General features: G+C 60.3%; 32 protein-coding genes, 2 pseudogenes and 1 riboswitch (1 of these 35 running past the window's edge). Of the genes and pseudogenes, 29 read left to right on the top strand and 5 right to left on the bottom strand.

The genetic code is table 11. From position 1 onward, the window contains the following. The 4 genes in view from H582_RS0108190 to H582_RS0108175 are tightly spaced (at most 27 nt apart) and all read left to right on the top strand, a layout consistent with a single transcriptional unit that may run on beyond the window. Positions 1-471 carry the 3' portion of an SDR family NAD(P)-dependent oxidoreductase gene (locus H582_RS0108190; protein WP_373864130.1) on the top strand. The gene continues 303 nt to the left of window position 1, outside the view, so the window shows 471 of its 774 coding nt (coding positions 304-774); its start codon lies beyond the left edge, outside the window; it ends in the stop codon at positions 469-471. A gap of 27 nt (positions 472-498) precedes the next feature. Then, entirely contained in the window at positions 499-2109 is a 1611-nt protein-coding gene (locus H582_RS0108185; RefSeq protein WP_028598146.1) for a DEAD/DEAH box helicase, read from the top strand. A 20-nt stretch (positions 2110-2129) separates the two neighbouring features. Next, on the top strand, positions 2130-2906 hold the full coding sequence (locus H582_RS0108180) for an ABC transporter ATP-binding protein (RefSeq protein WP_028598145.1): 777 nt from the start codon (positions 2130-2132) through the stop codon (positions 2904-2906). Next, entirely contained in the window at positions 2848-4149 is a 1302-nt protein-coding gene (locus tag H582_RS0108175) for an ABC transporter permease (RefSeq protein ID WP_127464555.1), read from the top strand. Before H582_RS0108180 ends, H582_RS0108175 begins: the two co-directional genes overlap by 59 nt. 106 nt (positions 4150-4255) lie before the next feature. Here the strand turns inward: H582_RS0108175 and H582_RS0108170 are convergent, their stop codons facing one another. Next, the gene (locus H582_RS0108170; RefSeq protein ID WP_028598143.1) at positions 4256-5563 is read right to left on the bottom strand and encodes an aminotransferase class I/II-fold pyridoxal phosphate-dependent enzyme; all 1308 of its coding nucleotides are present in this window, start codon (positions 5561-5563) and stop codon (positions 4256-4258) included. Positions 5564-5763: 200 nt separating this feature from the next. Between H582_RS0108170 and H582_RS0108165 the strand changes: the two genes are divergently transcribed. The 3 genes from H582_RS0108165 (at position 5764) to H582_RS26630 (ending at position 19719) form a co-directional block, all read left to right on the top strand. After that, on the top strand, positions 5764-6549 hold the full coding sequence (locus tag H582_RS0108165) for a helix-turn-helix domain-containing protein (RefSeq protein WP_028598142.1): 786 nt from the start codon (positions 5764-5766) through the stop codon (positions 6547-6549). Positions 6550-6630: 81 nt separating this feature from the next. Then, positions 6631-15069, top strand: a complete 8439-nt coding sequence (locus H582_RS26635) for a glycoside hydrolase family 94 protein (RefSeq protein ID WP_084136879.1) — start codon at positions 6631-6633, stop codon at positions 15067-15069. 345 nt (positions 15070-15414) lie between these two features. Beyond that, complete coding sequence (locus H582_RS26630; protein ID WP_052333075.1) at positions 15415-19719, top strand: bifunctional 2',3'-cyclic-nucleotide 2'-phosphodiesterase/3'-nucleotidase; 4305 nt, start codon at positions 15415-15417, stop codon at positions 19717-19719. Positions 19720-20006: 287 nt separating this feature from the next. On the opposite strand, the gene H582_RS0108145 is transcribed toward H582_RS26630, so the two are convergent. Further along, positions 20007-20645 carry a pyridoxamine 5'-phosphate oxidase family protein gene (locus tag H582_RS0108145; protein ID WP_028598141.1) on the bottom strand — a complete coding sequence of 213 codons (639 nt, stop codon included), beginning with the start codon at positions 20643-20645 and terminating at the stop codon, positions 20007-20009. Between the two features lie 135 nt (positions 20646-20780). Here H582_RS0108145 and pdxR point away from each other — a divergent pair, with 135 nt between their 5' ends. Beyond that, positions 20781-22289 (top strand): MocR-like pyridoxine biosynthesis transcription factor PdxR, encoded by a 1509-nt coding sequence (pdxR, locus tag H582_RS0108140; RefSeq protein ID WP_028598140.1) that lies wholly within the window; start codon positions 20781-20783, stop codon positions 22287-22289. Between the two features lie 12 nt (positions 22290-22301). Here the strand turns inward: pdxR and asd are convergent, their stop codons facing one another. Together asd and H582_RS26625 are read right to left on the bottom strand one after the other, a co-directional pair. Next, a complete protein-coding gene (asd, locus tag H582_RS0108135; protein ID WP_028598139.1) occupies positions 22302-23087 on the bottom strand; it encodes an archaetidylserine decarboxylase in 786 nt (261 codons plus the stop codon). Between the two features lie 153 nt (positions 23088-23240). Then, positions 23241-24026 carry a tryptophan-rich sensory protein gene (locus H582_RS26625; protein ID WP_052333074.1) on the bottom strand — a complete coding sequence of 262 codons (786 nt, stop codon included), beginning with the start codon at positions 24024-24026 and terminating at the stop codon, positions 23241-23243. Between the two features lie 252 nt (positions 24027-24278). Between H582_RS26625 and H582_RS0108120 the strand changes: the two genes are divergently transcribed. After that, a complete protein-coding gene (locus H582_RS0108120) occupies positions 24279-25442 on the top strand; it encodes a glycosyltransferase family 4 protein (RefSeq protein ID WP_028598137.1) in 1164 nt (387 codons plus the stop codon). Positions 25443-25605: 163 nt separating this feature from the next. On the opposite strand, the gene H582_RS0108115 is transcribed toward H582_RS0108120, so the two are convergent. Continuing rightward, the gene (locus tag H582_RS0108115; RefSeq protein WP_043111102.1) at positions 25606-26211 is read right to left on the bottom strand and encodes a DUF1349 domain-containing protein; all 606 of its coding nucleotides are present in this window, start codon (positions 26209-26211) and stop codon (positions 25606-25608) included. A gap of 212 nt (positions 26212-26423) precedes the next feature. Between H582_RS0108115 and H582_RS30835 the strand changes: the two genes are divergently transcribed. From H582_RS30835 to H582_RS32780, 20 genes and pseudogenes are all read left to right on the top strand, one after another. Beyond that, a complete protein-coding gene (locus H582_RS30835) occupies positions 26424-27638 on the top strand; it encodes a GBS Bsp-like repeat-containing protein (RefSeq protein WP_084136874.1) in 1215 nt (404 codons plus the stop codon). A gap of 39 nt (positions 27639-27677) precedes the next feature. Beyond that, complete coding sequence (locus tag H582_RS31700) at positions 27678-33029, top strand: polymorphic toxin-type HINT domain-containing protein (RefSeq protein WP_127464533.1); 5352 nt, start codon at positions 27678-27680, stop codon at positions 33027-33029. 15 nt (positions 33030-33044) lie between these two features. Beyond that, positions 33045-33614, top strand: coding sequence for an Imm64 family immunity protein (locus H582_RS30815; RefSeq protein ID WP_084136871.1), 570 nt, complete (start codon positions 33045-33047; stop codon positions 33612-33614). A 492-nt stretch (positions 33615-34106) separates the two neighbouring features. Beyond that, positions 34107-34352: a hypothetical protein gene (locus H582_RS31695; protein WP_127464534.1), complete on the top strand. Its 246-nt coding sequence runs from the start codon at positions 34107-34109 to the stop codon at positions 34350-34352. A 2-nt stretch (positions 34353-34354) separates the two neighbouring features. Beyond that, positions 34355-34909 (top strand): hypothetical protein, encoded by a 555-nt coding sequence (locus H582_RS31690; protein ID WP_127464535.1) that lies wholly within the window; start codon positions 34355-34357, stop codon positions 34907-34909. A gap of 306 nt (positions 34910-35215) precedes the next feature. Continuing rightward, complete coding sequence (locus H582_RS33120) at positions 35216-35347, top strand: hypothetical protein (RefSeq protein WP_255309753.1); 132 nt, start codon at positions 35216-35218, stop codon at positions 35345-35347. A 75-nt stretch (positions 35348-35422) separates the two neighbouring features. Next, on the top strand, positions 35423-36490 hold the full coding sequence (locus H582_RS29920; protein ID WP_052333072.1) for an ArsR/SmtB family transcription factor: 1068 nt from the start codon (positions 35423-35425) through the stop codon (positions 36488-36490). Positions 36491-36708: 218 nt separating this feature from the next. After that, entirely contained in the window at positions 36709-43878 is a 7170-nt protein-coding gene (locus H582_RS0108085) for a leucine-rich repeat protein (RefSeq protein ID WP_084136868.1), read from the top strand. A 136-nt stretch (positions 43879-44014) separates the two neighbouring features. Continuing rightward, positions 44015-44118, top strand: a riboswitch (TPP riboswitch). A gap of 369 nt (positions 44119-44487) precedes the next feature. Next, positions 44488-46248, top strand: a complete 1761-nt coding sequence (gene thiC, locus H582_RS0108080; RefSeq protein ID WP_028598132.1) for a phosphomethylpyrimidine synthase ThiC — start codon at positions 44488-44490, stop codon at positions 46246-46248. A 154-nt stretch (positions 46249-46402) separates the two neighbouring features. Further along, a complete protein-coding gene (locus tag H582_RS32785) occupies positions 46403-47626 on the top strand; it encodes a ThiF family adenylyltransferase (protein ID WP_240478971.1) in 1224 nt (407 codons plus the stop codon). A gap of 111 nt (positions 47627-47737) precedes the next feature. Beyond that, positions 47738-48652, top strand: a complete 915-nt coding sequence (gene thiE / locus H582_RS0108070; protein ID WP_028598130.1) for a thiamine phosphate synthase — start codon at positions 47738-47740, stop codon at positions 48650-48652. Positions 48653-48752: 100 nt separating this feature from the next. Further along, positions 48753-49484 (top strand): annotated as a pseudogene (locus H582_RS26615) (thiazole synthase); the annotation flags it as partial. A gap of 224 nt (positions 49485-49708) precedes the next feature. Further along, positions 49709-50980 carry a glycine oxidase ThiO gene (gene thiO, locus H582_RS26610; protein WP_084136862.1) on the top strand — a complete coding sequence of 424 codons (1272 nt, stop codon included), beginning with the start codon at positions 49709-49711 and terminating at the stop codon, positions 50978-50980. Beyond that, a complete protein-coding gene (thiD, locus tag H582_RS0108055; protein WP_028598129.1) occupies positions 50977-51849 on the top strand; it encodes a bifunctional hydroxymethylpyrimidine kinase/phosphomethylpyrimidine kinase in 873 nt (290 codons plus the stop codon). Before thiO ends, thiD begins: the two co-directional genes overlap by 4 nt. 189 nt (positions 51850-52038) lie before the next feature. After that, a complete protein-coding gene (locus tag H582_RS0108050) occupies positions 52039-52788 on the top strand; it encodes a hypothetical protein (RefSeq protein WP_028598128.1) in 750 nt (249 codons plus the stop codon). A gap of 49 nt (positions 52789-52837) precedes the next feature. Beyond that, complete coding sequence (locus H582_RS0108045; RefSeq protein ID WP_028598127.1) at positions 52838-53758, top strand: WIAG-tail domain; 921 nt, start codon at positions 52838-52840, stop codon at positions 53756-53758. A 458-nt stretch (positions 53759-54216) separates the two neighbouring features. Beyond that, positions 54217-55149, top strand: coding sequence for a glycosyltransferase family 2 protein (locus H582_RS26605; RefSeq protein WP_240478969.1), 933 nt, complete (start codon positions 54217-54219; stop codon positions 55147-55149). Next, positions 55146-56174 carry a hypothetical protein gene (locus tag H582_RS0108035; protein WP_028598126.1) on the top strand — a complete coding sequence of 343 codons (1029 nt, stop codon included), beginning with the start codon at positions 55146-55148 and terminating at the stop codon, positions 56172-56174. Before H582_RS26605 ends, H582_RS0108035 begins: the two co-directional genes overlap by 4 nt. 22 nt (positions 56175-56196) lie before the next feature. After that, the gene (locus H582_RS26600) at positions 56197-57171 is read left to right on the top strand and encodes a sugar phosphate nucleotidyltransferase (RefSeq protein WP_176587467.1); all 975 of its coding nucleotides are present in this window, start codon (positions 56197-56199) and stop codon (positions 57169-57171) included. 336 nt (positions 57172-57507) lie between these two features. Beyond that, a pseudogene (locus H582_RS32780) lies at positions 57508-57671 on the top strand (IS256 family transposase); the annotation flags it as partial.

Genomic DNA, 57671 nt, shown 5'->3' with positions numbered 1-57671 from the left:
TTCCGGTCCATGATGGAGACAAACTATATGGGCATCGTGCGCTGCACGCAGGCTGCGCTGCCCGCGATGAAGGCGCAAGGCTCCGGACATGTGATCAATGTCGCCTCGATCGCCGGCAAGCTGGCTACGGCCAAGTCGAGCGGCTATTCCGCCAGCAAGCATGCCGTGCTTGGCCTGACGAACGCGCTGCGCCAGGAGCTGGCGGGCAGCGGCATCGCCGTGTCGGCGGTCAATCCGGGGCCGATCGACACGCCGTTTTTCGAGCAGGCGGATCCGGATGGCGCCTATGTGCGCAACATCGGCTGGATCATGATGAAGCCGGACCGGGTCGCCCGCCGCATCGCGGGCCTGGTCGAGCGTCCGCGCGACGAGCTGGACCTGCCGTGGCTGCTTGCCGCAGGCACCCGCCTGTACCAGCTGTTCCCGGGAATCGCAAGCCGCATCGCCGGACCGATGCTGAACAAAAAATAGCGTCCTACCTGAAGGAGTACGAACGAAATGACCTATGAAAGCTGGAGTCGCCTCGGCCTGTCCGAGGCGGCTTTCGAACGGTTTGAAGCAAACGGGATCGGGGAGCCGACCCCGATCCAGCAGCAGGCGATCCCGCCGCTGCTCGCGGGCAAGGACCTGTCGGCAGGCTCGCAGACGGGCACCGGCAAGACGCTCGCGTACCTGCTCCCGCTGCTGCAGCGCATCGACGCGAGCAGCAAGGCGATCCAGGCGATCATCCTGTCGCCGACGCAGGAGCTGGCGATGCAGATCGTGCGCGTCGCCCAGGAGTACGGCGAGCCGCTCGGCATCCGCACCCAGCAGCTGATCGGCGGGGCGGCGGTGAAGCGTCAGCTCGAGAAGCTGAAGCTGAATCCGCAGCTGGTCGTCGGCACGCCGGGCCGCATCAACGAGCTGGTCAAGGGGAAAAAGCTCAAGCTGACGCAGGCGTCCATGGTCGTCGTCGACGAGGCGGACCAGGTGTTCGCGCTCGGCTCGACGGGCGAGGTGGAGACGATCCTGTGGGCGACGCCGAAAAGCCGTCAGCTGTCCTTCTTCAGCGCGACGCATCCCGACGTCATGAAGACGCTGGAGAAGCGGTGGATGAAGGAGCCGCTGCGCATCGACATCGAGCCGGAGCAGCGCGTGTCGGAGACGATCTCCCACTATTATGTCGTCTGCGACTGGCGCGACAAGACCGATACCGCTCGCCGCCTGCTGCGGCTGCTGGAGCCGGAGTCCGCGCTGGTGTTCATCAACAATACCGATCTGATCGCGAACTATGAGGCCAAGCTGGCGTTCGAGGGCTTCGACGTGGAATCGATCTACGGCGATGCCGACAAGCAGAAGCGCGCCGCTACGCTCGCCCGCTTCCGCGAGGGCCGGACGAAGCTGCTGCTCGCTACCGATGTCGCCGCGCGCGGCCTCGATATCCCCGGCCTCCCGCTCGTCGTCAATCTGGAGCCGCCTGCGGACGCCGACCAGTACGTGCATCGCTCGGGCCGCACGGGCCGGATGGGCCGCGAGGGCGTCGTGCTGACGCTGGCCGCGCCGAACGAGACGTACCTGATCGAGAAGTACGAGCGCAAGCTGGGCATCAAGCTTCAGGAAAAGACGCTGTACAAAGGCAAGCTGTGGGACCCGCACGAAGTTCCGCGCAGCCGGAGCGGCGGGGCGCCTGCGCGCGCCAAAGGCGCCGGCTCGGCGTCGGCAGCGGCGCCGGAGCGCCGTGCCGGCGCATCGGTTGCCGGCGGCGCCAGCGAGACGGACACGCGGAAAGCGGCTCCGGCGAGGAAGGCCGCCGAGACGCCGCCTGCCGCGCCTGCCCGGCAAGATGCGGGGCGCGGCCCGGCGGCCGGCGCGGCTCGGCCGGCGGGGGACGGAGCTGCCAGGCTGTCCCGCGCCGTCCCGCCATCCAGCTTCGCCAAGCCGGCTAGCAAGGTGCAGCCGTCCAGCTTCGTCAAGCCGACCTTGCCCGCCAAGCCGGCCGGCGCGGCCAAAGCGGCCAGCGCCTCCAAGCCGGCGAAGTCCAAGGCTCGGACCGCGAAGGCGGACAAGAACAAAGGCGCTCCGAAATGGCTGAAAGCCAAGCGCGGACAAGACGAAGCGCCGAAGAGCTGAAAAAAGGGAGGCGGCGCTCGATGAGCGAGTTCCAGGCTGGGGCGGAGGTGCTCCAGGTGAAAGGGCTGACCGGCGGCTACAGCCCGCGCCGTCCGGTGCTGCATGAGCTGGACTTTACGGTCCGCGCAGGGGAGATGATGGGCCTGATCGGACTGAACGGCGCGGGCAAGAGCACGACGGTCAAGCATCTGCTCGGCCTGATGGCCCCGCATCGCGGAGAAGTCAAGATCGGCGGGACGACGCTGGAGGCGGATCCGGAGCGCTACCGCGGCTCCTACGCCTATGTGCCGGAGGCGCCGGTGCTGTTCGAGGAGCTGACCGTGGAGGAGCATCTGCGGCTGACCGCGATGGCGTACGGCCTCGACGAGAAGCGGTACGCCGAGCGGCGCGACCGGCTGCTGGAGGAGTTCCGCATGGGGCCGAAGCGCGGAGCGCGCGCGGCCCATCTGTCCAAGGGCATGAAGCAGAAGGTGATGCTCATGAACGCGCTGCTGGCCCAGCCGGCACTGTACATCATCGACGAGCCGTTCCTCGGCCTGGATCCGCTCGGCATCCGCTCGCTGCTCGACCGTCTGACGGAGGAGCGCGCCAAAGGCGCCGCGATCCTCATGAGCACGCATATCCTGTCGACGGTAGAGACGTACTGCGACCGCTTCATGCTGCTGCATGGAGGCCGCATCCGGGAGATGGGCACGATGGACGAGGTGCGGATGTCGCGAGGGGCGGAAGGAGATACCCTTGAAGAGATCTTCTACCGCGTCGTGGAGGAGAGTGACGCCGATGGACGCGGGGCTTGACCGCGAATGGCGCCGGCGGGCGCTGGCGTTTTACAAGGACTGCCTGCCGTATCTCGGCGACATGGCCCGCAGCGGCTTGCCGCTGGCGCTGTTCGCGCTGATTATCGTCGGCTCGGCTTCCTATGCCGGCCTGCTTGAGCGCATTCCCGCGGATTTCCCCGCCGCCGCGCTCGGCACGCTGCTGCTGACGCCGGCGCTGTACTGGAATCCGATGCGCACTTGGCTGCAGCCGGCCGATGTCGTTTTTCTCCTGCCTCGCGAGGCAGCGATGAAAGGCTATTTGAGGCGCTCCTGGCTGCATACGCTGCCCGGCGGACTCGTGCTCGCTGCCGCCGTCCTGCTCCTTTATTGGCCGATCCGCGCCCGTGTGCCGGCAGACGAGCTGACGAATTGGACGCCGGAGCTGCTGCCGGCGCTGGCGGCAGTGCTGGCGCTCAAGGCGCTGGCGGCGGCGGCCGCCTGGCGAGAGCGGCAGATCGCCTGGAGCGCGAGCCGGACTGCGCTCAAGCTGCTGCGGCTGGCGATCACCGTCTGGCTGCTCTACGTCTGGCTGGAGGAGCACGCATTGACGGCGGCGTTCGTATCCGCGCCGGCGGCGCTGCTGTGGTGGGCCGCTTCGCGCTTGCCGAAGCGGATCGCGCTGCCGTGGGAGCGGCTGATCGAGGAGGAGCGGCGGACGGAGAGCCGCTATATCCGCTTTTTCGGCTGGTTCACCGAGGTGCCGTCGCTGCAGCCGAGCGTGCGCTCGCGTCCGTGGCTGTCGTGGATCGCGTCCAGGGTCCCGCTGCGCAAGCGCAGCACCTACACCTACCTGTACAGCCTGAGCATCGCCCGCACCGAGCTGGGCGGCATGCTGCTGCGGATGACGCTGCTCGGCATGCTTTGCTGCTATTGGCTCGGCGAAAGCGGCTGGCTGGACGGCTGGGCGGCCGCGGCTTGCGCGCTGCTGTTCCTGCTGATCGCAGGCTTGCAGTCGGCGGCGCTGACAGGGTGGCATCGCCATGTCGTCTGGCGGCATGTGTATCCGCTGCCGGAGAGCGGCCGGCTGCGCTCGGCGGCGGCAGTCGACCGCGGCGCGCTGACGGTCGTGGCGGCGCTGCTCTGGCTGGCCGCCGGCGTGCCGCTGCTCGCGGCCGGCCTCGTTGCCGCGCCGGCCGCCGCGGCCTTGCTGGCAGCCGTGTACGTGCTGCTTCGTCCCCGGCGGCTGCTCAAGCGGCAGCAGCGCGAGGACGAGGAGGATTGAACGAAAAAAAGGCTGTTCCCGAGCGACTCGGGGACAGCCTTTTTTTGCCTTGCCTGCCTGCTCGCTCGAGCGGCGTCGCATCGAGGCCGACGCCGCCCGGCTCCGATCAGGTCGTGATGCCTTGACGGATGTCCTGGACAGCCTGATGGATCGCGTCGAACAGATCCTCCAGGTTCGCTTCTTCAGTGCAGGAGAACGCGACGCGCAGATCCGTATCGCCGAGCGCGATCGTGCCGATCTCGTAGGCGTTCAGCAGGCGCTGGCGCACCGCTTCGGCGCTGACGTCCTCGAGCCGCAGGCACATGAAGTACCCCGAGTTGAACGGATAGTAGCTCCACGCGCCGTCGTAGCGGCCGCTGTCGAGCAGCTGCTTGACGCGGCTCGCGCGGCTTTTCATGATGGCGTACTTCTCGGCCTTCTGGGCTTCGAAGTCGGGATGCCGCAGCGCATGCAGGATGAACGTCTGCGACGGATGCGGCCCGCTGGAGATGGTGGAGCGGATGATGCCGAGCGTCTTTTGCTCCAGGGCGGCCAGCACGTCGGCGGAGTCGGAGGCGTACGTGATGAAGCCGACGCGGAAGCCCCAGACGTACTCTTCCTTGGTCGCGCCGTCGATCTTGACCGGCAGGATGCGCTCATGGAGCCCCGCCAGGCGGCCGAACAGCGACTCGTGCACGGATTCTTCGAAGAAGAGCCCGAAGTAGGCGTCGTCGGTGACGGCGACGATGCGGATGCCGGCTTCCGCCGCGGCCAGAAGCGCCGCCACGATCGCTTCGCACTCGTCGCGGTCCGGCGTGTAGCCGGTCGGATTGTTCGGGAAGTTGAGGATGACGATCGCCTTGCCCTTGTCCCGCCGGGCGAGCAGCGCTTCGCGCAGGCCGTCGGCGTTGAAGCGGCCGTCCGCGGCGTACAGCGGATATTCGACGATCTCGGCGCCGCGGCGCACGCCGAAGGTCAGCTCGTAGTTCTCCCAGTTCTTGTCCGGGATGACGACGGCGTCGCCGGCGTCCGCGAACAGGTCCGCGACGATGCTCAGGCCGTGCGTCAGCGCGTTCGTCGCGATCGGGCTGCCGAACGAGCGGCCCTGGAGCGAGGGATTCTCCACGATCATCTTCTCGCGCCAGGCGGAGCGCAGCTCGGGCTTGCCCGCAGGCGGAGCGTATTCGTAAAGATCCTTCGGATCATAGGCGGACAGCGTGTCTTGAATCAGCTTCAGATGCATCGGGACGCCGTTCTCCGTGGCGATGCCGATCGTGGCGTTGAACTTCCGGGCCTTGGTCTTGGCCTCGGCGGACTGGCTCAGGATGCCCTCCTTCGGGAAATACAGCTGCCGTCCAAGTCCGGACAGCATGGCGTACACATGGGCGTTGCCTTTTTCCAGCGCGGCGTTCAACTGCTGGGCAAGTGGATTCATGATTCCTCTTCCGTCCTTCCAGGGTCGATGTGTCCGGGCCGCGTCGGCGCAGTCCCGGCAGGCATTGGCGTTCGGGTGTCATTATACCATTTTATGACCTTGCCGGGGAGGGACAAAAAGCATTCTTTCTGCTTCTTGCCGGAGGTCGCTCCAGTAAGGTATGATGACGAAAAACGTACCGTGAAACCGGGGAGGTCTACATGCTGCACGTACCGCCCTCATCGTTCGTCCTGCTTCCATCCTTCGCCAAGATCGTCTGCGAGCCGAATTGGAAATGGCCCCGCCGGGACAAGCCGATGGCAAACTACGACCTGTTCTATGTCTGGAGCGGGGAAGGAGAGCTGCTGCTGAACAACGAGCCTTATCCGCTCGAGGCCGGCAGCTGCTTCCTGTTCCGCCCCGGCGACTATACGAGCGCGGTCCACAACCCGCAAAAGCCGCTCGTCCTGACCTACATCCACTTCGATGTCGAGGGCGACCCCGGCGAGGTGCCCGCCCGTCACCGCGTCCTCGAAGATACGGTGGAATTCGAATACCTCCTCTCGCGCTACGTGCGCCTGTTCCTCGTCCAGCTGTTCGCCGCCGAGGAGGAGGCGAGGCTCCTCCTCAAGCAGCTGATGATCCATCTGCTGCGGGACGACCGCCAGGCTCCGGTGGAGCGCAAGGCGAGCAACCAGCTGACGGAGGCGATCCAGGAGATCGCCAACTACATCCGTCAAAATCCCGGCATCTCCCATCGCGTCGAGGATCTGGCGGGCCGCGCGGGCCTTTCGCCGAGGTATTTCAGCATCAAGTTCAAGGAGATCATCGGGATCCCCGTCCAGACGTACATGATCCGCACCCGCATCGAGCGGGCGCAGCATCTGCTCATGCACGGCGGCATGAACGTGACCGAGGTGGCCGACGCGCTCGGCTACCGCGACATCTTTTTTTTCAGCCGCCAATTCAAGCAGTACACGGGCAAAAGTCCGTCCGAGATCCGGTAGCCGCCGGATCTTTTTTTTATAAAATCGTCCCCCCTTGGGAATATTTAGTTGAAGTACACTTCAGGCTACCCAGGGGGAATCATGACGACTATGGATTTGATCATCAAGGCGGCCCGGGAGCTTGCCTTGACCCACGATACGGCGAGGGGGCGCTCGCCCGTCCGCCAGCGCAAAGCGCTCGGCCGGCAGCTGGCCTCGATGACCGGCTTCGCGGACCGGCTCCGCCAGAGCGGCGAGGACGGCTGCGTCCAGCCTGCCGCGGAATGGCTGCTGGACCATGCCGAATTCATCCAGGAGCAAGGCTATCATGCCGAGCAGGAGCTGCGGCAGGGCGGATTGAGCCGGCTGCCCTGGATCCGGCGCTCGGGCCATACGCGCGCCGAGGCGGTCTGCGACGGTTATCTGGACGCCGTCTCGGGCCAGTACGATTCCGCGACCTTCCGGACTTATCTCGATGCCTACCAGGAAGTATCCGTGCTGTCGCTCGCCGAGACGTGGGCGCTGCCCCTGGCGCTGCGCTGCTGCCTGTTCCGCCGCCTCTCGGAAGTATTCCGCGAGGTCGGGCAGAGGCATGACGCCTGCATGGCGTCCGAGCGCATCCTGCGCGCCGCCATCTCCGCCAAGGGCCGTCCGGACGCGCTGAGCCTGACCGAGGCGCTCGACCGCGCCGGACGCGACATTGCGCTTTCGGGAGCGGTCGTCGCTCATCTCGTCGCCCGACTGCGGGAGTGGGCGGATGACTCCGAGGAGGTGCGGCGTTGGCTGCTGCTGCGGCTCGACAACGGCAGCGAGAGCCTCGCCCGGCTGAACGCTTACGAGACGCGCCTGCAGGCATCCTATCAGATGCAGGCGGGCCGTCTCATCGGCAGCCTGCGGGCTGCCGAGCGAACGCCTTGGGAGCGGCTGCTCGAGGAGCTGAGCGTGACCGAGCGCGTGCTGCGCGGCGAAGCGAGCGGCATGTATCCGCGCCTCGACGCCGAGAGCCGCGCGACGCTGCGCGGCGCGGCGTCGCGCCTGGCGGCGCGGCTCGGCCTGCCGGAGAAGCTCGTCGCCGAGCATGCCGTGCGGCTGGCGGCCGAGGCGCTGGCGGCAGCGGCCGGCCCGCTGCCGGAGGCTGTGCCGGCGCAGCAGGCGCGCGGACGGACGGGCGGCCGCGACGCCGATGCGGCGAAGGCGACCGGCGAGAGCTTCTTGGCGGATGCGGCGGCGCGAGAGTCGTCCGCTGCAGGACGGCCTATCGCCGCGACCGCAGCGCTTGCTCCGCAAGACGATCCGGCGGCAGGATTGCCGCCGCGCGCGGCGTACGCGGCCTACTACTTGCTCGAGCCCGAGGGCCGGCATCGGCTGCGCGTCGAGATCTGCAGCTCCGTCCGCTCACGGCGTTTGCCGGAGACGGGCCTGCTGCGCCGCCGCAGCGCGGTCTATTTGACGCTGCTGGCCGGCTCGTTCGCCCTCTGCGCCGCGGCGCTGCTGCTGCTCGTCCGCGGGGCATCCGTCCAGGCATGGACGGCATGGATGTGGCTGGGGGCGGCGCTGCTGCTCCTGCTGCCGGCCTCGGAATGGGCGGTCGCGCTGCTGCACGGCGCGATCGGCCGGACGATGCCGACGCGTCCGCTGCTGCGCTACGATTATGCGGACGGGGTAGCGGAGGACGCTTCCACGCTGATCGTCATTCCGGTCATTTGGTCGACGGAGGAGGAAGTGCGCCAGCTCGCCCGCAGGCTGGAGCTCCATTATCTCGCCAATCGCGACGGCCGCTTCCACTTCGCGCTGCTCGGCGACTTCGCCGATGCGCCGAAGGAGCATGCGAGCGGCGACGCCGAGCTGGTCGAGCTCGCTGCCGGGGAGATCCGCCGGCTGAACCGCAAGTACGGCGAGGACGGCACGACGTTCCACCTGCTGCAGCGGCGGCGCGTCTGGAACGAGGCGGAGGGCGTCTGGATGGGGTGGGAGCGCAAGCGCGGCAAAGTCGTCGAGCTCGCCCGGCTGCTCGCCGGAGACGAAGGCACGACATTCACGCATCGCGAATCCGACGCCTCCGTCTACGCCCGCATCGCTTACGTCATCACGCTCGACGCGGACACGCAGCTGCCGTTCGGCAGCGCCCAGCGCATGGTCGGCACGATGCATCTGCCGTACAACGCGCCGCGCCTGAACGCGGCCGGCACCCGCGTCAAGGAAGGCTATGCGGTGCTGCAGCCGCGAATCGCGATCAGCAGCGACAGCGCCTCGTCCTCGCGCCTCGCCGCGCTCTGGGCCGGCACGCCGGGCATCGACCCGTACGCCTTCGCGGTGTCGGATCCGTATCAGGACGGCGTCGGCGAAGGCATCTTCACGGGCAAAGGCATCTTCCATGCCGGACTGTTCCGCCGCCTGCTGAGCGAGCGCATCCCCGACAATACGGTGCTCAGCCACGATCTGCTCGAAGGGGGCTTCCTGCGGGGCGGGCTGCTGTCCGACATCGAGCTCGTAGACAGCCATCCGGCGAGCCTGCGCGCGTGGCAGCTGCGCCTGCACCGCTGGGTGCGCGGCGACTGGCAGCTGCTCTGCTGGCTGAAGCGCCAGGTGCGCGACTGCGCGGGCACGCCGCGGCCGGTCGATCTCGGGCCGATCACGCGCTGGCAGATCGTCGACAACCTGCGCCGCAGCCTCATGCCGCCGGCCCTGTATATGATCGCGCTGCTCGCGCCTTTGCTGCCGGCGGGCTCCCGCGCCGCGCTGCTGGCGGCCGCCCTGCTGACGGCGCTGCTGCCGTTGCTGCAGGCGCTCGCCGCGCCGGCGTACGTGCTGCGCCATCCGGGCCGGCTCGGCGCCTCGCTGCTGCAGTCGCTGCTGCTGCTGATCCTGCTGCCGTATCAGACGGCGCTCATGGCCGATGCGATCGCGCGCACGCTGTATCGGACCGGCATCAGCCGCCGGAGGCTGCTCGAGTGGAAAAGCGCCGCCGACATCGAGCGCGCGTCCGACCGCCGGCTGCTGGCGTTCCGCGCTTCCGGCACGGCGCTGGCGCTGCTCGTGCCTGCCGCGGCATGGCTATCCGGAGCGCCGTCCGGCCTGCTCGCGCTGAGCGCGATCCTGGCTGTCGCCTGGCTGGCCGCGCCGCTTGCCGCTACGTGGCTGAACGGCCGTCCGTCCGTTTCGGAGCCGCGCCTGCAAGCGGAGGAGCGGCAGGAGCTGCGCGCGCTCGCCGCCTCGATCTGGAGCTATTATGCCGACTTCGCCGGCGAACAGGATCATTGGCTGCCGCCGGACAACGTGCAGCTCGAGCCTGACCGCGGGGTCGCGCATCGCACGTCGCCGACGAACATCGGGCTCATGCTCGCCTGCACGGTGACGGCGCGCGACTTCGGCTTCATCGCCAGCTCCGAGATGATCGAGCGGATGAGCCGCACGATGGATACGCTCGAGCGGATGGAGCGATGGCACGGGCATCTGTTCAACTGGTACGATACGACGACGCTGCAGCCTCTCCATCCGCGGTACGTGTCCACGGTCGACTCCGGCAACCTCGTCGCCTATCTGATCGCGGCCAAGGCCGGCGTGGAGGAATACGCCGCCCGCGAGAGCGGTCCCTGGACGGACGAAGCGGCCCGACTGGCGATGCGGCTCGACGCCTACGCGCGCGAGACGGACTTCCGGCCGCTCTACAACAGCGAGGCGCAGCTGCTCGCGCTCGGCTACCATGCCGATCAGGATCGGCGAGACGACATCCTGTACGACCTGCTCGCCTCGGAAGCGCGGCAGGCGAGCTTCCTCGCGATCGCGCAAGGCCAGCTGCCCGCGTCGCATTGGTTCCGCCTCGGCCGCTCGCTGACGGTGATCGGCCGGCGGCCGGCGCTGCTCAGCTGGTCGGGCACGATGTTCGAGTACCTGATGCCGGCGCTGCTCATGCGCACGTATCGCGGCTCCCTCTGGGACAGCACGTACCGGGCCGTCGTCCAGCGGCAAAAGGACTATGCCCGGTCGAAGGACGTGCCGTACGGCATTTCCGAATCGGGCTACTACGGATTCGACTACGACATGAACTATCAGTACCGCGCGTTCGGCGTGCCGGGCCTCGGCTTCCAGCGCGGGCTGGACAAGGAGCTCGTGCTCGCCCCGTATGCGGCAGTCATGGCGCTGCCATGGGACCCGGCCGAGGGCATGGACAACCTGGAGCGCTTCGAGCGGATGGGCGCGAGGGGCAAATACGGCTTTTACGAGGCCGTCGACCTGCAGCCGTCGCGGCTGCCGGACGGGACCGGCCATCGAGTCGTAAAAAGCTTCATGGCGCATCATCAGGGCATGAGCCTGATGACGCTCGGCAATCTGCTGCTCGACGTCTCGATGGTCGACCGCTTCCATGCCGATCCGCGCGTCCAGGCGGCGGAGCTGCTGCTGCAGGAGCGGCTGCCGGACCGGGCGACGGTCATCGCTCCGCAGGCGCTGCGCTCGGGCGCGTCCCGCACGGCTCCGGCCGAGGACGGCCGAGGCACGCGCATGTTCGAGCATCCGGTGACCGCGGTGCCGGAAGCCTGCGTGCTGTCCAACGGCACGTTCACGTCCTTCGTGACGGCCGACGGCACGGGCCAGCTGCGCAGCGAGGGCCTGTCCTTCACGCGCTGGCGGGAGGACGCGGTGGTGCCGGCGTACGGGCCGGCCGTCTACATCCGCGATCTGAGCGGGGGGCTGTTCTGGTCGCCCAGCTTTTATCCCGTCGGCAGCGAGGGCAGCGGCGCGAGCGCGCGCTTCCGGCTTGACCGCGCCGAGTTCCGGCGCAGCGAGGGCGGCGTCAGCTGCGAGATGGCGATCGTCGTCGCGCCGGAGCATGCGGCGGAGATCCGGACGCTGACGCTGGAGAATGAAAGCCGCGAAACGCGTCTTCTCGAGGTGACCACTTATGTGGAGCTCGCGCTTGCGCCGCCCTCCGTCGACGATGCGCATCCGGCGTTCAGCAAGCTGTTCGTGCAGACGTCCCGGGACGAGGCGAGCGGCGCGCTGCTCGCCTGGCGGAGGCCGCGCTCGCAGGAGGAGAAGCCGCTGTGGGCGGTGCACATGCTTCATGCCGGACCCGAAGCGGTCGGACCGGCGGAATACGAGACGGACCGCGCGAAGTTCATCGGCCGCGGCCACTCGCTTGCCGCTCCGCGCTGCGCGGACGAGAAGCTCGAAGGCTCGACCGGAGCGGTGCTCGATCCAGCGTTCGTCATGCGCCGCAAGCTGCGTCTCGAGCCTGGCGCGCGGACGGTGCTGACCGCGGTGAGCGGCCTGGCCGCCTCGCGCGGCGAAGCGCTGCAGCTCGTGCGCGAGCTGCTCGCGCCCGGCAAGCGGGAAGCCGCGTTCGAGCTCGCTTGGACGCTTAGCGCCATCGCGCTGCGGCAGCATCGGCTGGACGAGGCCGAGGCTGCGGCGATGCAGATGCTGGCCGGACGGGTCCTGTACGCTCCGCCGCAAGCCAAGGAGCGCGCCGAAGCGATCCGCCGCAACCGCCTCGGTCAGCCGGGACTGTGGCCGCTCGGCCTGTCCGGCGATTTGCCGATCGTGCTGCTGCGCATCGAGGACGCCGCGGACATGCCGTTCGCGACGAGGCTGGTGAACGGCCACGGCTACCTGCGCCGGCTCGGCCTCGCGTTCGACCTCGTGCTGCTGAACGAAAGCGGCGAGGGCTACCAGCAGGCGCTGCAGGACGCCTTGCTGCTGGCGGTCCAATCGGCGGTGTCCTATCCGCCGTATGCGGTCGGAGGAGGCTTGTACCCGATCGCCTCGTCGAGGCTGACGGAGGAGCAGGCGCTGCTGCTGGAGACGGCGGCGCGCGTCACGCTGCGGGCGGACGGACCGAGCCTCGGCGCGCAGCTGCGGGTCGTTCTTCCGGAAGCGGATCGAAATAGTTATTCGAATCGCGACCTTTTAATGGAAGGAATAGAACGAGAACGCATTCCCGAATCGGAGCGTGACGTCGTCGGCTTGCCGCCGGACTCGTTCGCGCTGCAGCTAGTCGACTGGGACGAAGCCGCGCTGGAGACGCGCAAGCGGACGGGCATCTCGGCGCTGCCGCTCGAGCCGGAGGAGGAGCTGCTGTTCTTCAACGGCTGGGGCGGATTCCGCCCGGACGGGGGGAACTACGTCATCCGGCTGCAGCCGGGCCAGCCGCTGCCGGTGCCTTGGAGCAACGTCATCGCGAATCCGCGCTTCGGCACGCTCGTCACGGAGCGGGGCACGGGCTACAGCTGGTTCAGCAACAGCCGCGAGTTCAAGCTCAGTCCGTGGTCCAACGACCCTGTCGTCGATCCGGCCGGCGAGCTGATCTACGTCCGCGACGAGGAGAGCGGCAAGTTCTGGACCGCGTCTCCTGCTCCGGGCGAGGCGCGCGAGTTCCGCATCGAGCATGGACGCGGGTTCACGCGGCTGCTGACCCGCATGGAAGGGCTGACGCAGGAGGCGAGCGTCGCCGTGCATCCGCAGGATCCGGTCAAAGTGACCGAGCTGCGGCTGCGCAACGACTCCGGCCGGCCGCGCCGGCTGTCGGCGACCGCCTATTGCGCCTGGGTGCTCGGCGTCAGCACGGGCGGCGTCCAGGCGATCGCCACGGAGTGGGACGCGGAGGCGGAGGCGCTGCTGGCCCGCAACGCTTACCAGGAGACGTTCCGCGATGCCGAGGCGTTCCTGCTGGTGACGGCGGACGGCGCGGGGGATGGCGGCATGCCGGCGGACTATACGGATGACCGCAGGGAATTCATCGGCCGCGGGCACGGGCCGTATTGTCCGGCGGGAATGGGCCGGGCCGCCCTCGGCGGGCGCGCGGGAGCGGCGGCGGACAGCTGCGGCGTCGTGCGGAGGGAGCTTGTGCTCGCTCCGGGCGAGGAACGGCGGATGTACGTCGTGCTCGGCGCGGGCGGAACGCGGGAAGAGGCGCTCGGCCTCGCTCGCAAATATGCATCGCCCGAAGCCTGCGAGGCCGTGCTGCCCGCCTCGGAGGCGCACTGGCGGGAGCTGCTCGGCGGCATCGAGGTGGAGACGCCGGACAAGGAAATGGACTTGCTGCTGAACGGCTGGCTGCTGTACCAGGCGCTGAGCTGCCGCGTCTGGGCCCGCACCGCCTTTTTCCAGGCGGGCGGCGCGTACGGCTTCCGCGACCAGCTGCAGGACTCGCTCTCGCTGCTCCATGCGCGGCCCGACCTGACGCGCCGGCAGCTGCTGCTCAACGCCTCGCATCAGTACCTGGAGGGGGACGTGCAGCACTGGTGGCATGAGGAGACGCACAAGGGCATCCGCACCAAGTACACCGACGATCTGCTCTGGCTGCCGTACGCGTCGGCGCGCTACGCCGTTTTCACCGACGACTGGGACGTCTTCGGGGAACGAGCCCCTTATCTGACGAGCGAGCCGCTCTCCGAGGAGGAGCATGAGCGCTACGAGGCGACCGTGCTTTCCGGCGAGGAGGGCACGCTTTACGAGCACTGCGTGCGCGCGATCGAGAAGGGGCTGACCGCCGGCCGCCACGGCATTCCGCTGATGGGCATCGGCGACTGGAACGACGGCATGAACTCGATCGGCGACGAGGGCAGGGGCGAGAGTGTGTGGCTCGGATGGTTCCTGTGCGTCGTGCTGGAAAAGTTCGCTCCGGTCTGCCTGCGGATGGGCGACGAGGTCCGCGCGGCCCATTACCGCAAGGAGCGCGAGCGGATCATGGCGGCGATCAACGAGCATGCGTGGGACGGGGAATGGTACCGCCGCGCCTGCACCGACGAAGGCGTCTGGATCGGCACGAACGAAGCGCGGGAATGCAGGATCGACGCCATCGCCCAGTCCTGGTCCGTCATCTCCGGAGGCGCGCCTCCGGAGCGGGCGCGCAAGGCGATGGGATCGTTCGACCGGGAGCTCGTCGACCGCGGCCTCATGCTGGCGCGGCTGCTGACGCCGGCGTTCGACAAGACCGAGCCGACGCCCGGATATATCCAAGGCTATCCACCGGGACTGCGCGAGAACGGCGCCCAGTATACGCACGGCGTCATCTGGAGCATCGTCGCGTGGAGCGCGCTCGGCGAGGGCGGCAAGGCGGCGGAGCTGTTCCGCCTGCTCAATCCGGTCAGCCACGCCAAGTCTCCCGGCGACGTGCGCCGCTACGGCGGCGAGCCTTACGTCATGGCGGCGGACGTCTACACGACCGACACCTACGGCGGCAAAGCGGGCTGGACGTGGTACACCGGCGCTTCGGGCTGGATGTACCAGGCTGGGCTGGAGTGGATTCTCGGGCTCAGCCGCGAGGGGCGCGAGCTGATCGTGCGTCCGCGCATTCCGGCGGAGTGGCCTTCCTATGCGATCCGCTACCGCATCGGAACGTCCCGGCTGGACATCCGCGTGCTCAATCCGCATCGCCTGAACGCCTCGGAGGCGGTCGTCGTCATGAACGGCGGGCAGCCGTCCGAAGCGTCCGCGGAGGCGCGGATTCCGCTTCCGGATGATGGCGGCCATCACCGCATCACCCTGGTGCTGGAGCGTCGCGTGACGGAATCTGACATCGACTCGATGCATAAATATTGAACATCGGTTCAAGGGGGAATGAACAACCTTGCAACGCCTTCAGGCGCTGCAGGGTTGTTTTTTCTTGATATGGCGCGTTTCGATTGCCATGCGAAAAGGAAAACGATCTTTTCGGTATACAAAAAAAGCGATGTATAAGGATGGATTTTTATTCATATTCGTCATTTTTCTTTGACTAGTGATATTTTTCTTTACATAACCTCAACGAATATTTTATGATTTCTATGATTTTCGATTTTCCTCTGTTGGTATAATGTCGAGGCAAGAAACAAAAAGGGAGGACTCATCACTTTATGAGATGGAAGCCGAAATGGAACAAACCGACCGCTTCCGTGCTGGCGGCATGTGCTGTCCGCGCAGGTTCTTGGCGGAGCCGTGCTGTTCACGGGAACGGCGGAGGCGGCTGCTGACGCGACGATCGATCTTCGCGTCTTGAGCACGACGGACATTCATACGAACGTCTACGGCTGGGATTATTTCAAAAACGCCGCTTCGATCACGGTCGGCCTGGACCGCGCCGCGACGCTGATCAATGAGAACCGCAATGGAAATACGCTGCTCGTGGACAATGGAGACTTGATCCAAGGCACGCCGCTCGGCACCTATATGGCCAAGCATTCGGACTTGAAGACGAATCCTCAGGCCATCCATCCGATGATGGCGGTCATGAACTATCTCAAGTACGATGCGGCTACGTTCGGCAACCATGAGTTTAACTACGGCCTCGACTTCCTCGACCGCACGGTGGCGGAAGGCGTCTACAAGAATCTCCCGGGCGCAGCCTTCCCTTACGTCAATGCCAACATCTACAAAGTTGACGGCGACAACGACAAATCCAACGATGAAAATGCCTTCGAGCCTTATGTCATCCTGGAAAAGAAAGTGAAAGACTCCAACAACAATGAGCAGACGATCAAGGTCGGCCTGATCGGCCTCGTCACGCCGCAGATCATGGAGTGGGACAAGGTCAACCTCGAAGGCAAGGTCTATACGGAAGACATCAGCACGACGGCGGCGAAATTCGCTCCGATCGTACGCGCGGCAGGCGCGGATGTCGTCATCGCCCTGGCGCATACGGGCTTCGACGCGACAGCTCCGGAAGGCGCAGGCGAAGAGAACGCGGTCAATGCCCTGACGAAAGTTCCCGGCATCGACGCCGTCACGTTCTCTCACTCCCATAAAGTATTCCCGGCGGCGACGGAAGCGGCGCTCGACGCCAGCTTCAAGGATCCGAGCACGAGCAAGCCTTTCAACACGGCTGCGGTTAAGGTTGACAACGTCAACGGCCATATCAACGGCACGCCGGCCGTGCAAGCCGGCTACGGCGGCAACAACATCGGCCTGATCGACCTCAAAGTCGTGCAAAGCGGCGGCAAATGGGTCGTCGACAAAGCGGCTTCCAAGACCTCGACGAAGTCGATCTTCAAAACGGTCGACAAGGTGAACTCCTCGACTGTTGCTCCTGACCTTCAGGTACAACAGCTCGCAGCGGCCGCCCACAACGCGACCATCGCCTACACAGGCGCGAAGCTCGGCACGACAAGCGCCGCGATGAACAGCTTCTTCGCGATGGTGCAGGACGATCCGACGGTCCAGGCCGTGACGGACGCTCAAAAATGGTACGTCCAGAACTACCTGACCGTGAACGACTCCGTCTACAAGGATCTGCCGATCCTGAGCGTCGGCGCGCCGTTCAAGGCGGGACGCAACGGTCCGGATGAATATACGGACATCGCTGCCGGCGATCTGACGATCCGCAGCGCGAGCGACCTGTATCTGTACGACAACACGCTCAAGGCGATCAAGGTCAAAGGCTCGGTCGTCAAGGAATGGCTGGAGATGAGCGCAGGCGCGTTCAACACGATCAGCCCCCGCAAGACGACGGCCCAGTCGCTGCTGAACCCGGCCTTCGCCGTGTACAACTTCGACGTCATCGACGGCGTGAACTACAAGTACGACGTCACCAAGCCGGCCAAGTACGACCCGAACGGCAAGCCGCTCAACCCGGGCTCCAGCCGCGTCACTGAACTGACGTACAACGGCCAGCCGCTTGACCCGAACCAGGACTTCATCGTCGTCACGAACAATTACCGCGCAAGCGGCGGCGGCAACTTCCCTGGCGTCAAAGGCGCTCAGCTGATCGTCGACTCCCAGGACGAGAACCGCCAGGTGCTGATGGACTATATCGTCGAAAAAGGAACGATCAATCCGACGGCAGACGGCAACTGGTCGCTGCAGCCGATCGAGGGCAACGTCAATGTGACGTTCACTTCGACGCCTAAAGCGGCAACTGCCCTGAGCCAGGGCATTACCTACACGGAAACGAACAATGACAAAGGCTTCGGCATCTTCAAGCTGGAGAAGCTGAAGAAGCCGTTCGTGCAGGCGACTTCCGACGTGGAGGTCCACCTGCTCGGCATCAATGACCTGCACGGCCAGCTGGATACCGAATCTCTGGTCAGCAGCAAGCCTGCGGGCACGGCCGCCATCCTGGCGACCTACCTCAAGGAAGCCCGCGCGAAATACGCGGCGGAAGGCAAGCCGACGATCCTGTTCCATAACGGCGACTCCGTCGGCGCATCGGCTCCAGTATCGTCGCTGGAGCGCGACAAGCCGACGCTGGAATGGCTGAACATGATGCAATTCGACATCGGCTCTCTGGGCAACCATGAGTTCGACCAAGGCGTCGACGCTCTGAAGGCGCAGCTGTATGGCGGCCAAGATCCGAAGAATAAAAATGTCGTGCATGGCGGCGTCGACTTCGACTACGTCAACGGCAACGTCATCGTCACGGAAACGGGCAAGACGCTTATCGAGCCTTACGTCGTGAAAGAAGTCGGCGGCGTCAAGATCGGCTTCATCGGCCTCGTTACGAAGTCCACGCCGAACAAGGTCGCTCCGTCCGGAACGGAAGGCGTGCGCTTCATGGAAGCATCCGAGGAAGTAAAAGCGGTCAACGCCTATGCCAAAGCGCTGCAAGACCAAGGCGTACAGACGATCGTCGTGCTGGCGCATGATCCGGCCAAAACGACCTTTGTGGACGGAAAGGCGACCGTGACGGTCGGAGAAGCCGTCGATCTGGCGAAGGCGCTGCCGGCCGACTCCCCGATCGACGTCATCGTCGCCGGCGACGACCATGCTCTCGCCAATCAGGAAGTCAACGGCAAGCTGATCGTCCAAGCTTATTCCTACGGTACGGCGTACGAAGACATCAAGCTCGTCATCGATGCCAAGACGGGCGATGTCAAAGAAAAATCCGCTGTCGTCTCGACAACGTTCCACGCCGGCAAGACGCCGGATGCGGATACGGTCGCGCTCGTCAATAAATACCTGGATCTGCATCCGGAGCTGACCAAGCCGGTCGGCACGACGGACGGCTCCATCGTCCGTACGGACGCGTACAACAATGAAGCGCCGCTGGGCAACCTGATCGCAGACGCCATGCGCCACGCCGACTTCGGCGACGGCAAGAGCGCAGCGGACTTCGCCTTCATGAATCCGGGCGGCATCCGCGCCGACCTGCCGAAAGGCGACGTGAAGTTCGGCGACCTGGCGAAAGTCCAGCCGTTCGGCAATACGCTCGTCAAGCTGACGCTTACGGGCGCTCAAGTGAAGAAGCTGCTGGAGCAGCAATGGGGTACGAACCAGGACGGCTCCGCCAATACGAAGACGCTGCAGATTTCCGGCCTCAAGTATACGGCTCTGATGTACAAGCCTGTCGCCGAGCGAGTCGATAGCCTGACTCTGACGGACGGCACGCCGATCGAGGACGGCAAGGAATATACGGCTGTCGTCAACAACTTCATGGCTGCCGGCGGCGACAACTACAAAGTGCTGACCGAAGCCAAATCGTCTGTACCGGGTCCAATCGACCTGGACGAGTTCTACAACTATATCGTGAAGACATTCAAAGGCGGCCAAATCACCGCCAAGATCGAAGGACGCATCACGAACGTGAAGGAAGCGACTTCGACGCCGACGCCATGGAATCCGTCCGCGACGCCGACGCCTACGGCAAGCCCGTCCGCTTCTCCAAGCGCGACGCCGGCTCCGAGCGCGACGCCGGCACCATCGGCTACGCCTGCACCAAGCGCGGCTCCTGAGTTCGGCGACATCGCCAAGTACACTTGGGCTGTCGCTGCGATCCAGAAGCTGGCTGCTCTGGGCATCATCAACGGCATGGGCGACGGCAAGTTCGCTCCAGCCGAAGAAGTGACGCGCGCTCAGTTCATCGCGATGATCGCACGCGCTCTGCAGCTTGACCTGACCTCCTCCTCGACGTCCTTCAACGACGTCAAGTCGGATGCATGGTACGGCAGCTACATCGCCGCAGCCGTCCAGGCCGGCCTCGTTCAAGGCAGCGGCAACGGCAAGTTCGAGCCGAACCGCGACATTACCCGCGAGGAGATGGCGATCATGGTCGCCAATGCCCTCAAGTATGCGGGCAAGGAGCAGCCGGTCGACAAGGACGCTCTGTCCGCATTCAAAGACAAGGCGAAAATCGGCTCCTACGCTCAGAACGCTGTCGCTCAGCTGGTTAAATCCGGCATCCTGAACGGCATGGGCGATGGAACCTTCGCGCCGAAAGGCATGGCGACCCGCGCTCAAGCGGCCGTCATCCTCGACCGCGTGCTGGGTCAAGTCTCCTAATCGAGCTTCATTCCGCAATACAGAAAGCTCCGTTCCCCTTTCGGGTGGGACGGAGCTTTTTTTGTCTGCTGCCCGGCGTGCCGTTCCAGTCCGGGGAGCGCGACTCGCCCGAGCTCCGGCAAAGCAGCGGAGGCGGGCTGCTGCCGCTCTCCGAGCCGAGCCTGCCGCTCCGAGCCGAGCCTGCTGCTCCGCGAGCCGAGCGTGCTGCTCTCCGAGCTGCGCCTGTCGCTCTCCAAGCCGAGCCTGCTGCTCTCCGAGCCGAGCCTGCTGCTCTCCGACTGAGCCTGCTACTCCGCGGGCTGCGGCTGTCCGTCTCCATCCGGCGCGTAACGCCGCATCAGCTCAGCCGTCTCGTGGTCGAACGGACAGCCGCGCCGCTCGAGCTGGCCTGCTACGGCTTCCCGCTTGGGCTCGGTCAGGTTCTGGCCGAACTTGAACTTGGCGCTGATGTGCTCGACATTCAGGCGGATGACCGCCACGCCCTTCAGATTGCCCCGATAGCGCGCGTCGTCCGCCCGGATCGGCTCATGCCCGCCTTCCGGCTGGAGCTTGGCCATCATCGCCTGCAGCGCATCCGCCTTCTCTTCCAGATCCTCGACGAGCGACGCCGTGCCCCGCAGCAGGACGGACTTGAAATAGGCTGTCGCCGGGCATGCGAGCTCCGGATCCTCGAAGTAAGACGGGATCAGCGCATATTCCCGGGCGACGCAGAAGGAAACCTGCTCGTTTGCCTTCAGGCTCTTGATTTTTTCGCCGGCGCGGCTGCCGTGGAAGTAGAGCGAGCCGTTCCGGTACACAAAGTTCAGCGGCGTAATGCCGGGCGTTCCGTCGGGACGGACCGACGCCAGAAACCCGAAGCTCATCTCCTGCAAGAAGGCTTCCAGCTCCGCCTGGTCGCGGCTTTGATCGAATTCTTTTCTTCTCATCTTGTCTCTTCCTCTCCCGGCAGCGTGCATTTCCTCTGCCCTCTGCTGCTAAAGGTAAGGGAAAAGTGGCAAATGGAAAAGATCCGGTTTATAGTAAATTCATTAGACCACTTTGTCGCGGAAAGGATGAGGCGCATGGAACCGAGGCTCGCCTACGAGCGGCTGCTGGAAGAAGGAAGAAGCAAGCGCGAGGCTCTGTATGAATCGCTGAAGGCGCAGATTCTGGACGGAGGATCGGCCAGCGGCGAACGTCTGCCTAGCACGCGCCGCATGGCGGAGCTGTACGGCCTCTCCCGCGGCACGGTCAGCCAGGTGTACGACATGCTGCGGGCGGAAGGTTATGTGGAAGCCGAGCAAGGCAGCGGCACCTATGCCGCCTACGAGGCCGGCGTCCTGCGACAAGGCCAGGAGCGCGAGCAGGAGCCGATCGGGCCGCAAGCCCGCTCATGCGGCAGCGATTGGTTCAAGCGGCTCGAGGCGGCTTCGCCGGCCGCTTTGCCCGATGCGGCGGACAGCCTCGAGGCTGCCGCGCAGCGATTCGCGTCGGGCCGGACGGACTTTCGGCTGTTCCCAGCCGGCGAATGGAAGCAGGCGCTCTATGCCGCGGTCCGACAGTCGCTGGAGCGGCCGCTGGAGGATGGAGGCCGTGAGCTGACGCCGGCGGGCAGCCCGGAGCTGAGGGAGGCGATCGCGGCGCTGCTGAGGCGTGAGCGGGGCATCCATGCGGATCCGGCGAACATCGTCGTGACGAGCGGCTCCAAGCAGGCGCTGGCGCTGCTGCTGCAGACGCTGATCGGTCCGGGAGAGCGCTTCGTCATGGAGAATCCGGGGTATGGCGGCATCCGGGAAGCGGCGCTCGCGGCCGGCGCGGAGGTGCTGGGCGCAAAGATCGACGAGCTCGGAATCGTGCCGGATGATTGGGACGCGTCGCTGGCCGCCGTGACGCCGAACCGCCAGTTCCCGACCGGCGCAGTGCTGCCCGCTTCGCGGCGAGCGGAGCTGCTGGCCTGGGCCGAGCGAAGAGGGGCGCTGCTGCTGGAGGACGACTACGACGGCGAGTTCCGCTACACCGGCAGGCCGGGCGAGCCGCTCAAGGCGATGGACGCCCAGGGGCGCGTCGTCTATCTCGGCAGCTTTTCCAGGACCATGTACAGCGGGCTGCGGATCGGCTACGCGGTCGCGCCTCCGTGGCTCGTGTCGCGGCTCGTCCGCGCCAAGTCGTTCTACGAGCCGTATTCGTCCGGGCAGCTCGAGCAGCTCGCGCTGGCGCGCTTTCTTCAGGAAGGACGCTACGCCCGCCATCTGGGGCGCATCCGCAGGCAGTACCGGCGGAGGCTGTCGGCGCTGCACGCAGGGCTGGCGTCGCTGTCGGGGCAGCCGTTCCGCTGGTCGCCGGCTCATGCCGGACTGCATCAGTACGCGACGTGGACGGCGGGAGAGGATCGCTACGAGCGGCTGCTGCGGCTGGCGCAGGAGCGGAAGATCGGATGGAGCGACGGCCGCAAGTACTGGACTGCGCAGCCGGGCGAGACGAAGCATCCCGAGCCGGGAGCCTTGTTCGGCTTCGCCCATTTGACGGAGGAGGAGATCGGGGAGGGGATGAAGCGGCTGGCGGAGGCGTGGCGGTCGGCAAAGCGGGAATAAAAAAAAGCCGGCTCAAGGAGCCAGCTGTCCGAGACGTTCGCCCATGCGGACCTTGAGGCCGACGGCCAGGTCCTCGCGAGGGATGAAGCTGTCGTCCTGGAACAGCAGGACGACGGTGGAGCCGAACTCGAAGTAGGCGAGCTCGTCTCCTTTGACCGCTTTGGAGCGCTGAGGCTCCGCATAGCGGATGCTGCTGACGTTGAGCGCGCCGACTTTGACGATGGCGAGCTCCCGAGAGCCATGGGTCAAATACGTGACGAGGCGTTCGTTGCGGCTGAGCACTCTCTTCATGCGCGTGAGGCCGAACTCGTTGACCGGATAGACACGTCCCGGCAGATGCTCGCGCTCGATGATCGAGCCGTCGACCGGCACATGGATCCGGTGGTAGTCGGTCGGGCTGAGATAAAGCACGATGTAGTAGCCGTCGCGGTAGTTTTCAAGGCGCGGGGAGCCGCCGAGCAGCTCCTCGACCGTATAGTCCTGCCCCTTGATGCCGAGCATCGTGCCGTCCTCGATCGGACCGGCTCCCGTCACGAGAGCATCCACGGGACTGGCGACGGAGTCGGCTGCCGGATCGATCGTCCGCATGCCGGGCTTCAGGCGCCGGGTGAAAAATTCGTTAAGCGTCGCATAGTCGCGCAGAGCCTTCTCGGCTTCCTCGACGCGTATGCCGTAAGTGCGGGCAAAGCGGGGGATGAAGCCCCGGCTGGCTCGGGATTTGGCAAGCCTGCCCGTCGTGCGGGAGAGCCATTTGCGAGAGCCAAGCTCCGTCAAATGTCGGAAGAACCAGGTCCACATGCCTCCGAAGTCACGTCCTTTCGCGGCCGTCTGCTGCGGAGCAAGGAAAGGCGTTCCTCTCTCTCGCATAGGCCATCCCGACTAGTTTGCCATAATTGAAGAGAAGAATCAATGAGCCTCTCCGGCAAGGTCGGGCGCAAAGCGCGCGAGGCTCTAGGCGCTGCCCCATCTTCTCCAGGCTTGGAGCAGGCAGGACAGCACGAGCAGGCCCGCGAGCGCCCAAGCGAGCGTCGACGAAGAGGAGGCAAGCTCGCTTTTGGTCGCGATGCCGCTCAGCGCCCAGGCCTGGACGAGCCCGAAGAACGGATCGCGGTAGAGGAAGCCGATGACGAGTCCGACGATGGCGGCGGCGAGCATCCCGATCGTCAGCCAGGCCGTGTCGCCGAGGCCGAAGCCATCCCATCCGGCGTCGTACAGCAGTACGGTCACATTGACGATCGTTGCGACCGAAATCCAGCCGAGATAGAGGCTGAACGGCAGCTGCACGAGCAGCGCCTCTCCGGCTGGAGCCTTCGGGCCGCCGGCCCGCTGCGTGCGGTGATAAAGGACGATCAGCGTGACGAGCAGCAGCAGCATGACGACGACGCTGAGGCCGAGCTGCTCGTACTGCCAGGCGACGATCCAGGCGGAGTTGGCCAGCCCGTTCAGCACGAACCACAGGCCGATGCGCCGCACCGATTCGCGCGAGGCGCCGACGGACGTCCACTGGTAGACGATGAAGCCGGCGAGCAGCGCGTAGATGACGCTCCAGATCGAGAATACATAGCCCGGAGGCGTGATGAGCACGGGATATTGGTCCGACAGCTCGCTGGTCGTCTTGCCGCCGAGCGGCAGCAGCGTCGCCAGCGCGTTCATGACGATCATCAGGATGTAGGCGGCCGTGTTGGCGGCGCGCAGCCAGACGGGGGTGGCGGCGCTGCGGGCAGAGATGGCGTTCATGGACATCCTCCTTGTAGCCGATGCTTCCATCGACATCGTTTTTTTAACTGTCGGGTATATATTCACCGAAGAGGGCATGGATCAACCAGCCCAGTCGGACCTCGGTCGCGCTAGAGCTAGCGCTGCTCCCGGCGCAGACTCGCAGCGGCGGCTGTCCCTCCATGACGCTTGACCCTCACGCGTCCGCGTCCGCTCGAATAGCTTAATCTAGCTGACATCTATCGAATGGAGATAGAGCAAGGAGAGAGGTTCGTGTCGAAGCAGAAGGTCGCGTTCGTGACGCCGGGGTCGTTCCCGATCCCCTCGGCAGGCAGCAGCTCGGTCGAGCGCGTCGTGGAGAAAATGGTGCCGTGGCTCGCGGCCGACGTCGAGCCGGTCATCTACGGCCGCAGCGCGAAAGGGCTGGCCCGCATCGGGCAGGTCGGCGGCGTCCGCTGCGTCCGCTATCCGGCGCAGGACAAGGGCGCTTACGTGCGGGCGGTAAGCGCCTCGGCGCGCCGGCTCGGACCGGATCTGATCGAGGTGGAGAACCGGCCGGGCTACGTGCTGACGCTCGGCAGGCGGCATCCGGCGACACGGATCTGGCTGAACCTGCACTCGACCTCGTTCATCGGCGCGGACGCGATTGCCCGGGAGCGGCTTCGCGCAAGCTTCCGCAGAGCGGAGCGCATCATCGTCAACAGCGAGTTCCTGCGGGACGAGGTGGTGCGCCGCGTGCCGGAGGCGGCGGCCAAGGTGCGCGTCGTGCACATCGGCGTCGACGCGGAGCGCTTCCTGTCGCGCTGGAAGCCGGAGGGAGCGGCGCGGCGCGAGCGGCTGCGGCAGGCACGGGGCTGGCAAGGGCGGGACGTCGTGCTGTTCATGGGAAGGGTCATCCCGCTCAAAGGCGTCCATCACCTGCTGCGGGTGCTGCCCCGCCTAATCGCCGAGCATCCGAGCGTGCTGCTCGTCGTCGTCGGCAGCCCGTTCTACGGCTCGCATCGGACGACTCGCTACAGCCGCATGCTGCAGCGGCTCGGGCGCCGCCTGCGCGGGCATGTGCAGTTCGTGCCGTACGTGCCGCATGATGCGGTGCCCGACTGGTTCCTGGCGGCGGATATGGCCGCCGTGCCTTCCGGCGCGCGCGAGGCGTTCGGCCTCGTCAATGTCGAGGCGATGGCCAGCGGCATCCCCGTCGTCGCCTCGCGCGCGGGCGGGATGCGCGAGATCGTCGTCGACGGCGAGACGGGGTATCTCGCCGATCCGGCGCGGATCGAGCAGGAGCTGGGCGACCGGCTGCTCGAGCTGCTTCGCGATAGCCAGCTGCGGGAGCGGATGGGCCGAGCGAGCCGGGCGCGGGTGGAGCAGAGCTTCACCTGGCAGGCGACGGCCCGGCGCTGGCTGGAGGTGCTGGCCGAAACGGCGAAGCGGCCCTGAGCGAGCGGGGAGCGAGGCGGCCGCAGCGGCTGAACGCGAAGCCGCGGACCAGGGCGGAACGGGTTGTACCGTTACAGCATACCGCCGGCAAGGCAAAAAAAGACCGCATCTCCTTCATTCGGGGATGCGGTCTTTGGCGTTCGAGCCTTTGCGCCTGCAGCCGTTATTGGCCGGCGCGGATGTTCTTCACCGTTCTTTTTTCAAGGGAGAAACCCGAATAAATCCGATCTCCGCCAGATCCGGTCGGGCACTGAGGCAGCAGGCCGACCTTCACGGTCTCCTCCACGGGCAGGCTGAAATACCGCATCATGAAAAAGCGGATGCCGTCGAGCGAATAATGAAACGCGAAGGATGGGCCGGTGCGGGCCACCTGCAGCCAGACGGAGTTCCCCTCGATGTCGCAGCCGTTCGCATCGTCCGATACCGAATTCGTGACGACGCTGACGACGGCATGCGTGCCGAAGTCCGTCAGCTCGAAGCAGGCCTTCGCCCAGACGTCCAGATCCTTCATGACCATGATCGAGGCGGAGTCGTATTGACTTGTAAAATCATGCTCGACCTTGACGCGCATGACGAAATCACCGGCAACCTCAGTGTAGTAGAAAGGCGCGTTGAGAAGGCTCTCGGGCAGCGTCCCTTCTTCGGACTCCGTGCCATGGGGACAAAAGAAGTCGGTTTTCTCCGGCGCATGCAGGATGATCCGGTCCGAATCGAATTGAACGCGGCTTTCATTCAGCCAGCTGAACGTCTCTAAAGCGGATTGATTCAACAAAATCCCTCCTTGTATGGATTTATATTAACAGGAATTTTTATCTAGGACGAGGCCTAAGTCAAATTAATCAAAATATCCATTTATCATCAAATGTTTACTCTATTCGACATAATAAGTCATAGATAAAAAATAAAATATGTATTATCTTGTATACAGTAGCTCGGAAATTAGTCTTTTAGAGCTAATTTAAATGGATAGGGGAAGAGTCGATGAGAAGGAAATTTTTAAGGTCATGTTTGAGTTTGTTATTACTTACTGTCGTAATAATTCAACTTAATAATGGTATTGTCACTGGAGCCGAACCATCCAAACCTTCAAAAGTTGAAAACCCAGCACCAGCACCTACTCCAACTCCTTCTCTAGGGAATAACATTAGAGCGGTTTCAAGTAGTGCAAACGTACAATCTGAATTGCAAAGCAATATTTTAAATCCAGTCATAGATGTAGTTCAAACTAGCACCAGTTCATTAAAGTGGAAAGTTGCATATCCTGATCAAAATGCATGGGGAAATCGGCTCGAATTGTGGAATAGTGTAATTGGCTGGAAAAACGTAACCCCGGATTATTACACTAAAAATGGAGAATATAAAAGTAATGATCTTTCTGCAGGGACTTACATGGGGAGATTAACCTATATCTCTAATGGAAAATGGGTTGTGGTTGATAAATACATAGAATTAAAGTCTACGTTTGATGGTTTGTCTTATTCAAATAGTGCGAATAATCTATTAATTAATAGATCCAATAAAATAGGTGAAGGAATAACAAATGAATTTGATGGTAATGGGAACGTCATTAAAAAAAGAAAAGTAACATCGTACGAGTTCCTCTCTTCATCCTATGTGGAACTATCGGCACCTTCTTTTGATGTAGTTATTACGTCCGTTCCTTCATCTGTGAAAAAACTAGAAATTCCAACTTGGTCTGAAATAAATGGTCAAGACGATTTAAAATGGATATTAGCAGAGAAAATGGATTCAAATACATGGAGAGGAACAGTTAAGTTTGATGAACATGGTAACAACACAGGGAATTATTTCATTCATGTTTATGCAGATGGGAAATATATAAAAGGAATTGCCTTAAATGTTGTTCCATCTAGAGTTTCTGTATCTACACCTGGATCAAGTAATAATTTAGAAAAAACATATTTTGTGTATGCAAATAATGTGGATCAAAATGTGAAATCAGTGAAGTTTCCTACTTGGTCTTCTAAGAACGGTCAAGATGATATCTTATGGATCGATGGTGTTAAGGTGGACTCGACTACCTGGAGGGCGCTGGTAACTATTGAGAATCATGTATTAAAAGGAACGGATCAGATTATAACTCATATATACGCATATGATAGATTTGGAACAAGTAGAGCAATAGGTAGTACATCTACTTTTATTGAGATTTGCACCAAGCTGTGTGAGTATTAATTTTCTCGGTATTACTAATATGAGCTTAGGAGAATGGTTATGAAAAAAACATTTACATTATTTATGTCTGTTTTATTATTCGTTTTTTCTTTAAATAATGTGTATGGAAAAGATGCTATTTCAAATAATGAATCCAATGATGCCACTGTTAATAGCACTGTGCAAAGTGATACGTATCTTGATAATCAATCTGTTATCAATGTCGTTTACGGTGAAAGATATGTCACTCAAGATGTATACTTGATTTTTCCGGAATTTATAAAAGGAACTGTAAGTACAAACACTTATAAGCGTAATTCCATGATGATAATGAGCGAACCATCGCGCGAACCTCAACTCATTGACGCTATCAAAAAGGTGAATATAAAAGAGCCCCAATCCTTATATTCTTTAAGTTCAGGAACGGAATCCATTTCCACTCTGAGTGGTGATGTACAAGTTCAAGAAACCGACTTAACTCTTCCTGGACGTAACGGTTTATCATTTTCTCTTACACGTTTTTATAGTTCAACTTCCTCCAATGCTTATAACAAAGAGACTGAATATGCCCCATATTGTAACTGTTCAACAACTATAGATGGGTATTGGGGACTTCAGTGGAGTGCAGATAAAATTAATGTCATGTATAATGAGACACATCTAGTAGGATATTATCTATGGAATAACGGAACAATTAATGAAAACGGGAATATTAAACCAGGAATGCCCAATTACGACGGTTCATATACTGTTTTACAAGATGCAATGGCATATAATAGTTATCTATCAAGTAAAGCCATTAATACAACGGTTAACCCTGGTAATTGGGCTGGTCCGGATTATCGGGGTCTCTTTTACAGAAGTGCATCTTGGACCGGATCTGACGTAAGATTTGATATTGGCGGAAACCTAACTTCTTTTTGGAGAACAATTGCACGTAACAAACCCTACGAACAGCAGTTATATCCTCTTGGATCTGGTTGGTCTTGGGATATACCTTTCATTAAAACAGTCAGTGAAACAAACACTAGCTATCTAAGTATGGGCATTGAGGGGAGTTATGAAATTAGTGGGAATACCCTGATAGGGTATCCATGGAAAGACCGCTGGCTTGAGGAAAGTTCAATTGTTGTGGGTAATGAGAGATCTTCAAGGGTCCTGAGAACAAAAGAGAAAAAAAGCTATTACTTTGGTGGAGATGGACGATTAATTCTAATAACTGACGCTTATAATAATTCTATTAAATTTTCCTATATTAACGATTCCAAGTATGGGAAAGTGCTTTCAACTATAACTGATGCTCTAGATAATACTATAACAATCACATACGATAATTGGGGAATATGGTTGACTAAAGGTGCGGACAAAATAAGATATACGATTCAGACTACGGGCTATACTAGACCGTTCCCATATTTAAGTTTTCAACCAACTTCATATTTAACGGACGTCTCGCATTTGGTTGGTCCTGACACACAGTATTTTTATGACTATAAGAATGCGGAAACAAATTACGCTTTAAATTATCCAGTGAATAATCCGTATTATTTACTTAAGAGCATTAAACACCCTTCGGGTGCACGCACAGAATTTACTTATCAAGCATCTCCTACGACAAGAAGCTATGGAATGTATTCAACAGATCAAGTTTACAAAGTCACGTCTAGAAAGGATATAACTAGCTCGGGAACCTATAATTTTAATGAATATATTTACCATTCTGATTTGGCATCTAGCTTCAATGGAAACATTGATAGTTTCGGAACAACAGTCCGGTCGAATAAAAATAACTTAGTGGTGGATACTTTATATGATTATCGTAAAGTTTATAATGATTCCAAATCCGTGTACTACACGAAAAGTATTACAACAACAGCCGGCGATGAAAGGACTATCTCTACTTTTAAATACGATGAAGGCAGGAAAATTTCAATTCCACAAGAGACTACAAAAACCTTTTATAAAGGGCAACAAGCATCATCTCCTGAAAAAACTTCAGTCCTTTATGATGATTACGGGAATGTCATATCTCAAACGAATGCTAATCAAGTGACATCAACCTATTCGTATGATAATAATTCACATTTGCTTTCCTCTATGAATATACCAATTAATAATGGATCGGCACTCAATGTGCAATATACAAGAAATAATCAAGGAGATATTACGGAAACAGTATTTAAGGATCAATTAGGAACTGTATTATCTAAGACGAATTATGAAATAGACTCCTACGGCAATCCAACTAAGGTGACAATTCAAGACGATAATCGTTCTATCGTTCAAACTAATAACTATGGATCCGACAATGCATTTTTGAGAAAGCAAACAATTGACGTGAGTACGATTGAAGACACTCAGAAGATTATAACGGAAGCGGAATACAATACATCTACAGGTGAGATGAGCTGGGTAGAGGATGGCCGTGACAATCGAACGAACTATGAGTATGACGCCTATGGACGAATAAGGAAAATCATTAATCCAGGCGGATCATTTTCAGAAGCAATTTATAATGATGCCCAAAATGAAGTGGTACTTAAAGACGAAACCGGAGTCCAAAGCAAACTCAGATGGAACGAGCTTGGTTGGAAGATTGAAGAAGGGGTATTCAAACCAAATGGATACCAAAAGCTGAAATCTTACCAATATGATTCCTATGGAAGAGTAAGCGGTGAGGGGGATGCGGAAGATAGATTTTTCACTTATTCCTATGATGCGTGGGATCGGTTAATTTCCTCCACGACTCCCAAAAGTGAAACCACCACAACGATCTACGATGATCTTCAACGTACTCAAACTATACAAGATCCAACGGGAGTTAGATCCAGAGTTACTTTTGATATTTTAGGACAGAAAATTAAAACGGAGATTGATAAAAACAAAGGTAAAGGCTTTGAGCAAAGCGGATATTGGAGATATGACTTTGCGGGAAATGCCGTTGAAGAACAGAATTCTACTTTTAGCAAAATCAATTCTTATGATGCCTTAAACCGGCTAATAGAAGTAAAACAACCAAATGGAGAAAAGACCGCCTACAGCTATTCTTTGGCAGGTGCTTTAAAAAAAATTACGCACCCAGATGGTACCGTAGAAACGAGCCAGTATGATGAACTGGGCCGTCGGATGCAGCATACTGATGGAAGTGGAAAATCTAAAAAGTATCTTTATGATAAAGCCGGAAATGTGACCAAACTGATTGATAAAGGCTACCAAACAACAACCTATGAGTACAATAACCGAAATTGGTTAGCACGCAAAACAGTTGGTGGAAACTCGATCGGCTATCAGTACGATAGCGCAGGTAGAAGAACCAGCATGACAGACGGAACGGGTGTAACGGGATATTATTATACGCCTGGAGTTGGTGTACTTGAAACGACTACTTATCCAGACGGAAAAAAATTGCAGTATACGTATAACAAACAAGGACTCCGAGAAACAATGACGGATCCATTTGGTCTAAAGCTCTACTACGGCTACGACGGACTCAACCGGCTTCAAAAGGTCGGCCAAACTGAAACAACCGCAATGGCTGAATATGGCTATCATTCGAATGGATTATTAAAAGACATCAAGTTGGAAAATGGAACATCCACCACGATGAATTACAATGGGTACGATTTAAGCGACTTGACTCAGTTGCAAGGTGCATCGACGGTTTTAAACCGACATACCTATACATGGAGTCCTGATGGGAATCAACTTTCTAAAACGGATTTAGTGGCGGGGCAATCTAAGAATGTCCAGTATGGATATGACTCACTCAATCGAATTGAAACGTCCACCGAATTCAATGAGCTCTATGTCTACGATTTGCGTGGAAATCGCCAAACGCTTGTGAGCAATCAAGCGCCCAAACTGCAGGAAGCCAGCTATAGCTACGATGGGTTTAATCAACTGACCGGAGCGTCGGTAGTTGGAAAGTCTCCCGTTGCTTACAAGTACAATGGCGATGGTCTGATGGTGGAGCGTGCCGAGAATGGATCGACTCGTCGGTACTATTATGATGGCGATCAAATCATTGCGGAAGCTACGGTTAACGGAACCACCATCACACCGGTTGCTCAATATATTCGTGGGAAACAGCTTATTGCTCGTTTGAGTGGTACCACAAAACATTTTTATTACTATAATGGTCATGGTGATGTGACAGAACTTCGGAGTAGTACTGGTGCGCTAATTAACCGTTACAGCTATGATATGTGGGGAAATCCGTTATCGGTGTCCGAGCAAGTGGCAAATCCATTCCGATACTCGGGTGAATTTTGGGATTCAACAACGGAGCTTCAATATTTGAGAGCTCGTTGGTATGATCCAAGTATGGGGCGGTTTATGAGTGAGGATACCTTTGAAGGTCAATTCAATAATCCGCTTACCTTGAATTTGTACACGTATGTATACAATAATCCATTAATTTATACTGATCCGACAGGCCATTGTGGTTTTAAAAGTTGGGGGGATGTCGGGGATTGTGCACTTGATTTTATCCCAGTTGTAGGTGGGGTGAAAAGTGTACAAGAAGCCTTAACAGGTACAAACTTAGTGACCGGAGAGAACCTTAGTGTTGCCGATAGAGTAATTGGACTAGCAGGGATTGTTCCAGGAGGCAAAGTCGCAGCAAAAGGTGTTAAATTGTTAGGCAGCGAAGTGAAAATAGGCGGGAAGATTGTTTCTGCTTGTAATTGCTTTACCGCAGGAACAAAAGTTATTACAGACGAAGGGGAGAAGAATATCGAAGACATTGAAGTCGGAGATAGGGTTCTCTCGAAGGATGAAGTAACAGGCCAACAGGATTATAAGGAAGTCACTGCCCTTCATCGTAATGAGAAAGACACTACCTATAAGTTGTCGGTGGGAAATCAAATTATTGAGGCTACTGACAATCATCCATTTTGGGTAGATGGAAAGGGTTGGGTACTTGCTGTTGATTTGACGGTGGGCGATGAGTTAGTACAAAGTAACGGAAATCATCTAAAAATTGACAACATTGAAATTGTACATCACGATGAGAAAATAAAGGTCTATAACTTTACTGTTGCCGATTTCCATACGTATTTTGTAAGCAGTTTAGGGATTTGGGTTCATAATATTGAGTGTCTTCCGGTAACTTCATTTACGACTCAAAAGTTACAGCATGAGTGGAAACATGCTAAAGACTTTGGGATTAACGGAAACTCTAACAAAGCCGGGTGGGCGTCATATCAACAAGCAATAGAAAAACATATTCAAGGTGCATCAAATGTTTGGAAATCCAAATATAGAGGAAATGATGTATATGTCTATTATGATAAGAATACTGGACTAGGGGCATATACTGATTTGAATGGTAACTATGTTGGCGGTTGGAAGTTTAGCGATGCTCAGGTTGAATTCCATAAGAACAACGGTCAGGTTTTATTTACAAAATAATGAGGAGGATGACATTTGGGAAGTAACATAAACATTGGTTTAGTTTATAGTGATTCATCGAACATTGAGGACAGGATTAAGAAGATACTCGATTTAATGAAAGAAAGAAATAGTCAAATTGAATTTGTAAAATATTGCGAGGATGCGGATGGTGATAATTGGACTGAATTGGATAATCCACTAGTTAATGACACGATTCTTGGGGAAATAAGTATGTCTTTTTACGGACAAATTCAACTATGTTTTGATTTGTTTCAGTACGCACGTTTAAGTGCGGAAATAAAGATTGATAAACATGAGGATTATTGGGGAATTCTTTTATCATTAGACGAAGAAAAGTTGTTGCCAAATTATTCAATGCAAACTTTGGAGAAAGCCACTAACAGTATAATCGATTTCATTGAGGAAATTTACCCGATACTGAAATTTGATTATGCTATTTGTGACCATGAAGCCGAAATTGAGTTATCTCCACATGAATTTAAGCCGGAAAATTATTCGCTTTCATTTTTACCTGATTTGTCGAAAGCTAGTTTGAGCATAAGAAAGAGTAATTGGCATATCAATGGACTGACTGAACGATAACATTAACCAATTCAAAGACCTTGAGGGAATGCTCCTTCAAGGTTTTTCTTTTACCCCCATCCAGTGCCGAATGAATCGGGCGGCACGTCCTGAACGAACTTAACCCTCATCACCCTCGGATGATATTCCTCTAATATGCTTGTACGCACATAAATACTTGAATTTTTTTACCTTAGTGACGCTTTAGCGTTACATATTACAGGTTCATTATGGTCAGATACCATCATGAATGACCTGGTTATTGTTATCTTCGCTTTCTTGCGGTTTTTCTAATTTGAGCCGCAAATAAGAAAGTCGAATGGCTCTTCCAACGTGACGTTGAAGAAACGTATAATATTATCGTTGGCGACGAAGTCATTACGACAACTGACGAGCATCCGTTCTGGATTGTCGGCAAAGGTTGGGTAAAGTCAGAGACCCCACACGTACTTTGTTTCCAATTTAGGCGTTTGGACACATAATGCTTGTTGGGGTAAAGTAAGTTACGATGACTTGAAGAAACTTGCTAAGGCAGACCAAAGTGATATTGGAAAAATTTATGGTGACGCAAAGGATGCCTTTGATTTCTTCAAGGCACAAGTGAAAGATTTCAAGGAAGTAAAACCAGGCACATACGTCGGTGAAGATGCGAATGGAGTAACGTTTGCGTATAGGGCGGATTCTAAATCAGGTCCGCCAACAATTGACGTAAATGGTGTAGGTGGTGTTAGAAAGATTAAATTTTTACCGGAGAACTAATTATGATAAAAAAAGTGAATCTAGATAGTATTCCTGAACTGGAAAAGGTGTTTCAAAAAGTATTCAAAAATAAAAACCCCTTTGAATCTGTATTTGCAAATGAAGTTGAACAAAAAATTATCTTGTTTCCAACCGATGGTTATTATCTTAATGAAAAGCAATATAATGCACTTATGAGTGCAATCCTTTCAATTAATGAAAATATATTCATTATCTCTGAAATTGAGGGGGATTGCTTTTCAAAGCCTTCTAATGAACAGGGCTATCAACAGGGGCATTGGGTAATAGACGCTAACACAAGTTACAATGATTATTGCAATTTAACGCTACCTTTAGAAAATGCCATTTATTCTTCTAATGGTAAGTGGGGCGTAATTATCTCACATGAAGAACATGCACTTTTAGGTGGAGAGGGGTTGTTTGTATCTACCTTCAAATTGAAATTCCCCGACTGGAGTTCAAGCAAATCTCAATTCTTAGAGCAATGGGAGACTAATCAGAGGCAATATAATTCTAAAACTGATTGGATACCTAGTTTCCTTCAACAATTTGAATAACTTTGCTTTGACCTTGGGGGCGATCCTCAAGATCTTTCTTTCTAGTCCTACCCAGCGGAATGAGTTGGGCGTTACATTTGAAATGCTTAACCCTTTTCATTACCGTAATAAATTCAATAAAAATAGCGTACGCATAGCTACATGCTTAAATGTTATACCCTTTGCAGTAATAATCTTTCTTAGCTATTTCACAATATCAAAATACCGGCTCGCGGGCGAGCCGTCACGGAACGATGCGCGAGCACGACTTTTTTTGCTCTCCAGCCTCCTAGCGGATATTCCACAAACGCGAGGAGGTTTTTTCATATGCCCATCCAGACAAAGCCGCTGCCGGGGAGCCGCAAGGACTACATCGATGAAAAGACGCCGGGCGTGCGCGAGCCGGTGCGCGTTCAGCGATCTATTGAAAAAATGTTTGCTCGGGCCTACAATGAATAATCAAGCAAAGCGATCCACAGGCACGGCATCGCGAAGAACGATAAAAATCCTAATCGGAGAGGAAGAATTGGCACGGTGAATCCCAATTTTTCATTAGGCCTTCATGTCGATACGATCTTCATGCTGGAGAAGTTTTATCTGGACCTTAATCTTAGCAGCAATTCCCCGTCCATCCTCATGCAGGAGATTTCAACGAAATATAATATCCCGATCGACAGCTTCGAGGATGAGACGACAAGCCTAACTTCAGCCTACGAAAAGGCTAAAAAAGGGTTTTTGAACGACTACGAAGCTCCTTCATTCGTGTCGGACTTCAATCAATTCTTTTACGTGGAGTCGCCCGCTGACTTCTCTCCTGCCTTCTATTTGTATCTTTTTGCTCAAGCAGGCAACCCATTTTCGGATGAAGAGCAGCTTGACCAGGTAGAACTTGTAAAACGCAAATTTGTCATTTCGCAGGTCATATCGGACGAATTCGATAACTTCAAGCCGCTCAACAGCGTCCACGATATCGTGGAATACCTGCGCAGGTTCCCGACCTCCAATCACAAACGCTGGATAAGCATCCTCCTCCTCCATTATGCAAAGCAGATCACGGATCAATTGCTTGAGTTGATCGCCAAGGTTGAAGGCGAGTACATGAATCATGAAGAGCTCTACCGTCGTTACTCCGGGATCGACATCCACTCGGACAGTTGCAACCAACTCGTCTCCAGCATTCTTGGCGATACGAAAGACAAAGAAGTGATTCGAATTCCTTCCGTCACTTGTTTTAATGCCGTCAAGCTATTCGATGACGAGTACTCCAACCGCATCTATGTGTTCATTGGGGTCCTGTATGACAGGATAGGCGATCTGATCAAGACGTTCGGCAACAATGACAAATTGATCGTCAGCCAACTTAAGGCGATCGGGGAAAACAACCGGATCGGCATCTTGCGCGAACTGAAGAAGGGGCCGATGTGCGGAAAGGATATCGCTTCTCTATTGAATCTTACTCCGGCGACGGTCTCCCATCATATGAACAACCTGGTCAACGAAGGACTGGTCAATGTATATAAGGATGGAACGCGGATCGACTACAAAGTGAACCACGAAGTCGTCCAAAACCTGCTTGAGTCCCTGAGACGAGTATTCTTCTGAAGCTATATTTCCGCCGGGCGTTTCCTCTGTTCGCATTTCGCGACATCTTTTTCATCCGCCTGCTCTCCTTGAATATCGACATTCTACTAGAAGCATCGCAGGATGTTTCTTTTCATGCTCATTTGTTAGACCGTTGTCTAATGATAAATTAGAAACATATTGAACTATAGGGAGGTCGATGCTATACTTTCCTAAACTAAATAGGAGGTGCTGGCACAATGTCTAACGCTAGATGGAAGAGATCATTGTTTTCCTTTTTTGCTCTTCTGCTTTTTCCCTTTCAATCGTTGACTTATGCAAGCGACGTGAGATTATCTGACTCCAAAAGTCTTGTCCTCACAGCGGAACTGAGCAAGCCCGATCTTGATCTTTCTCATTTGGCTGAGCAAGCAGCCAAGATAGAGGGAATGCTCGACCCGAATGAGCAAGTTAAAGTTATTGTCAAGCTGAAGCAGAAGTCGCTGATCGACCAGTACTCCCTGTCAAGCACAGAGCTGTCGCCATCGCAATACATCCAGAGCGATGCAGCGCAGCGAGAGAAGGACTTGATGGCGAACGAGCAGAAAATAGTGAAGAGCGCGATTGCCAGCAAAATCGCCGGCGCCTCGTTCGTCGACTCTGTCCAGTACACAGTCGCTCTGAACGGCTTCTCCGTTGAATTGCCTCGCAAGTCAATTGAAAACGTGATGCGGATCGAAGGCGTGAGTTCCGTTTTTGAGGTGGCCACTTATGCGCTGCCCGACACGACCGCCTACGTCTCTCCGTCCCTGCAGGATGCCTACAGTTCAGGCATGATCGGCGCTGATCTGGTCCATTCCACCGGCTATACGGGAAAGAACACTGTTGTCGCTATTCTCGACAGCGGGCTGGACACAGAGCATGAAGCCTTCAAAACAATGCCCGATGCTTCGTCGCTGAAGTATTCGAGAGACAAGATTGCCGAGCTCATCAGCGGCAAGGTTCTGCAAGCCTCGAAGCTGGCTGACATTGGCGGCAACAAGACCTATGTCAGCGACAAAGTTCCATTCGCATTCGACTATGCGAACAAGGATACGAATGTTCGCGGCGGGATGGATCACGGCACTCACGTGGCCGGCATTATCGCCGGAAACAATACGGCCAGCCAGACTGACCCCAGCAAGGCTTTCAAGGGAGTCGCTCCAGATGCCCAGCTGATGATGATGAAGGTATTCTCGGATGGGAACGGCTCTACCTCGGATGACATCATCCTCGAAGGCCTTGAGGATGCCATCGCCCTCGGAGCCGACACCATCAATATGAGCCTTGGCGCAGCGGCAGGCTTCCGCTCGACCGGCGATCAGGATATGGACGATGTTTACTCCAGTGTCATCGCTGCCGGCATCAATTTGGACATCGCTGCCGGCAATGACAGCTCGTCTTCGGTCTCCAACACGACCGGCCTCAATCTGAATACGGCCGATAATCCGGACACCGCAATCGTCGGCAGTCCATCCACAGTCCGTTCCGCTCTGTCCGTAGCAAGCTCGGAAAACGTCATGTTCTCGTCCAAATATATGGTTGTCGGCGTAACTGACGCCACATACGGGACTGAAGGCGAAGCGAGCGTCACCTTGGCAACCTACATCGGCGGCGTGAAGATTCCCTATGCCGATGTCGTGAATGCCAATACGAATGCTCAGCTCCCAATTACGAATACGTTCAACGACAAGAAGCTGGACTATGTCGTCTTGGATAAGTTTGGATTCATGGAAGACTATCAGGGCGTGGATGTAAAGGGAAAAGCTGTGGTCATCAATCGGGGTGGCGGCAAGGAGCTTACCTTTGAGCAAAAGGCCGTGAACGCGAAAGCAGCCGGAGCCGTTGCTGTCATTGTCGTGAATAATGAACCCGGAGCGATCGTTACTCCTGCTGTAATGAACAGCAATATCATCCCCCTTGTCGGGGTAGCGCAGAACGCCGGGGAAGTTCTGGCGAATGCAAATCCCATGACGATATACCTCTCCAAAACCAATGAATCCATCATCGAGAACCCAGGCGGTGGATTGATCTCATCCTTCTCGTCGATCGGTCCGTCTCCCGATCTGAAGATCAAGCCGGAGATCACCGCTCCAGGAGGAAATATCTATTCCAGCATGAATGGCAACAAATATCAGCTTATGAGCGGCACGTCCATGGCAACGCCGCATCTGGCCGGCGTATCGGCGTTGATCCGCCAATATTTAAACGAGAATCCGCAGTTCAGCGACCTCAGCTCCGAGGGAAAGGCGAAGCTGATCACCAATCTTGAGATGAGCACGGCGTCTCCAATCAAGAATGCTTCCGGTGACTATTATCCGGTCCGACAGCAAGGTGCCGGACTGGTCAATGTCTTCAAGGCAGTCCATTCTCCCGCTTATCTAACCGTCGACGGGGAGCGCCCCAAGGCAGAGGTAGGCGAGAGCGAGAACGGGATTTATTCGATTCATTTCACGGTGAACAATACGTCGGATCGTACGGTGACCTACGCCGTATATTCAACTGCGCTGACCGGCAAGGTGAAAAGTGGCATCTACCTCGATACGGCTCCGAGAACGCTTCGGACCGAGGAGATCGTCGTCAGCGGCGACCAGGCGGTCACCGTTCCGCCGCATGGCAAGAAGGACGTATCCCTAACGCTTGCGCTATCCGATACTGTCAAACAAGAGCTTCAGCAGCAATTCAAAAATGGCATCTATGTGGAAGGCTTCGTCCAGCTAGAGAGCCAGGAAGAGCAGGGAATCAACCTCTCGTTGCCGTTTCTTGGCTATTACGGCGACTGGGATCAGCCGGCGATCTTTGACCTTCCCCCGTATGCCGGAATGCCGATGTCTCCTGCCTACACCGCTCTGATCAATCAAGACATCTATGGTCTGGTAGGACGGCTGCTGGGCGAGAACCAGGCGGCTACTCCCAAAACGTTTACGGACAAGCTTGCCTTCTCCACGGTTCTAGCCGATGGCGGCCGATTATCCTCTCGGATCAGCCTGCTTCGAAATGCGGAGAACATGAACTTCTCCGTAACCAGTGAGGACGGGAAGACCGAATACTGGCACGAAGAATATGGATCTGCCCGCAAAACCTATTTTTACGCCAACGGCGGCAGCTTCACGACGACCTCTCCCAAGAACGCTTGGGATGGGAAAGACAAAAACGGCAAGCCGGTTCCGGAAAATACGAAGCTGAATTACACCATTAAGGCTACGATAGCGGGCGGTACTACGATCCAGAAGCTGGTCCTTCCCTTCACGATCGACAACACTGCCCCCTCGATCACAAGCGCGACGACCTACGCCGAAAACGGCAAGACCTATCTGGAATTGAATGTTGCCGATAATCAGAATATCAAGTATCTCATGTTCACCGACACCTCGGGACATATTTACGCTCTCGACAATTACATTCCGGAGCAAGACGGGTCAGACATCACGGTGAGGGTGGACATCAGCAACCTAGCCGAATACATGCAGGGCAAAGGCTACAATCCTGGAAAAATCGCTATTTATACGTACGATTATGCTTCCAATTACAGTATTGATTATGTTGAATTCGGTCCGCAAACCATTGTCATGGACCCGGCGCAGAGCGTGAAAGCGGGTGCCGCCGTCAAGCTTCACGCCACGGTAAAGCCAGATAAATTCAGCAACAATCCGGTCTTCTGGTCCGTGGATGACGAAGCAGTCGGAACGATCGGCCAGGACGGAACATTTTCCGCCAAGTCGAAGGGGATCGCTGTCGTTACCGCTATGACCGGCACTGGCCTCAAAGCGACAACAAAGCTGTATGTCGATACCGAGCTGCCGGATGGGACAGGAATGACAGAGACGGATGAAAATTTAACCCCGCCCAACTATATCAACGACAGCCAGCACGGCAATTTGTCCGTAGCGGGCAACCATGCCCAGATTGTCGCCAATCTGAACGAGGTGTTTCGAGCTGACGGCCTTGATTATCGGGTAACCGGCCATCACGAGGTGCAGCTGATCGCAGATCAGACGGTAGACCCTACATCCTTTGTGGCTCGTTATCCCGACAAAAAGGGAGAAATCATCCTGCCGAAAGCCATCGAGCATGGCGGGGAGGAATACAGCCTTACCTCCATCGGATACCGCGCTTTCTACTTTGCCTCGAATGTAGAACGTGTCATCGTTCCCGACGGAGTCAAGATCATCGGGGAACAAGCCTTCAACTCTGCCTTCAAGCTGACCAAGGTCATTCTTCCCGATTCCGTAGAGCGAATCGATGACGAGGCTTTCTCCTGGCTGGGCAACGCAGAGATCAACATTCCAAAGAATGTAAAATTCATCGGCCGCTATGCCTTCGCCGGCAATCAGAAGCTGACGGAAGTCATCCTCAATCCTGGTTTTCAGGAGCTCGGCTATAGCGCGCTTGGGATGACTTCGGTGACCAAGGTGCATCTGCCTGACGGAGTCAAGGGCATTGGAGAAAATGCTTTTATCAACACGTCCAAGTTGAGCGAAATCCGGTTGCCCGGAGACCTCAAGCGAATTCCGAGGGCAGCTTTCTACGGCTCCGGAATTACGAGCATTGAGCTGCCGCAAGGGCTTGAAGCTATCGGACCCAGCGCCTTCCAATTATCCAAGCTGACCTCCGTGACCATTCCGTCTACGGTTACCCGAATTGAAGCTTTTGCTTATTCGGATCTCAATGCGAAACTGGCGGATGTCATCGTTCCCGATTCCGTGCAGGTGATGGGGGAGAAAGCCTTCAGGGGACTGACCTCCAATTCGATTCTGGTTGGAGCCAACGCCTTGCGGATTGACCGGGATGCCTTCATCGGCGCGAAGACGAATGTGATCGCCGCCAATAAAACGGTGGCACGGCAAATACGCCGTAGCAACTATTCGGCTTCCATTACCGTCGGCGGTTCCGAATTCGCTGATTATGTTCCGGGACTGTTCCTGGCGGATGGCATCCTCTACCGCCCGACCAGCGACACGACGGCCGAGGTCCAAGCGCTTGACAACAAGACGGTATCGGAGCTGTTCATTCCAGAGCAAGCAACCGACAGCGGAAACAATTTGACGTATACCGTAACCTCTATCGCGGCATTTCTGACCAAGGGCGTTCCGACTTTGACCAAGATCGTGCTTCCGGATACGATTGAAATCATCGGGGAGCGCGCCTTTGATCAGAATCTGTACCTGAAGAGCTTCAACTATCCGAAAAAGCTGAAAGAAGTGGGCTTCCAGGCGCTCGGTTATTCCGGCCAGCAAGAGCCCGGCTATAATGGGGGCGTCGATCTGGAAATTCCCCAATCCATCGAATGGGCTGACGACAGCGCCTTTGCCGGCATCAAAGAAACGGAAATTACGGTTCCTGCCGGTCCGACCTTCGTGAATGAGTATCAGTTCGCCGCTATGAACAACCTGAAGAAAATCGTCATGGGGAACTCGATTACGGCGATCAACCGCGGCGGCTTCTCGGGAGCAAAAGCATTGACTTCGGTCGACCTGCCCGATTCATTGGTCTACATTGGGGATGAGGCCTTCTCCAACAGCGGCTTGACCTCCGTCGCCATCCCGAATTCCGTTCGCTATTTAGGCTCTAGGGCTTTCAATCAAGTCAAGGAAGCTAGACTCGGCGGCTCGGTCGATGCGTTCGGATGGAGAACCTTCTCCAACGATGCGCAGCTCTCCGTCGTCCTGAACTCGCAACGGGAAGACCTTGTCAAGTTCAATACACTGGAGCGGCTCCCGGCTCTGAAATGGGACGGAAGCACGACCATTCCGACTCTGGACAGCTCCATCGTACCGGCAGAAGCAGTGGCGACCATCACGACCGATCGCTCGACGAGAGCTGAGCTTAATCCGAACCACGCTCAGGTTTCCACCTCGATCTATGGCAAGCTGATCGTAGACGGCAGCCTGATCATTCCAGAAGATGAAGTGTTATTCTTGTCCGGCGAACTGGTCGTAAATGGAAAAGTCACGGGTAAAGGAACGATCCGGTATGCCGAAGGGGCAACCTTCGACAAATCCAGAATCGACCCTACGGTTACTGTGATCTCAGATGAGGATGCCAATAATCCTCATATTCCGACGCCGACGCCATCGCCGACACCGTCATCAACACCGTCATCAACACCGACACCGTCATCAACACCGACGCCGTCACCGGCTCCGTCCGATCCGGGCATTCCGACGGCCTCGCCGGCTCCAAGCGTGCAACCGTCTCCGGTTATTTCGAATACAGAACACACAATCAGAAGCACCGAAACCGTTCAGGACGGCATGATGATGGTCACCGTCACGGACGCCGATTTGACGGCAGCCATTGCTTCCGCTGGAAATTCCGCTGGATCCTTGGTTATCTCGACCAACAAGGAGCAGGCCAAGCTTGTAATGACAGGCCGGCAAGTCGAACTGCTCTCAGCCTTGCCGAAGAAGAGCATGGTTGTCTTCAGCGCTGGCGGATCGTCCGTTGCTCTGCCGCTGTCTCTGATGAGCCTCGCTCCCTCCAATTCCAGTCTGGAATTGAAAATCAAGCCGGCTGCTGATTCCAGCGCTTTCGTCACTGCTTTAGGAAATGGCACACTGATCGGCCAACCCGTTTCATTTGAGGCCGACTGGACAACTGCAGCCGGTCGCAAGCCCGTAGACATCCCGAACCATCTATTCATCACCCGAACCTTCACTGTACCCGGCAGCTTCGAGCTTGACGAGGCGGGAGTGCTGTATGAAGAAGACGGTGCCGTCTCTCCCGTAGCTTCCATCTTGAGCAAGCAAGCGGACGGCACGACGAAGGTGACCGTCAGCCGCCCTGGCTTCTCGGTGTACGCCTTGGCGACTCGTACCGTGAACTTTACTGATCTCGACGACTCCGCCGCCGCTCGCGTGATCGAGGCTTTGGCCGGCAAGTGGATCATCAACGGTACATCAGCGACGACTTATTCGCCCGATGCCAGCCTGAGCCGCGCCGAATTCACCGCCTTGCTCGTCCGGGCACTCGGTCTGAAGTCAACAGCGCTCGCTGCTTTCACCGATGTAAAAAAAGGCGACTGGTTTGCTGCCGACGTAGCGGCGGCCAGCGAAGCGGGGTTGATCCAAGGCATCGGCAAGGGGAAATTCGCGCCAAATGACAAAGTCTCCCGTCAGGATCTGGCTGTTATCCTGGAGCGGGCATTGAAGCTTGCCGGCATCGAGTTGACGACCGATCAAACGGTCGCTTACACAGACCTGGCACATGCGGCCGCTTATGCCAGAGAAAGCATCCAGAAGCTTACGGACGCGGGCGTCTTGAACGGTTACTTGCTTTCGGGCAAGACCTATTATCAGCCCAACGCCCCGGCTGACCGTGAATTCGCCGCCGTAGCCCTGTACCAATGGCTCCTTAAGGCTAAGCTGATGAACGGATCAGATTTGAGCTAGTTTGAAATACCAATAGATTAGAAACTTAAGTTTAAAACCACATGCGAGAACACTCCTTGTGGTTTTTTTTATTATTTGTAGAATGAAAAGTTCGAACTTGACGACACCTGAAAAGACAGCGTATAGTCAAAACCAAGATATCCACTAGGGGCGCCCGCGAGGGCTGAGATAAAGCGAAGCTTTGGTCCCTTTGAACCTGATCTGGGTCATGCCAGCGTAGGAAAGTGGTCGAATCGCGCAACGTTTGTATCGGTCTGCGTCCATTCGCCGCTTCCTGTCCGGGAGGCGGCTTTTTTGCGCCTCGCCAAGCGGATGGGAAGGAGGCGACGACGTTCGGATAAGAAGGGGAAAGGCAAAAGAGACAAGGGCGGCACGGTCGGCATGCTACGCCGGCTGCCTTGCGTCGAAGGCGGGGGAAGCACTCCCATCCGGACTGCCCTTGAACCCTTCTCCCGAAGCCCGCCCCAACCTGGAGGCGGTCGCAGACCGAGCCAAGCCCCCTCTGTCCCGGCTCGCCACGAGCCGTCACGGAACGAAGCGCGAGCACGACTTTCTTTGCTCTCTAGCCTCCTAGCGGATATTCCACAACCGCGAGGAGGTTTTTTTCATATGCCCATCCTGACGAAGCCGCTGCCGGGGAGCCGCAAGGCCTACATCGACGGAAAGACGCCGGGCGTGCGCGTGCCGGTGCGCGAGATCCCGCTGACGGACAGCGACATGCGCGGACAGCAGGTGCACAACGAGCCGGTGCGCGTGTACGACTCCAGCGGTCCGTATACGGACGAAAGCTATGTCGCGGACATCCGGCGCGGCTTGCCCGCCTTGCGAGAGCGTTGGATCGCGGAGCGAGCCGACACGGAAGCCTACGACGGCCGCGAGGTGCGTCCGGAGGACAATGGCTTCCTCGATGCGGAAAAGGCGGCGGCCAAAGGCGCGGAGCTGTTCCCGCCGACCGGCCGCCAGCCGCTGCGGGCGAAGCCCGGCCGCAACGTGACGCAGCTGCATTACGCGCGGCGCGGCATCGTGACGCCGGAGATGGAGTTCATCGCCCTCCGCGAGGGCATGGAGCCGGAGTTCGTGCGCAGCGAGGTGGCCGCCGGCCGCGCGATCATCCCCGCCAACATCAACCACCCGGAGATCGAGCCGATGATCATCGGGCGGCATTTTCATGTGAAGATCAACGCCAACATCGGCAACTCCGCCGTCGCCTCCTCGATCGAGGAGGAGGTCGAGAAGATGACGTGGGCGACGCGCTGGGGCGCGGACACGATCATGGACCTGTCCACCGGCAAGAACATCCATACGACCCGCGAATGGATCGTGCGCAACTCGCCCGTCCCGGTCGGCACGGTGCCGATCTATCAGGCGCTGGAGAAGGTGAACGGCAAGGCCGAGGACCTCAGCTGGGAGGTGTTCCGCGATACGCTCATCGAGCAGGCCGAGCAGGGCGTCGACTACTTCACGATCCATGCGGGCGTGCTGCTGCGCTATGTGCCGCTGACGGCGAAGCGCGTGACGGGCATCGTCAGCCGCGGCGGCTCGATCCTGGCGGCGTGGTGCCTCGCGCATCATCGGGAGAACTTCCTGTACACGCACTTCGAGGAGATCTGCGAGATCATGAAGGCGTACGATGTCAGCTTCTCGCTCGGCGACGGGCTTCGTCCCGGCTCGATCGCCGACGCCAACGACGAGGCGCAGTTCGCGGAGCTGGACACGCTCGGCGAGCTGACCAAGATCGCCTGGAAGCATGACGTGCAGGTGATGATCGAAGGCCCCGGCCATGTGCCGATGCACCTCATCAAGGAGAACATGGACCGCCAGCTCGCGGTGTGCGATGAGGCGCCTTTTTACACCCTTGGTCCGCTGACGACGGACATCGCGCCGGGCTACGACCATATCACGAGCGCGATCGGGGCGGCGATGATCGGCTGGTTCGGGACGGCGATGCTGTGCTACGTGACGCCGAAGGAGCATCTGGGCCTGCCGAACAAGGAGGATGTGAAGGAGGGCGTCATCACCTACAAGATCGCTGCCCATGCGGCCGATCTGGCCAAGGGCCATCCGCGCGCGAGGCTGCGCGACGACGCGCTGTCCAAGGCGCGCTTCGAGTTCCGCTGGCGCGACCAGTTCCATCTGTCGCTCGATCCCGAGCGGGCGATGAGCTATCACGACGAGACGCTGCCCGCCGAGGGCGCGAAGACGGCGCATTTCTGCTCGATGTGCGGACCGAAGTTCTGCAGCATGCGCATCACGCAGGACATCCGCGACTACGCGGAGCGCGAGGGGCTGGAGACGGCGGAGGCGATCGAGGCGGGCATGAAGGAGCAGGCGGACGCCTTCAAGGCGGGCGGCGGCAAGCTCTATGCGTGAGGATAGGCGGACGGAGGGAGAGGCGGTTGCGGGCGGGGCCGGACGGATGGAGGAAGGAGCGGTCTTAGGCGAGGTCGGTCGGACGGAGGGAGAGTTGGTCGCAGGCGGGGCCGGACGGATGGAGCCAGGAGCGAGAGCAGGGATGGCTGGCGGGATGGAAAAGGTCGGTCGGACGGAGGAAGGAGCGGTCGCAGGGCTGAGCGCGGAGCGGCGCGAGCGCTTCTCGCGGCAGATGCGGTTCGCGCCGATCGGCGAAAAAGGCCAGCTGGCGCTATTCCGCTCCCGCGTGCTGATCGCCGGCGTCGGCTCGCTCGGCTGCGCGCTGGCACAGCATATGGCGCGGGCGGGCGTCGGCTCGATCGTGCTCGCCGACCGCGACTATGTCGAGTGGAGCAATCTGCAGCGGCAGATGCTGTTCGACGAGGAGGATGCGCGGCAGTGCCTGCCCAAGGCGGTCGCGGCGGTGGAAAAGCTGCGTCGCGTCGACAGCGGTCTTGCGGCGGAGGCGGTCGTCGCCGACTTGACGGCGCCGGGCGTGCTGGAGAAGGCGGCTGCCGGCTGCGATCTCGTGCTCGACGGCACGGACAACGCCGAGGTGCGGCTGCGGCTGAGCGACTGGTGCTTCGCGCATGGCGTGCCGCTGCTCTACGGCGGAGTCGCCGGAGCCTCCGGCATGAGCGCGCCGCTCGTGCCCGGCGCGACCTGCTGCCTGCGCTGCCTGATCGGCGGCGAGGAGGAGCAGGAGAGCGGCGAGACATGCGATACGGTCGGCATGCTGTCGCCGGCGGTGGAGCTGGTCGCGGCGCTGCAGGCGGCGGAGGCGCTCAAGTGGCTGAGCGGCAGCCGCGGCGAGCTGCGGCGCACGCTCGCGACGGCGAGCGTCTGGCCGCTGTCGCTGCGCGAGCTGAAGCTGCCGGGGCCGACCCGGACCTGTCCGGCATGCGGCGAAGCGGGGCAGGCGCAGAGAGGCGGCAGCGGCGCGGGAGAGCTTTCGCGGAGCGGCTCGAGGAAGGCAGAAGCAGCGAGAGAAGCGCGAGGGCCGGCTGTGGAGGCGTCATTTGCACGGAGCGAGCCGCAAGCTGCGGCACCGGTCGACGCTGCGTTCAAGCCGCGGAAGACGGCTGCGCTGTCGGCCGTCCTGTGCGGGCGGGACACGGTGCAGGTGGAGCTGAGCGAGCCGCAGCCGCTGGACGTTTATCGCCGTCAGCTCGAGGCGGCGGGCTGCGCGGTCATGCGCAATCCGTACCTGCTGCGGGCCGAGCTGCCGGACGAGGGGGCGCGGCTTGTTGTTTTTCCGGATGGCAGGGTGCTCGTGCAAGGAGCGGGAGATCCCGACGAGGCATTGAGAGTATGCGAGCGCTATCTGCCCGTCAGCTGAAGGCAGCGAGCGAACGAGGAGCAAAAACGGACCTGGATCGGAGCGTGGCGGAGAGAGGCCGAAAAGGCGCAGGACGCGCGCTGCCGCAGGTTCAGGAAGGGAGTCGGAAGGATGAAAAAGCTGGATTTCGGCCTTTATGTCATCACGGGGGAGAACTATCATCCCGGGCGCACGCTGGAGGAGGTCATGCGCGAGGCGCTTCATGGCGGAGCGGACATCGTGCAGCTGAGGCACAAGACGGCGAAGAAGGACGAGCTGCTGGAAAAAGCCCGGCTGCTGCGCCGGCTGACCCGCGAGTACGGCGTGCCGTTCATCGTCAACGATGATCCGGAGCTGGCGCTGGAGGCGGAGGCCGACGGCGTCCATCTCGGTCAGGAGGACGGAGGCTGGCGCGAGGCGCGGGAGCGGCTCGGCCCGGACGCGATCATCGGCATCAGCACGCACAGCCTCGAGCAGGCGCTGGCGGCGGAAGACGCGGGCGCCGACTATATCGGCGTCGGTCCGGTCTTTCCGACCGAGACGAAGCCGGGGCGTCCCGCGGTGACGCTGGAGTACGTCCGCCAAGCGTCGCGCCATGTGCGCATCCCGTGGGTCGCGATCGGCGGCATCGGGCCGCATAACGCGCAGCAGGTGCTGGGTGCCGGAGCGACGCGCCTCTGCGCCGTGTCCGCGATCGTCGGCAGCGCGTCGCCCGCCCAGGCATGCCGCGAGCTCAAGGCGATGATCGCGGCGGCGCGGGGGAGGCGGAACGGGCAGGCTTACGAAGCGGGGAGGGAGCTGGCTGCGGCTCGAGCGGCGGGCGAGACGAATGGTTGGGCTGCCGCGGCGGTCGACATCGTGCTGAACGGCGGTCCGCATCGGACGGCGGCCGGCACGCTGGAGCGGCTCGTGGAGGAGCGCGGCCTGAGCGGCCGCCGCATCGTCGCCGAGGCGGACGGTCAGATCGTGCCGCGCGAGGAGTGGAGCCGCTGCCGGCTGCGGCGCGGCATGGCGGTCGAGCTGGTGCATTTTGTAGGAGGGGGCTGAGCGGATGCGATTTGAATTGAACGCTGCGGATGCGGCGAAGACAGGCAGCGGAAGCGGCGGGCTTGCAGGAGGCACAGGAAATGGGACGGACGTCTGGACGATCGGCGGCAAGACGCTGCGGTCGCGGTTTTTCCTCGGCACGGGCCGGTTCCCGAGCCCGGCGGTCATGCTGCAGGCGCTGCGGGCGAGCGGAGCGGAGGTGGTGACGTTCGCCGTGCGCCGGGTCAACCTCGAGGAGGTGGCCGACGACTCGATCCTGCAGCATCTGGAAGAAGGCGCGCTGACGTATCTGCCCAACACTTCCGGAGCGGGCAACGCGGACGAGGCGGTGCGCATCGCGCGGCTGGCCCGCGCGGCCGGGCTCGGCAATTGGATCAAGGTGGAGATCAGCGCCGACGCGCGCACGCTGCTGCCGGACCCGATCGAGACGCTGCGCGCGACGGAGCGGCTCGCGGCGGAGGGCTTCACGGTGCTGCCGTACACGTCGGACGACCCGATCCTGTGCCGCCGGCTGGCGGAAGCCGGCGCGGCGGCGGTCATGCCGGGCGGAGCGCCGATCGGCACCGGCCTCGGCATCCTGAATCCGTATCTGCTCGGCCTCATCGCGGAGCAGTCGCCGGTGCCGGTCATCGTCGACGCCGGGCTCGGCTCCGCCAAGGACGCCGTGCTCGCGATGGAGCTCGGCGCCTCCGGCGTGCTCGCCAACACGCCGGTCGCCAAAGCCTGCGATCCGGTCGCGATGGCCGAAGCGATGGCGCTGGCGATCCGCGCGGGACGCCTCGCCCGGCTGGCCGGCCGGATTCCGGAGCTGCCGTACGCTTCGGCGAGCAGCGCCGAGGCGGGCAAGCTGTTCACGTTCCGGGACGGAACGGACGCGGGCCAGGCGGCGGCCGCTGCGGGAACGGCCGGGGCAAGCCGCGCCGGGGCCGACGGCGGCGACGCCGCTGCGGCTCCGGCTCCGGCTGAGCTCTCGACAGAAGCCGCTGCGATCCCGTTGGGAATGGCGGGCGGGACAAGCATGGCCAGCGCCCGTTCCGCGACAAAGGAGGCCGGCCGATGAAGGAGCGCGTGCTCATCCTCGGCGGCGGCATCATCGGGCTCGCCTGCGCGTTCGAGGCGGCGAGGGACGGCTCGCGCGAGGTGACGGTCGTGGAGCGCGGCGGCTTCGGCGGCCAGGCGACGGGCGCGGCGGCGGGCATGCTGGCTCCGTTCTCCGAGAACGTCGAGCAGCCGGATGCGTTTTTCGAGCTGTGCCTGGACAGCCTGCGCCGCTACCCGGAGTGGGTGGAGCGCATCGAGGAGCGGAGCGGGATGGAAGCGGGGCTGCGCCGCACGGGCAGTCTCGGGGTGGCGCTGCATGAAGCGGATCTGCTGCCGCTGCAGTCGCGGCTGCGCTGGCAGCGCGCCGCCGGCAGCGGAGCGGAGCTGCTGACGGCGGCGCAAGCGGCGCGGCTGGAGCCGCGGCTCGCCGCCTGCGCGGGAGGCATCTATACGCCGGCGGAGGCGCATGTGGACGCGCCGCTGCTCGCCGCGGCGCTGGAGCAGGCGTGCCGCAGCGTCGGCGTCCGGCTCAGAGCCGGCCAGGGCGGGCTGGCCTCGCTGGAGCTGCGGCCCGGCGACGCCCCGGAACGTCCGGTCGCCTTGACGACGGAGCGCGGCGAACGCTTCGAGGGTGATCGGCTCGTGCTGTGCGCCGGCGCCTGGAGCGGGGAGTTCGAGCGGCTGTTCGGCCTGCCGGAGACGATCCACCCGATCCGCGGCCAGATCTGCGCGTACGGCGTGCCGGACGGCGAGGTGCGCCATATGGTGTTCACGAGCCAAGCCTACTGGGTCGGCAAGTCGGGCGGCAGGCTCGTCTGCGGCGCGTCGGAGGACGTGGCCGGCTTCTGCACGGACGTCACGGACCGAGGCATCGGCCGGCTGGAGCGCTGGAGCGCTCGGGCTTTTCCGATGCTGGGGGGCATGCGGCCGAGCCTGCGCTGGGCCGGGCTGCGGCCCGCGACCCGCGACGGCCGTCCGCTCATCGGCCGGCTGAGCGGCTATCCGCAGGTGCTGTTCGCGGCGGGGCATTACCGCAACGGCATCCTGCTCGCGCCGGCGACGGCCGCCGCCGTGCTCGGCTTGCTGGAGGGAGACGAGCTTGCGGCGAGCGCGGCGTTCCATCCGGAGCGCTTCCGGCGCGGATTTTCGGCGCACCCGTCCGGAGCCTTCGCTCCGAGCGCCGGCGCGGGGACGTCTGCGCCGAGCCGGGCGGAAGCGGCAGGGCGCGGGGACGACGCGGGCAGGACGGCCGCCGCCCCCGGCGGGCCAAGGAGGGGACGCGCATGAGGCGATTCAAGAAAACGCTGACGATCGCAGGCTCCGACTCCGGCGGCGGGGCGGGCATCCAGGCGGATCTGAAGACGTTCCAGGAGCTCGGAACGTTCGGCATGAGCGTGCTGACGGCGGCGACGGCGCAAAACTCGGTCGGCGTGCAGGGCGTCTACCCGCTCCCGGCGGAGGCGGTCGCGCGGCAGCTCGACTCGGTGCTGGACGACATCGGAGCGGATGCGGTGAAGACGGGCATGCTGTTCTCCGCCGACATCATCGGCATCGTCGCCGGCAAGCTGGAGCGCTGCGGTGCGGGACCGATCGTCGTCGATCCGGTCATGATCTCGAAGCACGGCTCGCGCCTGCTGGAGGAAAAGGCGGCCGAGGCGCTGCGGACCCGGCTGCTGCCGCTGGCGGAGGTCATGACGCCCAATCTGCCGGAAGCGTGCGCGCTGCTCGGCTGGGACGAGAGCGAGCTCGCGACCGAGGCCGCGATGGAAGCGGCCGCACGGGAGCTGCTGCGCTTCGGCAGCCGCCATGTGCTGCTGAAAGGCGGGCATCTGCCCGGCAGCGCGGAGGCGGTCGACCTGCTGCTGTCCGCCGATCGGCCGGACCGGCCGGAGCGGTTCGCCGCCGCGCGCGTGCCGACGCCTCACACGCATGGCACCGGCTGCACGACCGCCTCGGCGATCGCGGCGCTGCTGGCGCTCGGCCATGAGCTGCCGGAGGCGGCGCGCCGCGCCAAGGCGTTCACGCTGAAGGCGATCCAGGCGGCAGGGCCGACCGGAGCCGGCACGGGCTCGCTCTGGCATGCCGCCTGGCGGTCGGAGCCGCTGGCGGAGGCGGGCGCTGCCGGGACGGCGGGGCGTTCGCTGCCGCAGGCATAAGCATGATTTTTTCGGACGCGGCCGCGGACGGGAGCGATCTCAATCGGCGGGCGGAGCGGAAGCGTGTCCAGATCGGGGAACTTTTTCCAGTCTGCTGCGTCTAATCGAGCATCACGGTCACAGGCCGGTCGGGGAGGTCGCATACGGATGCGAAGCGAGCGCAAAGCGCCGAGGAAGAGGAAAAAGGGAATGCGGCTCGTCGCGCTTGCCGCTGTCGCCGCTGCCGCAGGAGCCTGGCTCTACGGGTACGGCATCATGCCGATCTGGCAAGGCGGGATGGCCGCGATCGCAAGCGACAAGGAGCGCTACTCGCTCGACATCTCGACGCTGCCCGGCGAATATTCCATGGAGCTCGATCTGACGGATCTGTCCGCCAACGTCGGCCGCGACCTGTACCGCCACGGCGACCAGCGGATCTGGCTGTCGCATCTGGAGCTGAACAGCGGCCTCCTGATGGCCTGCTTCCGCTCGGACGGCACGATCTCTTGGAGCGGAGCGACGCTGGCGAGCGGCCTCCGCCATGCTCGAAGCGACAGCGGCTTCGGGTATACGCTGGAGGCGAGGATGGACGTTCAAGCCGCGGGAAGCGTCTACGAGGCTTCCGGTACCGGCATGTCGGGCATCAATTATCGCAAAGGCGACATGTTCTGCTATTTTCTTTTCCCCGACAAGGCGGCGGAGGAGGCGGCGAAAAAAGAGGGCAAGGCGCTGCTGGTCGTGGAAGGGCTGCAGCTGCATCGCTGGAGCGCCGGTAGAAGGCGATGCGGCGGGGAGAGCTTGAACGGTCGCGGCCGCCCGGACGGATCGGAACGGATAAGATGGAGAGCGGTCAGGAGGATGCGGCTCGGCCTAGGGCCGGGAGCATCCTTTTTGCGCATTCCTTATTGCGCATGCCGCGGCAGCAAGCCGCAGTCATCCCCCGGCAGGGCAGGCGCATAGAGTATAAGAGCAGAAGAATGGCCAACGGTGCCGATGAAGGAGCATGGACATGAAAACGAATGGGAAACCGGGCAAGGCGAGCCGGCCTTTCGTGCCGGGCGGCGCGCCCTCAGCCAAAGGAAAGGCCGCGACGGACAGCCGTCCGCGGCCGAGACGAGTCTCGCGTCCGATGTATCAGGTCGATCATCCGGACTATTCCGAATTGGAAGGATTGGGAGAATCGCCGTCCGTCGACAGCCCGCATCAGGACACGGACGGACGCAGGCCGGGAGGCATCCGCCGGGTCAAGCTGCACGGCTTCGCCGCTGTGGCGAGTCCGTTGGAGGGAGGGCTCGAGGCGGAGGAGTTTGGCGCTCGCGAAGACGAAAGCGAAGGTGAAGGCGAAGGCGAGCCGCAGCGCCGGAGTCGGGCGGCTTTCGAAAGAGCGGGCGAGGGGGACGGGGAGCTCGCTCGCCCGTCCGCAGAGAGCGAGCCGGACTTCCACGCGTCCAGCCGGTCGGCGGCGGAATGGGCGCGGCTGGAGGAGGTCCGCTTCAGCCCGGCGCTGAAGATCCGCACCTCGCCGACGGTGCGGCTGCTGCCGCAGGCGATGCCAGGCGGCGGGACGCCGGAAGCGGGAGCGGATGTCCGCTCCGCGCCGCCTGCGGCAGCCGCCGCGCAAGGCGGGCCCGGAGTTTCGCAGGCGGGCGCGGAGCTTGCGCAAGGTCCGGTTGCGGACGGCAGCGAGCTGCAGTTCGGCACGGTCGCCTTCGACTTCAAGGAACGCAGCCGCCTCGACCTCATCCTGCCGCTGCAGCAGCCGTTCCGGGACACGGGCTACTCTCTCGCCTGCTCGCTCGACGTGCCGTTCTGCCATGCCGTCGTGCGCGCGAAGCTGGGCGCGGAGGCGGTCGTGACGCTCATCCGCACGCAGGAGGAAGGCAACTCGCGCGGCCGGCTGGACTGGATCGCCGCCGGCCGCAGGGAGTAAGGCCCGAAAGCGCGCACCCCGCCGGGCAGGGCCGAGCCGAGCTGCGGCGGGAACGCGGCTTCGTTCAGGCGCAAGTGCAGGATGAACCGAAAGAAGGACAGCTCCATCGTCATGACGGCGATGGAGCTGTCCTTTTTCCTATGCGCGCACGCAGAAGCAAGCCGAATCGCCAGCTGCCGGCCCCATGCGGCGCGCGTCCCGGCAAGGCAGCTGTCCAACCTGTACAAATGCCGTTTCCCCTGGCCGGCGACTCTCATAAGCTGGCTATTAGAGAGGTGAGAAAAGTGAGAGAGTCGCAGCCGAGCCGCCAGGGCGAAAAGCCATCCGAGGCAAAAGCGGCGCCGCGCAAAAAGCGCCGCGCGCCGGGCGCGAGCGTCTCCGGCGTTCGGAGAGGAGCCCGCGCGAAGCCTGCGGGGCCGAGGGCCGGCAAAGGCGCAGCGCCCGATCGAATTGCGAGAATGGACGAAAGTCCGGCCCATCCGCGGACCGAATCCGACGAGAGGCTGGGCGGCGCGAGAGAAGCGGACGAGGCAATGCCGTCCGAATCGAGGGCCGGAAACCGCCGGCAGGCCGAGGCCGATCCGCCGCCGCGATGGCGGCCATCCGGCGAGGACGCTCCGTCTCCGCTTCTGCCGCCGGGTCCGCTGGAGGAGGATGCGGCTCCTGCCGTATCGGTCATCATCCCGGTCATGAACGAACGCCGGACGATCGCCGCGGTGCTTGCCCAAGCGAAGCGGGTCCATCCGCGCACGGAGCTGATCGTCGTCTCCAACGGCACGAGGGACGGCTCCGACCGGATCGCGGCCCGCATGGGAGCGAAGGTGCTGCGCTGCGCCCGCGCGCTCGGACATGACGTAGGGCGCAGCGTAGGAGCTCGCGCCGCCCGAGGAGAGGCGCTGCTTTTCCTCGACGGGGATATCGTGCTGCCCGCCGCCAAGCTGCGTCCGTTCGTGCAGGCGGTACTGAGCGGAGGAGCCGATGTGGCGCTGAACGACTATTCGGGACCGACCGGCCGCAGCCGCGTCCATCCGGTCGTGCTCGCCAAGCATGCGCTGAACTCGATGGCAGGACGGAGCGACCTGCGGGGGACGTCCCTCACCGCGGTCCCTCATGCGATGTCCCGCGCGGCTGCGGAGCGCATCGGCGTGGAGGCGCTGGCGGTGCCGCCGCTGGCTCAGGTCAAGGCGCTGGCCGCAGGACTCGCCGTCCGGCGGATCGTGCATGTCGACGTCGGCCGCCGCAACCGCAGCCGGTTGAAGCGCGAGCGCACGAATCCGCTGCATCGCCTCATCACGGGCGATCATCTGGAGGCGGCGGCATGGCTGGCCGAGGCGCAGGCCAAGGCGCTGGAGTCCGGTTCCGAGACGAGGGAAGGGAGCGGCTTGTCATGACGAAAAAGCAAGCTTCTGCCGGAAGGCGCGGCGCTGCCAGCCGAGTCGGCCGATCCGGCCGACCCGTCCGGCGGCACGCGCGGCGCAGCCCGCGCTCCAAGCGAGCGCCGGCCTCGGGCAGCCGCCGGCATCGCTCCCTGGCCGCTGCCCGGAGGGCGGCAGCCCGTCGAGGCGGGGCGGCCCGATCGCGGTCCGCCCGCGCTGCCCGGCTGCAGCCGGCGGCCGCCGGCCACGGCTGGAGCTTCCCGCCGGAAGCGGCCGCGGTGCTCTGCTCCGCCCGCGCGGAGTCGCTGGAGGCGGCTGCGGCCTGGATGGAGAAGCTGGGCTGCCGCAAGCTCGTGCTCGTGCGCTGCGGACCCGGCTCCGCCGAGCCGGAAGCGCCAGCCGGCGCTGCCGAGCTCGCCGCAGAGGCGTCCGCCGCCGACGATGCCGGGCTGGAGGCGGCGCAGCGCATCCGGCTGCGGCATCCGCATGGCGGCGCGGCCGCCTGGGCCGCCGGCGCGGCAGCCGCGCGGCAGCTGCAGCCGCGGGCCTTGCTCGTCGCGGACGCCGATGAGGCGCTGCAGCCGGCGAGCCGCATGATGCTGCAGGCCGTCCTGCGCGCCGCGCCGGAGCGGCCGGCGGCGGCGCTCGCGGAGGATGGCGGCTGCAGGCGGCCTTTCTCGAAGTGGAGCCCGCAGACGCGGCTCAACGCCTTTTTGCACTGGTCGCTCGGAGGCGAGCGGCGGACGGCGATGTCGCTGGAGCGGACGCCGTTCGCGCTCAACGGCGCGGCGCTCCGCCGCCTCGAAGACGGGGCGCTGCTGGCGCAGCCGCCGCGCGCGCTGGCCGCGCTGCTGGCCGGCGGCGGATCGGCGCTGCCCGTCCGCGTCCGTCCGAGCCGGGTGGCGTCCGAGCCGATCCGTCCGCTCGCTTATGCCGACGCGATCCGTTTGGCCGGAGCGCCGCCCCGCTTCCGCTATCCCGACCATAGCCGCGACCGCGCTGCGGCCGCCGGGCATGGAGAGGCCGGCATGAACCCGTAATCCACGAAGGAGTGAAGCTGAAGTGAAAGCCATTTTGCTGGCCGGTGGGACCGGTACCCGTCTCCGTCCGCTGACCGGGCTGATGAACAAGCATATGCTGCCCGTCTACCAATATCCGATGATCCACTACGCGATCCACACGCTGGCAGAGGCGGGCGCGGACGAAATCCTGCTCGTCACGGGACGGCAGTCCGCGGGACTGTTCATCGACTATCTCGGCAGCGGCGAAGCGTTCGGAGCGCGCCTCACCTACCTGATCCAGGAGCAGGCCGGCGGCATTGCCCAAGCGCTTGATTTGGCGAAGCCTTTCATCGCTCCTCAGGAGAAGTTCCTCATGCTGCTCGGCGACAATCTGGTGGAGGACTCGCTGAAGCCTTACGTCGAAGCCTACCGCGGCCAGGAGCCGGGCACGGCGATGGTGCTGCTCAAGGAGGTGCCGGACCCGCATCGGTACGGCGTGCCGGTGTTCGACAGCGAGGGAGGCATCGCCGCGATCGAGGAAAAGCCGGCCAACCCGGCGACGAGCTACAGCGTCACCGGCATCTACCTGTACGACGGCAGCGTCTTCGACATCGTCGCCGTCACGCAGCCTTCGGGACGCGGCGAGCTGGAGATCACCGACGTCAACAACGCCTACGCCAGGCAAGGCAAGCTTCGCTACGAGGTGCTGCCGGGCTGGTGGACCGATGCGGGCACGTTCGACTCGCTGCACGAGGCGGCGGGCTGGATGAAGGACCGCATGGCCGCTGCCGGGGCGGGCCGGGCTGCAGGCGGAGCGGATGCGGCAGGCGGGTCGGCCGGGACAGACGAGGCAGGCGCGGCGGATGAGTCGGGCGAGGCAGCTGAGCCGGGCGAGGCGGATGAGGCAGGCGCTGGGAAAAGCGTCCCGGTCGAAGCCGTCCCGCCGGATGACGCGCCAACTCCCGCAGCGACGGAAGAATCGGCTGCGGCGATGGATGCTTCGCCCGCAGACGACGATTCCGCTTCGCAGGGCTGACCGCAAGCGCCCGAGGCGCGAAACGGAAGCTGCAGCCCGAAGAAATCGGGTAGCAGCTGCCGCGTAGCGCAGAACAGAAGCTGCAGCCCGAAGAAATCGGGTAGCAGGCGCCGCGTGGCGCGAAGCAGAAGCTGCAGCCCGAAGAAATCGGGTAGCAGGCGCCGCGTGGCGCGAAGCAGAAGCTGCAGCCCGAAGAAATCGGGTAGCAGGCGCCGCGGAGAGTTAAGTCCATATAATTGTGTAAAATGCTCCTGACCATAAAAAGGAAAGCCATGGTAGGACTCTCGGTTAGAATGGAAGTTGTCGAGACCAACATTCCAAGGAGAGTGCCTACACATGACTCAATACCAGATTACCGTAGATCAAGACATTTTGCACCAGCTGTTTATCGGAACCGATCGGGACGCGGGAGTGGCCCGCTTGTTGGAGACGGTGCTGAATCAGGTGCTGACAGCCCAGGCGACGGATCAGCTGGCGGCGCAGACGTACGAGCGCACCAG

Source organism: Paenibacillus pasadenensis DSM 19293 (assembly GCF_000422485.1).
Lineage (GTDB): Bacteria > Bacillota > Bacilli > Paenibacillales > Paenibacillaceae > Paenibacillus_O > Paenibacillus_O pasadenensis.
Note: the sequence above shows the minus strand (reverse complement) of the source record. Positions and strands in the feature narration are given on the sequence as shown.

What these genes read in the sequence shown, in the direction of transcription:
- H582_RS0108185 (WP_028598146.1), top strand. Translation starts at nt 499, where the DNA reads ATGACCTATGAAAGCTGGAGTCGCCTCGGCCTGTCCGAGGCGGCTTTC.
- H582_RS0108035 (WP_028598126.1), top strand. Translation starts at nt 55,146, where the DNA reads ATGACGAAAAAGCAAGCTTCTGCCGGAAGGCGCGGCGCTGCCAGCCGA.
- H582_RS0108165 (WP_028598142.1), top strand. Translation starts at nt 5,764, where the DNA reads ATGCTGCACGTACCGCCCTCATCGTTCGTCCTGCTTCCATCCTTCGCC.
- H582_RS32785 (WP_240478971.1), top strand. Translation starts at nt 46,403, where the DNA reads ATGGAAAAGGTCGGTCGGACGGAGGAAGGAGCGGTCGCAGGGCTGAGC.
- H582_RS0108145 (WP_028598141.1), bottom strand. Translation starts at nt 20,645, where the DNA reads ATGAGAAGAAAAGAATTCGATCAAAGCCGCGACCAGGCGGAGCTGGAA.
- H582_RS31700 (WP_127464533.1), top strand. Translation starts at nt 27,678, where the DNA reads ATGAAAAAAACATTTACATTATTTATGTCTGTTTTATTATTCGTTTTT.
- thiE (WP_028598130.1), top strand. Translation starts at nt 47,738, where the DNA reads ATGAAAAAGCTGGATTTCGGCCTTTATGTCATCACGGGGGAGAACTAT.
- H582_RS0108085 (WP_084136868.1), top strand. Translation starts at nt 36,709, where the DNA reads ATGTCTAACGCTAGATGGAAGAGATCATTGTTTTCCTTTTTTGCTCTT.
- H582_RS0108170 (WP_028598143.1), bottom strand. Translation starts at nt 5,563, where the DNA reads ATGAATCCACTTGCCCAGCAGTTGAACGCCGCGCTGGAAAAAGGCAAC.
- H582_RS0108180 (WP_028598145.1), top strand. Translation starts at nt 2,130, where the DNA reads ATGAGCGAGTTCCAGGCTGGGGCGGAGGTGCTCCAGGTGAAAGGGCTG.
- pdxR (WP_028598140.1), top strand. Translation starts at nt 20,781, where the DNA reads ATGGAACCGAGGCTCGCCTACGAGCGGCTGCTGGAAGAAGGAAGAAGC.
- H582_RS30835 (WP_084136874.1), top strand. Translation starts at nt 26,424, where the DNA reads ATGAGAAGGAAATTTTTAAGGTCATGTTTGAGTTTGTTATTACTTACT.
- H582_RS31690 (WP_127464535.1), top strand. Translation starts at nt 34,355, where the DNA reads ATGATAAAAAAAGTGAATCTAGATAGTATTCCTGAACTGGAAAAGGTG.
- H582_RS0108045 (WP_028598127.1), top strand. Translation starts at nt 52,838, where the DNA reads ATGAAAACGAATGGGAAACCGGGCAAGGCGAGCCGGCCTTTCGTGCCG.
- H582_RS33120 (WP_255309753.1), top strand. Translation starts at nt 35,216, where the DNA reads ATGCCCATCCAGACAAAGCCGCTGCCGGGGAGCCGCAAGGACTACATC.
- asd (WP_028598139.1), bottom strand. Translation starts at nt 23,087, where the DNA reads ATGTGGACCTGGTTCTTCCGACATTTGACGGAGCTTGGCTCTCGCAAA.
- H582_RS26625 (WP_052333074.1), bottom strand. Translation starts at nt 24,026, where the DNA reads ATGAACGCCATCTCTGCCCGCAGCGCCGCCACCCCCGTCTGGCTGCGC.
- thiD (WP_028598129.1), top strand. Translation starts at nt 50,977, where the DNA reads ATGAGGCGATTCAAGAAAACGCTGACGATCGCAGGCTCCGACTCCGGC.
- thiC (WP_028598132.1), top strand. Translation starts at nt 44,488, where the DNA reads ATGCCCATCCTGACGAAGCCGCTGCCGGGGAGCCGCAAGGCCTACATC.
- H582_RS0108050 (WP_028598128.1), top strand. Translation starts at nt 52,039, where the DNA reads ATGCGGCTCGTCGCGCTTGCCGCTGTCGCCGCTGCCGCAGGAGCCTGG.
- thiO (WP_084136862.1), top strand. Translation starts at nt 49,709, where the DNA reads ATGAAGGAGCGCGTGCTCATCCTCGGCGGCGGCATCATCGGGCTCGCC.
- H582_RS26605 (WP_240478969.1), top strand. Translation starts at nt 54,217, where the DNA reads ATGGACGAAAGTCCGGCCCATCCGCGGACCGAATCCGACGAGAGGCTG.
- H582_RS26635 (WP_084136879.1), top strand. Translation starts at nt 6,631, where the DNA reads ATGACGACTATGGATTTGATCATCAAGGCGGCCCGGGAGCTTGCCTTG.